This window comes from Pseudomonas sp. (genome assembly GCF_036387035.1).
In the GTDB taxonomy this organism is placed as follows: Bacteria; Pseudomonadota; Gammaproteobacteria; order Pseudomonadales; family Pseudomonadaceae; genus Aquipseudomonas.
Genome location: NZ_DASVUM010000001.1, coordinates 1 through 52,786 on the forward strand (window position 1 = coordinate 1; position 52,786 = coordinate 52,786).

Annotated in this window: 42 protein-coding genes; 30 read left to right on the top strand and 12 right to left on the bottom strand. The window is 60.5% G+C overall.

The window, feature by feature from the left end; all coding sequences use genetic code 11:
* The first annotated feature begins 21 nt into the window (after window positions 1-21).
* Entirely contained in the window at window positions 22-1,263 is a 1,242-nt protein-coding gene (locus VF672_RS00005) for a glutamine synthetase family protein (RefSeq protein WP_331100131.1), read from the top strand.
* A gap of 54 nt (window positions 1,264-1,317) precedes the next feature.
* Entirely contained in the window at window positions 1,318-2,796 is a 1,479-nt protein-coding gene (locus VF672_RS00010; protein ID WP_331100050.1) for an MFS transporter, read from the top strand.
* A gap of 405 nt (window positions 2,797-3,201) precedes the next feature.
* Here the strand turns inward: VF672_RS00010 and VF672_RS00015 are convergent, their stop codons facing one another.
* From VF672_RS00015 to flgA, 12 genes are all read right to left on the bottom strand, one after another.
* On the bottom strand, window positions 3,202-3,981 hold the full coding sequence (locus tag VF672_RS00015) for a hypothetical protein (protein ID WP_331100052.1): 780 nt from the start codon (window positions 3,979-3,981) through the stop codon (window positions 3,202-3,204).
* 20 nt (window positions 3,982-4,001) lie between these two features.
* Window positions 4,002-5,075, bottom strand: a complete 1,074-nt coding sequence (locus VF672_RS00020) for an SEL1-like repeat protein (RefSeq protein ID WP_331100054.1) — start codon at window positions 5,073-5,075, stop codon at window positions 4,002-4,004.
* Window positions 5,076-5,124: 49 nt separating this feature from the next.
* Entirely contained in the window at window positions 5,125-6,165 is a 1,041-nt protein-coding gene (locus VF672_RS00025; protein WP_331100056.1) for an SEL1-like repeat protein, read from the bottom strand.
* A complete protein-coding gene (locus VF672_RS00030; protein ID WP_331100058.1) occupies window positions 6,166-8,130 on the bottom strand; it encodes a phospholipase D-like domain-containing protein in 1,965 nt (654 codons plus the stop codon).
* 2 nt (window positions 8,131-8,132) lie between these two features.
* A complete protein-coding gene (locus tag VF672_RS00035; RefSeq protein WP_331100133.1) occupies window positions 8,133-8,951 on the bottom strand; it encodes a DUF2345 domain-containing protein in 819 nt (272 codons plus the stop codon).
* Between the two features lie 7 nt (window positions 8,952-8,958).
* A complete protein-coding gene (locus VF672_RS00040) occupies window positions 8,959-10,914 on the bottom strand; it encodes a type VI secretion system Vgr family protein (RefSeq protein ID WP_331100060.1) in 1,956 nt (651 codons plus the stop codon).
* Window positions 10,911-11,891, bottom strand: a complete 981-nt coding sequence (locus tag VF672_RS00045) for a hypothetical protein (protein ID WP_331100062.1) — start codon at window positions 11,889-11,891, stop codon at window positions 10,911-10,913. Before VF672_RS00045 ends, VF672_RS00040 begins: the two co-directional genes overlap by 4 nt.
* Window positions 11,892-11,899: 8 nt before the next feature.
* A complete protein-coding gene (locus VF672_RS00050) occupies window positions 11,900-12,154 on the bottom strand; it encodes a PAAR domain-containing protein (RefSeq protein ID WP_331100064.1) in 255 nt (84 codons plus the stop codon).
* Window positions 12,155-12,495: 341 nt separating this feature from the next.
* The gene (locus tag VF672_RS00055) at window positions 12,496-13,236 is read right to left on the bottom strand and encodes a flagellar brake protein (protein WP_331100066.1); all 741 of its coding nucleotides are present in this window, start codon (window positions 13,234-13,236) and stop codon (window positions 12,496-12,498) included.
* Between the two features lie 82 nt (window positions 13,237-13,318).
* Window positions 13,319-13,786 (bottom strand): flagellar protein FlgN, encoded by a 468-nt coding sequence (locus tag VF672_RS00060; RefSeq protein WP_331100069.1) that lies wholly within the window; start codon window positions 13,784-13,786, stop codon window positions 13,319-13,321.
* Window positions 13,787-13,835: 49 nt separating this feature from the next.
* Window positions 13,836-14,153, bottom strand: a complete 318-nt coding sequence (gene flgM, locus VF672_RS00065; RefSeq protein WP_331100070.1) for a flagellar biosynthesis anti-sigma factor FlgM — start codon at window positions 14,151-14,153, stop codon at window positions 13,836-13,838.
* A gap of 169 nt (window positions 14,154-14,322) precedes the next feature.
* Window positions 14,323-15,084 carry a flagellar basal body P-ring formation chaperone FlgA gene (gene flgA, locus VF672_RS00070; RefSeq protein ID WP_331100135.1) on the bottom strand — a complete coding sequence of 254 codons (762 nt, stop codon included), beginning with the start codon at window positions 15,082-15,084 and terminating at the stop codon, window positions 14,323-14,325.
* Between the two features lie 73 nt (window positions 15,085-15,157).
* Between flgA and VF672_RS00075 the strand changes: the two genes are divergently transcribed.
* The 28 genes from VF672_RS00075 to VF672_RS00215 form a co-directional block, all read left to right on the top strand.
* A complete protein-coding gene (locus tag VF672_RS00075) occupies window positions 15,158-16,090 on the top strand; it encodes a chemotaxis protein CheV (protein ID WP_331100072.1) in 933 nt (310 codons plus the stop codon).
* Between the two features lie 45 nt (window positions 16,091-16,135).
* On the top strand, window positions 16,136-16,963 hold the full coding sequence (gene cheR / locus VF672_RS00080; protein ID WP_331100074.1) for a protein-glutamate O-methyltransferase CheR: 828 nt from the start codon (window positions 16,136-16,138) through the stop codon (window positions 16,961-16,963).
* A 1,132-nt stretch (window positions 16,964-18,095) separates the two neighbouring features.
* On the top strand, window positions 18,096-18,503 hold the full coding sequence (flgB, locus tag VF672_RS00085) for a flagellar basal body rod protein FlgB (RefSeq protein ID WP_331100076.1): 408 nt from the start codon (window positions 18,096-18,098) through the stop codon (window positions 18,501-18,503).
* A 3-nt stretch (window positions 18,504-18,506) separates the two neighbouring features.
* Window positions 18,507-18,950 carry a flagellar basal body rod protein FlgC gene (gene flgC, locus VF672_RS00090; RefSeq protein ID WP_133775926.1) on the top strand — a complete coding sequence of 148 codons (444 nt, stop codon included), beginning with the start codon at window positions 18,507-18,509 and terminating at the stop codon, window positions 18,948-18,950.
* 15 nt (window positions 18,951-18,965) lie between these two features.
* Window positions 18,966-19,670: a flagellar hook assembly protein FlgD gene (locus VF672_RS00095; RefSeq protein WP_331100080.1), complete on the top strand. Its 705-nt coding sequence runs from the start codon at window positions 18,966-18,968 to the stop codon at window positions 19,668-19,670.
* 28 nt (window positions 19,671-19,698) lie between these two features.
* Window positions 19,699-21,033 carry a flagellar hook protein FlgE gene (gene flgE, locus VF672_RS00100; protein WP_331100082.1) on the top strand — a complete coding sequence of 445 codons (1,335 nt, stop codon included), beginning with the start codon at window positions 19,699-19,701 and terminating at the stop codon, window positions 21,031-21,033.
* 257 nt (window positions 21,034-21,290) lie between these two features.
* Complete coding sequence (locus VF672_RS00105; protein WP_331100084.1) at window positions 21,291-23,027, top strand: flagellar hook protein FlgE; 1,737 nt, start codon at window positions 21,291-21,293, stop codon at window positions 23,025-23,027.
* A 1,073-nt stretch (window positions 23,028-24,100) separates the two neighbouring features.
* Window positions 24,101-24,841, top strand: coding sequence for a flagellar basal body rod protein FlgF (locus VF672_RS00115; protein ID WP_331100086.1), 741 nt, complete (start codon window positions 24,101-24,103; stop codon window positions 24,839-24,841).
* A gap of 47 nt (window positions 24,842-24,888) precedes the next feature.
* Window positions 24,889-25,677, top strand: coding sequence for a flagellar basal-body rod protein FlgG (flgG, locus tag VF672_RS00120; protein ID WP_331100089.1), 789 nt, complete (start codon window positions 24,889-24,891; stop codon window positions 25,675-25,677).
* A gap of 97 nt (window positions 25,678-25,774) precedes the next feature.
* A complete protein-coding gene (gene flgH / locus VF672_RS00125) occupies window positions 25,775-26,488 on the top strand; it encodes a flagellar basal body L-ring protein FlgH (protein ID WP_331100091.1) in 714 nt (237 codons plus the stop codon).
* Between the two features lie 13 nt (window positions 26,489-26,501).
* The gene (locus tag VF672_RS00130) at window positions 26,502-27,611 is read left to right on the top strand and encodes a flagellar basal body P-ring protein FlgI (RefSeq protein ID WP_074893047.1); all 1,110 of its coding nucleotides are present in this window, start codon (window positions 26,502-26,504) and stop codon (window positions 27,609-27,611) included.
* An 11-nt stretch (window positions 27,612-27,622) separates the two neighbouring features.
* Window positions 27,623-28,909, top strand: coding sequence for a flagellar assembly peptidoglycan hydrolase FlgJ (gene flgJ / locus VF672_RS00135; protein WP_331100096.1), 1,287 nt, complete (start codon window positions 27,623-27,625; stop codon window positions 28,907-28,909).
* A gap of 10 nt (window positions 28,910-28,919) precedes the next feature.
* Window positions 28,920-30,962, top strand: a complete 2,043-nt coding sequence (flgK, locus tag VF672_RS00140) for a flagellar hook-associated protein FlgK (RefSeq protein ID WP_331100098.1) — start codon at window positions 28,920-28,922, stop codon at window positions 30,960-30,962.
* A gap of 13 nt (window positions 30,963-30,975) precedes the next feature.
* Window positions 30,976-32,565, top strand: a complete 1,590-nt coding sequence (locus tag VF672_RS00145; RefSeq protein ID WP_331100100.1) for a flagellar hook-associated protein 3 — start codon at window positions 30,976-30,978, stop codon at window positions 32,563-32,565.
* Between the two features lie 120 nt (window positions 32,566-32,685).
* A complete protein-coding gene (locus tag VF672_RS00150) occupies window positions 32,686-36,282 on the top strand; it encodes a glycosyltransferase (protein ID WP_331100102.1) in 3,597 nt (1,198 codons plus the stop codon).
* Window positions 36,283-36,752: 470 nt separating this feature from the next.
* Window positions 36,753-39,677 carry a TIGR00180 family glycosyltransferase gene (locus tag VF672_RS00155; RefSeq protein WP_414705545.1) on the top strand — a complete coding sequence of 975 codons (2,925 nt, stop codon included), beginning with the start codon at window positions 36,753-36,755 and terminating at the stop codon, window positions 39,675-39,677.
* A 25-nt stretch (window positions 39,678-39,702) separates the two neighbouring features.
* Window positions 39,703-40,704 (top strand): UDP-N-acetylglucosamine 4,6-dehydratase (inverting), encoded by a 1,002-nt coding sequence (gene pseB / locus VF672_RS00160; RefSeq protein ID WP_331100106.1) that lies wholly within the window; start codon window positions 39,703-39,705, stop codon window positions 40,702-40,704.
* Complete coding sequence (gene pseC, locus VF672_RS00165; RefSeq protein ID WP_331100108.1) at window positions 40,701-41,879, top strand: UDP-4-amino-4,6-dideoxy-N-acetyl-beta-L-altrosamine transaminase; 1,179 nt, start codon at window positions 40,701-40,703, stop codon at window positions 41,877-41,879. Before pseB ends, pseC begins: the two co-directional genes overlap by 4 nt.
* Before the next feature lie 30 nt (window positions 41,880-41,909).
* On the top strand, window positions 41,910-42,617 hold the full coding sequence (gene pseF, locus VF672_RS00170) for a pseudaminic acid cytidylyltransferase (protein ID WP_331100110.1): 708 nt from the start codon (window positions 41,910-41,912) through the stop codon (window positions 42,615-42,617).
* Window positions 42,614-43,720, top strand: a complete 1,107-nt coding sequence (pseG, locus tag VF672_RS00175) for a UDP-2,4-diacetamido-2,4,6-trideoxy-beta-L-altropyranose hydrolase (protein WP_331100112.1) — start codon at window positions 42,614-42,616, stop codon at window positions 43,718-43,720. Before pseF ends, pseG begins: the two co-directional genes overlap by 4 nt.
* A 70-nt stretch (window positions 43,721-43,790) precedes the next feature.
* Entirely contained in the window at window positions 43,791-44,843 is a 1,053-nt protein-coding gene (gene pseI / locus VF672_RS00180; protein WP_331100114.1) for a pseudaminic acid synthase, read from the top strand.
* 2,038 nt (window positions 44,844-46,881) lie between these two features.
* Window positions 46,882-47,814, top strand: coding sequence for a ketoacyl-ACP synthase III (locus tag VF672_RS00185; RefSeq protein ID WP_331100116.1), 933 nt, complete (start codon window positions 46,882-46,884; stop codon window positions 47,812-47,814).
* 118 nt (window positions 47,815-47,932) lie between these two features.
* Window positions 47,933-49,228, top strand: coding sequence for a motility associated factor glycosyltransferase family protein (locus VF672_RS00190; RefSeq protein WP_331100118.1), 1,296 nt, complete (start codon window positions 47,933-47,935; stop codon window positions 49,226-49,228).
* Window positions 49,225-49,473, top strand: coding sequence for a hypothetical protein (locus VF672_RS00195; RefSeq protein ID WP_331100121.1), 249 nt, complete (start codon window positions 49,225-49,227; stop codon window positions 49,471-49,473). The genes VF672_RS00190 and VF672_RS00195 overlap by 4 nt, the downstream gene beginning before the upstream one ends.
* A gap of 170 nt (window positions 49,474-49,643) precedes the next feature.
* On the top strand, window positions 49,644-50,891 hold the full coding sequence (locus VF672_RS00200) for a flagellin (protein WP_331100123.1): 1,248 nt from the start codon (window positions 49,644-49,646) through the stop codon (window positions 50,889-50,891).
* A gap of 298 nt (window positions 50,892-51,189) precedes the next feature.
* Window positions 51,190-52,041: a flagellin domain-containing protein gene (locus tag VF672_RS00205; protein WP_331100125.1), complete on the top strand. Its 852-nt coding sequence runs from the start codon at window positions 51,190-51,192 to the stop codon at window positions 52,039-52,041.
* Window positions 52,042-52,115: 74 nt separating this feature from the next.
* Window positions 52,116-52,505 (top strand): flagellar protein FlaG, encoded by a 390-nt coding sequence (locus VF672_RS00210; RefSeq protein ID WP_331100127.1) that lies wholly within the window; start codon window positions 52,116-52,118, stop codon window positions 52,503-52,505.
* Between the two features lie 78 nt (window positions 52,506-52,583).
* Window positions 52,584-52,786, top strand: a 203-nt coding sequence (locus VF672_RS00215; protein ID WP_331100129.1) for a flagellar cap protein FliD N-terminal domain-containing protein, incomplete at its 3' end; no start/stop codon positions are given.

A 52,786-nucleotide genomic window follows, 5' to 3' on the forward strand; every position in this document is an offset into this window, starting at 1 on the left:
GGCGTGCCACGAGGGAAGGTGATGACCGCCGAGGGGTTTCTCGAAGGCCGTCGGTTGCAGTTGGCGCGGGGCGTGCTGCTGCAATGCATCATGGGCGGCTACCCGCCGTCGAAATTCTACGGCAGCGACGACGGCGACCTGGCCCTGATCGCTGACCCGCAGCAAACCCATCGCCTGCCCTGGAGCGAGGAGCCGCGCGCCCTGGCGATCTGTGACGCCGACGAGCTCGACGGCCATCCGTCGCCGCTGTCCACCCGCGGCCAGCTCAAATCGGTAATTGCCCGCTATGCCCGGCATGGCTGGTCACCGGTGGTGGCGACCGAGCTTGAGTTCTTCGTCTTTGCCGCCAACCCCGATGCGAGCCAGCCCTTCCAGCCGCCGGTCGGTCTGGACGGTCGTCGTGAAGACGGCCAGTCGGCGTTCAGCATCAGTTCCAACAATGGCCTGCGCCCGTTTTTCAAAGAGGTGTATGCCTGCATGACCGCGCTGGGCTTGCCTCGCGACACCGTCATGCACGAGATGGGCGTCAGCCAGTTCGAGATCAATCTGCTGCACGGCGATCCGCTGTTGCTGGCCGACCAGACGTTTCTGTTCAAGCACCTGCTCAAGGAGGTCGCGCTCAAACACGGCCTGATCGTGGTGTGCATGGCCAAACCGCTGGCGCACACGCCCGGGAGTTCGATGCACATCCACCAGAGCGTGGTCGACACCGCCACTGGCAATAACATCTTCAGCGACGAGCAGGGCGAGGCCACCGACCTGTTCCATCATTTCATTGGCGGTCAGCAGGCGGCGATGGCCGACTTCACGGCGTTGTTCGCGCCCAACGTCAATTCCTATCATCGCCTGTGCCATCCCTTCGCTTCGCCGAACAACGCCTGCTGGTCCCATGACAACCGTTCGGCGGGCCTGCGCATTCCCGCCAGCGCAGCGGTCGCCCGTCGGGTCGAGAACCGTTTGCCCGGCGCCGACGCCAACCCGTATCTGGCCATCGCCGCCAGCCTGGCGGCGGGCTTGCATGGCATCGAGCACCGGCTCGAACCGTCGCCACCGATTCAAGGTGAGTTCGTCGTGCCCGATAATCTGTCGTTGCCATGTACCCTGCACGCTGCCCTGGAGCGTCTGACTCGCAGCGCGTTGGCCAAGGAACTGTTCGGTGCTGAATTCATCGAAGGTTACGTCGCGTCGAAGACCCTGGAAATGACCAGCTTCTTCAACGAAATCACCCCCTGGGAGCGCCGCGTTCTGGCCGCTCAGGCTTAAGAATCGCTGTTCGGAAACCCTCTCAAGTCGGGGGTTTCCGTTTTTTGGAAAGCTATGCGCCAAATCTGGAAGTCTTTTCGAGCGCTGTATTTTGCCTCGCTGATGATGTTGATCGGCTCGGGCCTGCTCAGCACCTACCTCGCCCTGCGCCTGGCCGCTGACCAGGTCGATGGCTTGTGGGTCGGTGCGTTGATGGCAGCGAACTACGTCGGCCTGGCCCTGGGCGGGAAGATCGGCCACCGCCTGATCGGCCGCATAGGGCACATCCGTGCTTACGCAACGTGCGCCGGGATTGTCGGCGCAGCGGTGCTGGGCCATGGGCTTTTCGACTATTTACCGGCGTGGATCTTCCTGCGGATGATTGTCGGCCTGGGGATGATGTGCCAGTACATGGTCATCGAGAGCTGGCTCAACGAGCAGGCCTCGCCCAAGCAGCGCGGCACGGTGTTCAGCCTCTACATGATCGCGTCTTACCTGGGGCTGGTGCTCGGCCAGCTGATTCTGGTCGTCCACCCGCAGCTGGGCCCGGAACTGCTCATGCTCGTGGCGATGTGTTTCGCGCTCTGCCTGGTGCCCGTGGCGATGACCCGCAGCATTCACCCGGCGCCCATGCACCCGGCGCCTCTCGAGCCGCTATTCTTCATGCGCCGTGTGCCGCAATCGCTGACCACGGTGCTGAGCGCCGGCATGATTATCGGCTCCTTTTACGGCCTGGCGCCGCTGTATGCCGCGCAGCAGGGCCTGTCCACCGAGCATGTCGGTCTGTTCATGGCCAGTTGCATTGGCGCGGGCCTCATCGTGCAGGGTCCGCTGGGCAAACTCTCGGACCGCTATGACCGCGCCTGGCTGATTCGCGGTGTGGCCGGCTTGCTGGTGCTGGCATCACTGCCGCTGGCGATCCTCCCAAGCGTACCGATGGAATTGCTGCTGGCGGTGGGCTTCCTCGCGTCGCTGCTGCAGTTTTCCCTGTACCCGCTGGCGGTGGCGTTTTCCAACGACCACGTCGAAGGCGAACGTCGGGTCTCCCTGACGGCCATGCTCCTGATGACCTACGGCGTCGGCGCCAGTATCGGCCCGCTGGTGTCCGGTGTGCTGATGAAGATGTTCGGCAGCAACATGCTTTACGCCTTCGTCTGCTTCGTGGCGCTGGTGCTGGTGACGCGTATTCGTCCGAAAGCCGTCACCAACCTGCACCAGGTCGAAGACGCCCCGCTGCACCACATCGCCATGCCCGACAGCATGTCCAGCTCCCCGCTGGTGGTCGCCCTTGACCCGCGGGTTGATGAGCAGGTGGTGCAGGATCAGATGCAGGACGTTGAACCTGAGCCGGAGGTTTCGACCGAGGTTGCGCCGGATGTGGCGGCTGAAGCCGAAGTGCAGCCAGAGATGGTGGAGCGGGTCGTGGCGTCGGGTGAAGGCGTTGTGCGGCCGGTGGCGATTATGGATGAGGAGGTGGTTGCTGATACTGGTGCGGCTGGGCCGGAGGAGGCGGTTGAGGTGCGCCGGGATGTTGGGGTGGATAGGCCTTTGTGATGGGGCCTGGCTGTCCGGGCTCCCACAGGTCTGTTGTCTCACGCAGACAGCCCGAGCACCGCGAAATCCTGTAGGAGCGCGCTTGCCCGCGAAGGCGGTGTGTCTGTGAAATGGATGTCGGCTGGGCCACCGCCTTCGCCAGCAAGCTGCCTCCCACAGATTCAGTGCCTGAATCCGAAATCTTGCTGAGGCAAAACCTGAGCGACCGGGGTGGCGCTCCACCTTGCCCGCGAAGGCGATCTGTCTGCGAAATGGATTTCCTCAGGCTGACCCCATTCGCGGGCTAGCGCGCTCTTACAGTTGATCTCCATTCAACCGCCGATCTGTCGCGGCCGCTGAACCTGCGGTGAGCTTGCTGGCGAATGGGGTGTTTCATCCGGCAAAACTCTACCGGGCATCTTCGACCTATAGCAGCCAATGCAAGAATGAATCCCAGTGGCTTTCCGCGGATTCATCAAATGTTTGTCTGTTAAGTTCAGCACAGTCACGCAGCGTTTTGGCAAACTGCGGCTCGCCTTCACGCGTCAGCAGGTCTGCCATCTTCGATAAAGCATCTGGATCGCCATTGAGAGCGGCCCGCCACCTGAAAGAGCCTCCAATGAGCGATGGCTTATGTGCTAGCTCATTGGGGCCGCCCCCTTTAAAATCGGCCATTTTGTTGTAACCGGCAGGAATGTTGTTGTGAATAAGCCAAGCTATTGCGGCGGCTGCGTATGTCCTATTCCCCTCGCGCAACTTCATGGTCACCAGCCGCTCGGCCGCCCGCCAATATCCTCCCCGAGCAGCGGCGGCGTATTTGAGCTCTGCTTCAGACCCCTGACCCAGCAATTCCGCTTCGTTAAACGCGGCTAGTGCAGATGCGCTCGGTTTTTCAAGGCGAAGAGGCGCACAAGAGAAATACCTCTCATCAATGGTTGCTTGCGGCGTGCTGATCCATATCTCCTGGTCTAGCTCAGCGTCACTTAGCGTATCTCCAGCAGTTTGCAGGGTCATGGACTCCAGTACCCATTCTGGGATCTGCTCGTCTGCATCGACAAGTGAGGTCAGTAAACGATGAATCTCTGAAGTAGTGTTGGTGAACCACTTATGGAATGAGTCGTTTTCCATTAGGGAGATGGCGAGAAAACTGATTAGAAAAATCGAGGCGAGCACCCCATCCAAAAATCTTTTCGATGACACAGTCATAGCTATTCATCCCTTTACGGCTAGAAAATTTTATCAGTGAAAGACCTAAGTTTGAGTTTTAGCGCGCTTAGTTGCCGTCCAGTGTTTGGATCAAGGTCTTTTTCTCTACTCATCCGGGCGACGAGTTCATCACTTGGCGGAAGTGGTGTAATGGCTGCATCCCACTCACGCTTCCACTGGTATGTCCCATCCCAAACGGGCAAGTTGGCTGGGGGCAGCGGAACAATTTGATCAATGTCCGGTAATTGAGGGTGGAGATTCCTGTATCTGGCAAGAAATTTTGCAATCAGAGCATAGCGCCGAGACCTTTCTGCGCTGTCTTCCGAAGTGAAGGCAATGGAATCTCCTGTCAATCTAGTTGGGTTGAATGCTTTGGCGAGAAATGACGCACTTTCCTCATTTCCTGATTTAACGGCTGACTGAAGGCCGGGTAAGGCCTCACCGTAATTCTTATTATCAGGGGTCATCTCAAAATAAAGGTATGTGGCGTTTACGTGTCCTTGTAACATCGCGCAGCGCAGCATGGGGCGGGTGATCGCCGGAGGGTCTGGATAATATATACCCTCTCTGGCGATGCTATATTGTGCCTCAGGACTTCCTAGATCGGCCGCGCGTCTAAGGTAATGTTGCGATGCTGGAATATCTTGTTTGACGCCATACCCAAGCCCAAGATAAGCGCTCATATATAAATGAGCCCAGGGGATATCTTCGGTTGTTAAATGTTTCATCAGGTTAATAATCTCGTCCACCCGCTTCGCCGTACTTATTTTTTGCTGTAACAGCAGGTCCTCTAAGCCAGTTGCTGCCGGATAATGACCATGCGCGGCAGCAATTCGAAAGTAACGCGCAATTTTATCGAGGTCCTCAGGCTCTATTGCAGCGGCGAGGTGCATTCCATATTGATACAAGAGTTCTACTTCTGAATTGGATGCTGGTAGGTTTGCCGACTCATACACGCATTTAAATTCCGATGTATCATGCGCGGCGTCGTAATCTGCACTTACAGGAGGTAAGCCTGGGGTTGTTTCATCTTTTGTATCGCAGCCGGTTAGAGACAGCGCTAATAATAACGCTGCTGATGCGTGAAAGTTCATATCAGTCCTTGTGTTTGCTATTTGCTTGAGTACTCATGCATCGAGGGCATTACCTCAACCCACTCAACGGCCAGCCGGTAGCCGGATCAAGGCCCTTCTCCTCACACATTCGCGCGATCAGTTCTTCGCTGGGTGGGGATGGCGGTACGGCGGCGTCGCGTCTGCGCTTCCATTCGAACGTTTCGTCCCAATCGGGAAGTTGTGCTGGGGGGAGGGGGACGATTTGGTCGATGTCCGGGACTTTGGCGCCGAGGTGTTCGTATCTGTCTAAAAAGGCTTCGATCAGTCGATACCGTCTGGACCGCTCGGTGTCTTTATTGAGTGCGAGATAGTGAAGTCTGTTATCAGGCCCGACGCCGGTGAATGCGTTTTTGAGCGTCATTGCGGTTAAGGAATCACCAGATTTAACTGCTAGTTGATAAGCACGCAGTGCCTCCGGAAAATCTCCCTGATTTTGCTTCAGAGCTCCGTATTCCCCTGCGGCTTTAAGGTGGCCTTGTTCCATTGCACACTTGCGCATTTGAGATGCAACCTTTCCCCCTCCTTTAAGCTGGAAAAGTTGATCGGCGACATAGTATTGCGCGTCCGGATTTCCTAAGTCGGCGGAGCGCCTAAAGTAGTAGCGCGCAGCTGAACTATCTTGGCTGACTCCGTATCCTAGCTCTAGATAGTGCCCCATGTCGTAGTAAGCTCCAGGAATATTTAACTCCATGAATTCCTCCGCTAGGTTGATCGTTTCGCGTGCCGGACGCGGAGCATTCGTCATTCCTTGTGATAGCAATGCTTGGAGATTGGTCGCGGCACGATAGTGACCATGCGCGGCAGCAATTCTGTAGAACCGAGCGGCGAGGTTGAAATCTTTCGGTCCCTTTACCTGGGTTAAATGCAGCGCGTAACGATATAGAGTTTCCGCGTCTGGATGCAATCCCGGTAATGCGTCAGATTCATGCGCACAAGTAAATTCTAGACGTTTGAAGGCGACATCGTAGTCAGCCTTTTCAGGAATAAAATATGTCACAGGTTTGTCCCTCATGTCGCAACCGTTTGCGGAAAGCGCCAGTACCAGTAGTCCGTAAAATTTGATGTTCATTTAATCTATATTCTTACGGCTAGGGCTGGTTCGTAAAAATTCGACTAGGGAACATACCGGTTTTTGGTTGGTAGCACCCTGCTCTTGCCCATGCGCTAATTTATTTGCTCTGATCCTCTCACTCCACGCTTTAAACGCTTCACTGACATCCCCTACATCCTTTTCCCCCGTATGCAACCCCCACAACTGCCTCCTCAACGGTTTCGCCACCGCCGGATCTTCCACGCATATATTCAACTCGCTGTCCGAGCTCATACTCCGCTCATTCATATTCGCCGAGCCCAACGTGGTAAACACGTCATCAATAATCATCAACTTGCTATGGATATACACTTCCAACCAGTTATCGGGCGGGGAGTCCGGTGCAACTAGGGTGCAGATGTGGACTTTTAATCCAGGCACATCAATCGGGGTAATGGGTGCGCTTTTCTCGCTCTGGAGCTGTTTTTTAAGTTCTGTGTACTGTCTGGCCAGTTCATCACGTTCGATTTCCAGCCGTTCGATGGGTCCATCGAGCTTGCCCATCGCGTCCACACGGTTGTAGTAGGCGGCCAGTTTGGTTTGCGCAGCAATGTGCTCCTCGCGCAACGCATCGAGCTTCGCTTGCCAGTAATCATCGTGTTCCAGACGCGCCACAGAGGGCATGACTTCACTGCGACCCAACTGTCGGAGCATGCGGAACGTGCCGAGTGCGCCGTCGGCCATGCCTTCGTCGGAGGAGTTGGTGACGACGAACAGGTGCAGGTAACCGTGTTCGCCGGGGTCGCGACCGCCTTCGGCATGGCGCCGGGCGATGTCGACAACGGCGTCGGCGAACGGCTTCCAGCGGAAGTACTGGTTCTCGATGTAGATGAACTGGGTCGCGTTCCTGACCGCTTGCAGGTACATCGTCCGGATGTCGCGCTTGCCGGCCTCGGTCTGGGTGCGCAGCACTTGCGCCATCATCGGTGGCCCGAAACCCTTGCGCGGTTTCAGGTGGGCGGCGAGGGGCTCACGGGCGGTCTGCAGGTCAATGCCGGTCGCCTTCAGCCAGGCCTGGGTGAAGTTGGCATTCAGGTCCTGGAGCACCGGGCCGGTGACGCGGCTGGAGATGTCCTGGCGAGGCGTGGAGCCGTTGCGCCCGGACACGTCATCGGCATGCGCATGGGCGTGGTCGTCGCGGTCCCAATAGGGGTCGAGCATGTTGTGGCCCATGACAAAACCGACCGCTCGGTCGGCGTGCTCGTAATCGACCAGTACCATTTTCTGGTGATGGGTGGGGATCACCGACATCGCTGCTGCCTTGCCGGCGGCCTCAAGTTCTGCCGCGCCTTGCTCCCGGGAGCGCGTCCAGATTTGATAGGCAATCTCTGCTCGGTCGGCCAGCCCCAGGTCGCGGACTGCAAACTCGATGTTTTCGAAAGGCCGCGCGCCCGCCTTGAACAGTTCTTGTGCCTGTAACTTGATCCATCGGTAGCCCTTGAGTGCGGGGAACATCTGTTCCACCAACGAACTGGCGCGGGTGTCAGGGGTTGAGGCGCGGCGGTACCATTCCCAGTCATACGCTTGCTGCCACGTGGAGCGCCAGTCGCCGGCGGGCGATACAAAAGAGGCCAGGTTCCGGCCCGGCGTCATGTTTTCCGCGAACATCGCAGTCAGGTGAGCGCTGTCGGACCAGCACAGCACCCGCACCTTCACGCCAAGGGAGGCTTTAATGACCAGCAGTTCGCCGATGCACTGCTCCTGACCGCCGCCGCGCTTGAACTGCATCGAGGGCTGAAATCCCCAGCAAATAATCTCGACCGAATGTTTTGCCGCCATGATCGCGTCGTGGACCGCACCAAACGCTCGCTCACCATTCACCAGCGGCTCGAATGTCGCAGGCTTGGGCGAATACTCGCTGCACTGGACCATCCAGCGCTGGTTCATGACAGCCGATGAGGTCTGGCTCGTGGCGATGGGGCAGGTGATGCTGGGTGTGTTCATCTTCAGGCTTCCGTGTCTGGATCGTTGAGGCGGTCGTAGTCTTCGCGGTACTGGCTGGGCGCGGCGCCCAAACCGGGCGTCAGGCTGTGTTGGTGGCGATGCAGGCCGCGATTGGCGCGGGCGCCGTTGTCCTGATCGCCGAGGTAATCGCCGCTGACCGGGATGTCATAGCTGGCGCCGTTGGCCAGTTCGACGCGATAGCGCGAGCGGGATACGCGGTGCTCGACGCTGATTTTTCCATCGCTCGACATCACCCCCTTTTCGATCTCGACGCCGTCGGCGAAGACCGTGTAGGGCATGCCGGTCCATGGCTGATGACGGGCAGCGCTGCTTTGCCCGGCCAGCAGCGTCAGCGTCTGGCCCACCGAGCTTTGCGGCCAAGGCGTCTGCTCGCGGTTCATCTGGCTGGCGCTGCCGAGGGTTTTCTTAGCGGCTTTGATGTCAATGGTGCCGGGGGCGTGAATCTGGATATCGCCGTTCTTCAGGCGGATGTAGGCCCCGCCGCAGGTCAGCAGAATCTCCTCCTGGGCGGCGATCTCGATGGTTCGCGCCGTGGAGGTGATGCGCACGCTGTCCTTGGCGGTCAGCTCGATGGCGTCGTCCTGGGCCTGAATCTCGACCTTGCCCTTGGCCGCGAACAACTTGGCCCCGGCGTCGCGGGCAAACAGGCTGATGCTGCGACCCACACTCACCAGCAGCGAGCGCGCACTGGCAAGATTAATGTCTTCCCCGCTGGAAAGAGTGGTGTGGCGGCCGCTGTGCAACTGGATGTTCTCCGGCGTGACGGCGGCGATGTCAGCGGGGGCGGAGGCAACGATCAGCGGCGCGTCATAGCCCTGAGACGTCGCATTGCCCTGGCGGTGGGAATGCGTGGCGGCGGTGCAAGCGGTTCAGGTGCTCAACGCCTCCCTCCAGCGAATGGGCAGTGTGCTGACCGGCGTGGTCGGACAGCGCCGTCATGCGTTGCAACGCGTCGCCGAGATGCTGGCCGGCTTCGCTGCTGTCCAGATGTCCGCTTTGTGCCTTGGTGCGTCGCCAGGTGCTGAGGTACAAGCCCTGCGGCGCGCGAATGGCGCCGGAGGCTTCGGTGCGCAGTTCAAATCCGTCACCGCGCCAGGCGCCCCGATCATTGCCCTGTTGATCAACCAGACAACCTAGATTCAGTTGGGTGTGGCCGTGGCTGCTGTGGATCTGCGTGCGCAATTGCGCGGTGGTGTCGTCCATGACCCACTGGTTGTAACCCAGCCCTTCTATTTCCTGGCTTCGGTAGCCGCTCATTCGCCCGGTGGAATGCCACGCCGGTTTATCGCCGCCGTAGACCTGCCCGAGGATTAGCGGTCGATCAATGTCGTTGTCGAGAAAGGTGACCACCACTTCCTCACCGGCGCGCGGCACATGCACGCTGCCCCAGCCGGCGCCGCTGCTGCTCTGCAGCATGCGCAACCAGCAACTGGGCGCCTTTTGCGCGGTGGTAAGCCGATCCCAATGAAAGCGCACGCACACCCGATTCAGGGCGTCGGTCTGCACAGCCGCGCCGTTGGGCGCCACGACCACGGCGGTCTGTGGCCCAGGGTTTATCGGTTTGTCGTGTTCGAAGGCGCTGCGGTAGGCGACGTCCAGGCGTTGAGCTTCGAACGAGTTGCGATAAAAGCCTTCCCCTTGGGCAGACGGACTGTCGCCACCCAGATCCTTGAGCCGCGATTGCAGGCTGCCGGGCCGTTCGCGACGGGTCAGTGCAACGGGCAGGTTGCTTTGCGCCCAGAATTCAACGGCGATCAGCATGAATGCGCGACGGTCGCGCGGACCCTCGTACAGCGGATGCCCACCCAGCTCGAAATGATGACCCGGCACCATCTGTCGGACACCGCCATGCCCGGTGATGCGCCTCGCCGCCGACTCCACCTGCTCGATCTGCACCCGCGTCAGCCAGTGCCCGTGTTCCTCGCTGTGCCACGCGTATTGGCCCCGATACTCGTAACGTTCCAGCGTCTTCGCCGCCCCGGGTGGATCAAGGCCCAGGGAGCGGGCAGACAGCGGCTGGCGGTGCGCCCGGTAGTTATTGCTGCTCCAGAGCACGTGCCCGTTGAGCAGTCTATCGGCCTGGCTCCACTCGACAATGCTGTCGTGATCCAGCGCGGCCGTCTGGGTGTGAAAAGGCAGTGCTTGCGGTTCCAGCGGAGGCAGGTCAAGGATGCTGTCGACGAACACGATCCGATGCTGGTCAGCCTCATGGCAGACGTACCAATAAATGCCCGCCTGCTCGCACCAGCGCTGCACGAAGTGGGCGTCGCTTTCGTTGAACTGGGTGACGTAGGACAGCGGCGGATGCCCGTGGCGCAGGTTGATTTCATAGCGGCCTTGCGCCTGGGGATGTTCCCGGAATACCTCGGAGAAGATGTCGATCAGCGTCATGTCTTGCCAGATGCGGCAATCCTGACGGTACTCCAGCAGGCTGAACCATGGCGCGAACTCGAGCTGCCAGTCCTGCAAACTGCCGTCGCTGCCCAGGGAGCGTACGCTGCTCACCAGGCCATGTTTGTAAATGTGGCTGCCGTCGGCCAGCTTGATGGCGAGGCGAACCGGCTCGCCGATCAGTGGCCTGGTATCGAGGCGTGTTGATTCGCTGACGACGTCCACGCAGTAGCGCGGTATCCGGCCGAGCCGCTCGACGCCGTGTACGCGCACCGCCAGCAACGGCTCCGTCAGCGGTGTCTTCAGTTCCAGCAGGCGCCCCTCCTGGCTGATGCCAGCGAGGTTGAAGGGGGAGTGTGTTGCGAAGGTCATGTCGGACTTCCTGTCGGGGCAGTGGGCACAGCGCGAGGTTCAGCGATGATCCATCCGCTGCTCGAATCGCTGTTGGCGAGGTCCAGCACCCATTGGGCGTGGCCGGGGGAAGCGCGGGCCGCGAGACAGCCGAGGGCCGTCTGCGTCCATTCGGCGGCGACGGGCCCGACCTGACCGCACAGCGGTGGCCCCTCAACCTGTTGATTGAAGGTCTGCGCAGGGGCGGTACTCGGCGTATCGGTTCGCGTGCCACGCGTGAGCGAAACGAGTGAAACCACCTCGCCGAGCGGCGCCAGACCTGCCGCATGTGCGTTTGCCGGCAGGGTGGCCCAGCTGTCGATGCTCAGGCACAGATGACCGGGCATGCTCAGGTTGCTGGACAGTAAACCGGCAAGCCACGGCCCCGGCGCCTGGTCGGCGATACGGAAACCGCCGCCGGGCAGACGCGCCTGGGGCCACATATTCAGCACGGTTTCGAACCAGACCAGTGGATCGACATGGGACGGCGTGAACAGATGCACCTCAACCTGGGTCCAGTCCGCGACTCGGTCCAGCAGCGGGCACTGGGTCAGGGTTGCCTGCAGCAGTTCGATGGCGCGGCTGAGCGGGTCGATCGAGGGCTGAGTCGTCGGATCGATCTCGATCCGCCGCAACAGTCGGCGCGAGCCGCCAGCAGCCATCAGCCTGGGGTCGTGGCTCAGCGCGTTCGCGTATCCGGGTATGCCCTGGGCAGGTAACTGCTGATCGAGGGAGTGCCCGGGCAATCGAAGCCAGACGTCCTCGACGCTGACTCCCTGCGCACAGAAATCACCCCGTGGCTTGGCCCGGTCCAGCAGACGTTGGGCGGCTTCGAGTGCCAGCCGCTTTTCGGAAATCCGGTCGTACATGCTGCGCGGGGGCACCATGTATTGTCTCGGGACCGGTGGTAGCGGCGGCTGCACAGGTTTGCCAAGCAGGCGTTTCAGAAATGCTTTCATGGCGATCCTTACACAATGCAGACGTCATCGTGGGTTGCAACGAGGGTGTCGCCGCAGGCAAGGCGGTCCCCCTCGCGTGCAATGGGCCGGTCATCGACCAGGACCGTTTCATCCCCTTGGTCGATGGCGCATGGGCCGTGGGTGCAGAGCACGCGGTCGCCCAGGCGGGCAACGTTGAGACCGTGCAGGAAGGTGGAAGGCGAGCCTTGAGTGACTCGGCCGCCTTTTAGGGTGGGGTCGTTGAGAACAATGATCGGGCGCATGGCGAAACTTCCCTGAGACGTGGCCGCGGTGAGCGTCCATGCTCCGGTGCGTTTGAGCGGCGAAACTAACACAGGATTAGCGGCTTGAAATTGGCACAGGTTATTTCAAGACGCGTCCCACGCAGGCGCGGTGAAGAGTCCTACAGGCGGGCGTGATGAGGTTCACATCTTTGTTGGCGAAACCGTCATTTGGAAGGGGCGGAGCGGGGCAGGAGCGTGCTGGCTGATCGGGTTGCTGGGTTGTCTTGGGAAGTGCAGATGTCAGCGATCGGGGAGGTGAAGCAGGATTCAGCAAGCCGCCCGCGCGTCTTCAAACGCGCAGGCAGGGTTACTGTCAGCAATCAGAAATCGTCGTCTTTGTCGAAGCGTCGCGCTTCTCGCTGCAATTGATACACAAAGCGCTCAACCTGACGTTGCACCAATCCACTCATGTTGTGGAAGCGCACACCGGCGAACGTGGTGTTGATCCTTTCTTCGAAATGCAGATAGCGCAGTTCCACCGGCGCAGTCATGTTGCCGAACGGCAGGGAGGCGATGAAGCGCTCATACACCTGACCCAGCTGCATGCGCTCGGAGACATCGCCCTCGAAGCGCAACTTGCAGCCGGTGGCGGAGATGTCCAGCAGTTTGCCGCGCAATGGAGACTTGAGCTTGTCGCCGCCGATCTCGATGTTGATCAGCGAGGCCAGCTTCAGCGCCGCGCGGAACGCATTGCGGCGCTGGTGATAAACGACTTCTTCGGGGAGAGGGCCGCGATAGCTGCGAGGGTCTTCGATCACCGTCAGTTGGGCTTTGCTTTCCCAGGCGATGCGCACACCGTCGTGAAAACCTTCGACACGGAAAGGTTCGCCGCTGGCCAGGAAACGCTCGCCATCGCGCGGGATCATTTCGTCGAGAATGACCTCGTTGGTGTCGCGGTCAACGTCGATCACGTAACTCTGAAAGCGCTGGCTGCGCTCGTGAAAGGTGATGATCAACGGGTCGTGACTGTCCATCAGCAGCCGTAGATTGGCAGCGATTTCCAGCGGGGTGGTCAGTACCTTCGGGGGCTGCGGAACATCTTCCGCGCTTGAGGCATTCACGGTTTATCCATCTCCAGGCAAATAACGGCAGCGTGCAGCGCGCGGCATATTGCCACCACGGTGCGCACCTTGATACAAGAACTTACGCCTGGCTAAGCGGACGAGGTCTGGCCTTGCCCGACGTCGAACCACGGCTGTCATACAGCGTGGGGGTGTCGCCGCCGTTGAGAATCCTCAACTGCTGTGCCGTGGTGAGTTGCTGGAGCTGGATGAGGCTGCCATTTTGTTCATTGGCCGCCTGGCATTCACTCATTAATGCGCTGAGTTCATCGCCTGAAGCCAACAAGGCTTCGCCCACGGACGAATGCCTGGCCACTTCTTCAAGCCCCGCGCGATTGGCGGGCAGGCCCAGGCTGGTCATTAATTGGGTACGTCGGCGTCCATGCTGCTCGAGCACGATCACCAGCGCCTGTTTCTGCGCCAGGATGTGTTCCATCTCGACCATATTGCGCCCGTGAAGCGCCACTGACTCGGCCTTCAGGATGTCCAGCAAATGCCGGGTCGGCGCTATGTCGTCCGTGATCAGTTGAAGCAATGTAGTGTCTTGCATCGCATGCCCTGGTGTTTAAGCGTCCAGAAGCCCCTGCGCAGACCTGGGGCTAGCGCTGGGCTTCGAAGTTAAGCAGTTTGCTTGCAACACGATTGCTGTCGACCTTATAGCTGCCGTCGGCGATGGCCTGCTTCAACTCAGCCACGCGGCTGCTGTTGACGACGGGCTGATCGCGCAACGAATCACTGATCTTCTGCAACTGTTGAGCTTCGCTGCTCAAATGTACTGCCTCACCGCTACCGGGCACGCTCGAGGTGCCGCTGACCGCTGCCGTAGCTTCGGTTTTGCCGGCTTCCTTGGTGCTGGCCGTACGAGTTGTACCGCCGACGGTAGTGGAGCTGTTCAAACGATTGAAGTCGATGACCATGATGAAAAACCTCTGGGTTCTAGGACGCTTGCCATGGTTTCGGCCATACCCGGAATAACTTTAGGGCTCGCACGAAAACAGTCTCGAATGGACTTCGCGCGGAGCATTTGGGTTCCGAGTGTAGGAAAAGCGCAGGCACAGCGCCAGAGGTGTTGCCATCAGATGTCGGTTACATAGCGACCTCAACTTGCCCTGGCGCAACAATGTTGGCCTTGATCACGCGTTGGGAATTCAGGTTTTTTACCCGTATTTGCTCGTTGAAACCGCCGTCGGACAGGGCTTCGCCCGGCATGCGCACGCTCATCGAACCGCTGCGGGCGGTGATCACCACTTGGTCGCCCTTGTGGACCATTTGTGGTTGGTCGAGGTGGACCGGGGTCAGGATCTGGTCGATGACCGTTGGTCGGACAACTTTTTGCCCGATCGCTTGGTCGACCGAATCAAGGAAGCCTTGTCCCAGCAGGCTGACATCACGCTCGCGCAACGCGACATCGTTTTCGGTCACGATCGCTTCACGCTTCATGGGACGGACAACCGTGACGACATTGCGGTAAAGATGCACCTGGGCCGGCACGAACACTGTCCACGGGGACGTGCCTTCACAGCGCACGCGCACCGTGACGCGGCCGATGGGCTGGGCCGGGCTTTCCAGTGACGCTGTCAAATCCTTGTCGCACAGGGGCATGCGCAGGCGCGGGTCCAGCTGTTTGACCTCGATCTCGTAGCGTCCGGCGGTTTGGTTGGTCGCCATGTAGTCTTCAACTGTGAATTCAAGAAAGCCCTGGGTGACGCCGATAAGTGTTTCAGGCAGGGTCATGTTGTCTGCGCGGCTCAGGCTGGCGGCAGTTAACAGACACAGCGCGACCAGCACGCAGAGAAAGCTGCGGGTTGCGGGTGCCGGGCGTCGGGATACTGTCGTTTGTGTGTTCATGATGTGTAAATAGCAAGGCCCGTGCCGCATACCGATCCGGTAGCGCAATTGGTCGTTTTGGGAGGTGTGGTGCATGGCTGGTGTGATGGATTCAGTAAACCAGCGCACTCAACTGGTAGGGCAGAACCGCCTTGAGCTGCTGCTGTTCCGGTTGGACGGCAAGCAGTTGTATGGGATCAACGTGTTCAAGGTAAAAGAGGTGCTTCAGTGCCCAAAACTTACCCACATGCCCAAATCCAGTCCGATTGTGCGCGGTGTGGCAAGTATTCGTGGCGGGACCATCCCGATCCTCGATCTGGCGTTGGCGACCGGCGGCAAACCGTTGACTGACATGGCCAACGCGTTCGTGATCATCACGGAGTACAACACCAAGATTCAGGGCTTCCTGGTGCATTCGGTGGAGCGCATCGTCAACATGAACTGGGAAGACATTCATCCGCCACCCAAGGGTACCGGGCGCGACCACTACCTGACGGCAGTGACGCGACTCGATAACCAGTTGGTGGAAATCATCGACGTCGAGAAGATCCTCGCCGAAGTGGCGCCGGTCTCCGAGAACATCTCGGTCGGCGTGGTCACGGCAGAGGTCCAGCACAAGGCGCTCTCGCTGCGCGTGCTGACAGTCGATGATTCATCGGTGGCGCGCAAACAGGTAACGCGCTGCCTGCAAACCGTCGGCGTGGAAGTCACGGCGTTGAATGACGGTCGTCAGGCACTCGAATTCCTGCGCAAACTGGTGGAAGAAGGCAAGAAACCGGAAGAAGAATTCCTGATGATGATTTCCGACATTGAAATGCCGGAAATGGATGGCTATACCCTCACTGCAGAAATTCGCAGCGACCCGCGCATGCAGAAGTTGCACATCGTGTTGCACACCTCGTTGTCGGGCGTGTTCAACCAGGCGATGGTCAAGAAGGTCGGCGCGGATGATTTCCTGGCCAAGTTCCGGCCGGACGATCTGGCGGCGAGGGTGGTAGATCGTATCAAGGCGGCGGATATCAGCTGAGGAGGGGTTTTCCTCCTTGCTGTTCACATGATTTTGAGAGGCGGCATGTCTACAGGTAATTTGGATTTTGATCAGTTCCGGGTGTTCCTGGAAAAAGCCTGTGGCATTTTGCTGGGTGAAAATAAACAGTATCTGGTGTCCAGCCGTCTCAACAAGTTGATGGAACAGCAGTCCATCAAGTCGTTGGGTGAGCTGGTTCAGCGCATCCAGACCCAGCCTCGCAGTGGTTTGCGCGAGCAGGTGGTCGATGCGATGACGACCAACGAGACGTTATGGTTTCGCGATACTTATCCCTTCGAGGTGCTGAAGAACAAGGCGCTGCCGGAGGCGATCAAGGCCAGCCCCAACCAGCGTTTGCGAATCTGGTCGGCGGCCTGTTCGTCGGGGCAGGAACCGTATTCGCTGTCGATGTCGATCGATGAGTTCGAGCGCAGTAACCCGGGTCAGTTAAAGTCGGGTGTGCAGATTGTGGCGACGGATTTGTCGGGCTTGATGTTGAACAATTGCAAGACGGGTGAGTACGACAGTCTGGCCATTGGCCGTGGGTTGTCGCCGGACCGTCTGCAGCGTTTCTTCGATCAGAAGACGCCGGGACGATGGACGGTGAAGACGCCGATCAAGAGCCGGGTTGAGTTTCGTTCTTTCAACCTGTTGGACAGTTATGCGGCATTGGGCAAGTTCGATATCGTGTTCTGTCGCAACGTGTTGATTTATTTTTCGGCGGATGTGAAGAAGGATATTTTGTTGCGCATTCATTCGACGCTGAAGCCTGGGGGGTATTTGTTCCTTGGGGCGTCGGAGGCGTTGAACGGGTTGCCCGATCATTATCAGATGGTGCAGTGCAGTCCCGGGATTATTTACCAGGCGAAGTGATTGGCTGCGGTTTTGATTTGATGTGAACCCCGCTTAGGCGGGGTTTTTTATGTGTCGGCATTGGTTCTGCCTAACGGCAGAACTGTTTCGCCTTCGGCGAGTTACTTGGAAAAGCACCCCAAGTAACCAAGGGTGCTTGCTCTCGGTTGGGCCCGACTTCGTCGGGTTCCTTCACTCCGGTCCCGCTCCGTGGGCCCGCGCCGAACGGGCATCCATGCCCTGACGGCGCTCTCGCCGCATCCATGCGGCTCGGCCCACTCCACGAGACCTGCGTTCAGCCTGCACCCAAGTCGCGATTGGCGGTGACTGAGCCTTTTGCATATGAAGATCAAGATCAGAAGCAGATCAGAAGCAGATCAGAAGCAGATCAGAAGCAGATCAGAAGCAGATCAGAAGCAGATCAGAGGCAGATCAAAGGCTTCCCGGCTGAAGCCGGTCCTACGTCGTGCGCGCCGTGACAGAGATATCTGATCGTTCCCACGCTCCGCGTGGGAATGCATCCCGTGACGCTCCGCGTCACTTCTACGGCCTGAATGTGCGTCGTCTGCGCGACGCGGAGCGTCCTGGGCGGCGTTACCACGCGGAACGTGGGAACGATCAGTATTGCGTGAACGCGGTTTAGTAGGACCGGCTTTAGCCGGGAAGCTGTTGATCTTGATCTTCATCCACAAAAAGCCCAGACGACACCCAACGCGACTTGGGTGCAGGCCGAACGTAGACGACGCGCAGTGGGTCGAGCCGCATGGATGCGGCGAGAGCGCCGTCAGGACATGGATGTCCGTTCGGCGCGGGCCCACGGAGCGTCGTCGGAGTGAGGGAACCCCGACGCAGGAGGGGCCAAACCGGAAGCACAAGCCCTTGGTTACTTGGGGCTTTATCAAGTAACTCGCCGAAGGCGAAACGGTCTGCCGTTAGGCAGACGCTCTGATCTTGCGCGGAGTATGCAATACGGCAAAAAAACGGCACCGCCCTTGCCGCTTTCCTCTCATCGAGCGGAAATCCCTTGCCGCTTTTCTGTCATGCCCCCTCGCCATCACCGCCACAGCCCCCGTAAAACGGCACTTTCAACATGTGGCACGCACCTTGCTATAACTCCTGCACGTACATCTGGTCAGCCCTCAAAGGTCCCGACATGAGCATCAGTTTTGAAAACGCCCTCGGCATCCACGAAAAAGCGCTCAACTTCCGCGCGCAGCGTGCTGAAGTGCTGGCCAACAACATCACCAACGCCGACACGCCGAACTACAAGGCGCGCGACCTGGACTTCTCCAAGGTCCTCGCAGCGCAGAGCGACAAGACCACCAACGGCCACTTCAACCTCGAGATGACCAACAGCCGTCACATCGAAGCCGAAGGCATGAGCGACGGCGAAGCCAGTCTGCTTTACCGCACGCCGTCCCAGCCGTCGCTGGACCAGAACACCGTCGACTCCCAGGTTGAAAACGCCAACTACGCCGAAAACGCCATCGGTTTTCAGGCCAGCTTCACCTTGCTCAACAGCAAATTCAAAGGGCTGGTTGCAGCCCTGCGCGGAGAGTAATCCATGTCCCTGTCCAGTGTTTTCAATATTGCCGGTAGCGGCATGAGTGCCCAGAACACCCGCCTCAATACCGTGGCCAGTAACATCGCCAACGCCGAAACCGTGTCCTCCAGCATGGACAAGACCTACCGCGCCCGCCATCCGGTGTTCGCCACGGTCTTCCAGGGCCAGGAGTCCGGTGGCAGCGCATCGCTGTTCGAAGACCAGGGACAGGCCGGCACCGGCGTACAGGTTTCCGGCATCGTCGAAGACGCCTCCAACCTGGAAGCACGTTACGAGCCAAACCACCCGTCTGCTGACAAGAACGGCTACGTCTATTACCCGAACGTCAACGTCGTCAACGAGATGGCTGACATGATCTCGGCCAGCCGTTCGTTCCAGACCAACGCGGAAATCATGAACACCGCGAAAACCATGATGCAGAAGGTCCTGACCCTCGGTCAGTGATAAAGGGCGAAATCCATGACGGTCTCAAGCACAGACGCTACCTCGACGTTCCTTAAAGGGCTGCAAAGCACGACCCCGGGTACCACAGGCACCAGCACCAGTTCCACTGGCACCAGCTCGCTGGGCAAGGATTCATTCCTGCAATTGCTGGTCACGCAAATGCAGAATCAGAACCCGCTCGATCCGCAGGACAACAGCGAGTTCGTGGCGCAGTTGGCCCAGTTCAGCAGCCTGGAAACCATGCAGAACCTGAGCACCTCGGTTGACTCGATCAGCACGATGTACCAGTCGTCTCAGGCGTTGCAGGCCTCTTCGCTGGTCGGCCGCTCGGTGACCGTGGACGCAGGTTCGACCTATGTCGACACCAGCAAGGCCATGACCGGTTCGGTGGTCCTGCCATCGTCCAGCACCGCCACCACGGTCAAGGTCTACGACAGCACCGGTACCAACATCGTACGCACCATTGACCTGGGCACTCAGGCTGCCGGTACCACATCCTTTAGCTGGGATGGCAAGGACGACAGCGGCGCCGCGGTGGCAGCGGGCAATTACAGCTTCGTTGCCAACGGCAGCCTTGACGGCACCGCCACCGCGTTGACCACCTATCTGCCGGCAACGGTCAACAGCGTGACCATGGGCACAACGGGCTCTGACATGACGTTGAACCTTGCGGGCGGCACCCAGGTTGCACTGGCAAAAATCAAGCAAATCGGAATTTAGAGCCGACTAGACGGCGCAGGAGTTAATCATGTCTTTCAATGTTGGTCTTAGTGGGCTCTACGCAGCAAATAAAAGTCTCGACGTTACCGGCAACAACATTGCCAACGTCGCGACCACCGGTTTCAAATCTTCCCGTGCGGAGTTTGCAGACCAGTACGCCCAGTCCATTCGCGGTACGTCCGGCGGCACCAACACCGGCAGCGGCGTCTACACCGCCACGGTGTCTCAGCAATTCACCCAAGGCACCTTGACCACCGGTACCGGCCGCAGCCTGGACCTGGCAATCAACGGCAACGGCTTCTTCATGCTGAGCAACAACGGCGAAAAGCTTTACACCCGGGCCGGCGCATTTCACACCGATTCAGATGGCTATATCGTCAACGAAGCGGGCAACAATCTTCAGGGCTACAGTGTCGACGGTCAGGGCAATGTCTCCACCGGCGTGCTGAGCAACCTGCGGGTCGATTCGTCGAACCTGGCGCCGAAAAGCACCAGTTTGATCACCGTCGCCTCCAACCTGAACTCCTCGTCGACCGTGCCGACTGTGTCAACGTTCTCGCCGTCGGACACCAGCAGCTACACCACGACCTACAGCACGCCGTTGTACGACAGTCAGGGTAACCAGCACACCCTCGACCAGTATTTTTCGAAGACGGGCACCAATACCTGGACAATGTACAGCCTGGTCGATGGACGCAGCATCAGCGATCCGACGTCCACCACCGCTGACGCGACGGCAATGACCTTCGATTCGTCGGGTGGCTTGGTCACCAGCGGCACCGGCGCGCCGGACACCACTAATTCGCCAAACGTAGGCATTGGCACCGATGGTGTGTTTACCATCAACAACTGGGTACCGGCCGCCAAGACTACGGTCGGCAGCACCACCACCTGGTCGAGCAATGGCGCAGCCGCCAACGCGGGCGGGATCAAGCTCAATATGCTGGCGACCACGCAGACCAACTCGGTGTCGGGTGCAATCACCAAGACGCAGGATGGCTACGCCACCGGCCAGATCACGGCCATGAACATCGACGCCACCGGCAACATGTTCGCGACCTACACCAACGGTCAGTCGAAGGTCATCGGTCAAGTGTCGCTGACCAACTTCGCCAACGTTCAGGGCCTGGCCCCGGCAGGCGGCACCAACTGGCGCGAAACCTCCACCTCGGGCATCCCGGTCACGGGCGCTCCGGAGTCGGGTACGCTGGGTGCACTGACCGGGCAGGCGCTGGAAGAATCCAACGTCGACCTCACCGGTGAACTGGTCAACCTGATCAAGGCGCAAAGCAATTACCAGGCGAACGCCAAGACCATTTCGACCCAAAGCACCATCATGCAGACCACCATTCAGATGACCTGATAACGGTCGCTGGATGCCGTCACTGAAGCCCCTTTCGAGGGGCTTTTTTTATGCGTTTTTTTTGATTGAAATATCGAGAGCGATCCCACTCTACAACTGGAAACTTCCTACTTTCGTCTTTGCGAGAATCAAGTTCGCTGACAAACAAATGCTATTGAGCGGCGCCGTTCGTGCGTTCCGTTCGATCGCATTCCTTTGCCCGCGAAATCTCGATGCATTGACGAGCGTGTCGTTGAACGACGACTCAGGGAGTGTTCATGTCATTCAATACAGCGGTTTCAGGTTTACACGCGGCGCACAAGCGCATGGAAGTGGCCGGCAACAACATAGCGAACGTCCACACCTCCGGTTTCAAATCCTCTCGCGCCGAATTCTCGGCGGTCTATTCCTCCTCCATGCTCGGCGGCAGCCGGACGGCCTCGGGCGACGGTGTGGAAGTGGCCAACGTTTCGCAGAACTTCGCGCCAGGTGGGGTCATTACCAGTGAGGGGCGGGCACTGGACATGCGTATTCAGGGCAGCGGTTTTTTTGTCATGAGCGACGGCGGTTCCATCAGCTACGGCAGGGCCGGGGCCTTTATCAAGGATGCGCAGAATTTCGTCGTCGACTCCCATGGCAGCCGCTTGCAGGGTTATGGGGTGACGGAGGACGGAAAGGTGATCAGCGGCGTTCGTACGGATCTGAAGATTGACGCCGCCGGCATGTCCCCCAAGGCCACCGGCAAGATGGAGCAGACCCTCAACCTGAATGCGGCATCGGCTCCACTCGGTGCGATTCCACGGTTCGATCCCGGCGACCCGACGACGTACACCCGGGTGACCGGTCGGCTGATTCAGGACGCCGGCACTCCGCCACAGGATCATGAGCTCAAGCAGTACTTCGTGAAGACGGATGACAACAACTGGACGTCCTACCTGCTCATCGACGGTGTCAATCCGCTGGACCCGACCAGTACCGCGCCTCTGGAGGTCGGCCTGCAAGTGTCCGCAGCCGGCAGGCTGTCCGTCACGGGCTCGACGGCGGCGGTGAAGATGATCTCCGACACAGAGTTGGCCCTGCAGCAATGGCGCCCTGCGATCAACATCAACGGCAGTTGGACCGCCAGCCCGGCACCCGGCCCGGTGCCCATCACGCTGCCGCTGCTCGACGGCGGCGCGCCGTTGCTTGATCCGGCCGACGCAGTCATGCCGCGACCGGTGCCGGCGTTCAATCCTGCGGACACCACCACCTACACCAAGGCGTCCACCTATGGCGTGTTCGACAGCCTCGGCATGCGCCACGAGATGACTCAGTATTTTGTCAAGGACGGCAGCAACAGTTGGAAGATGCATACGCTGATTGACGGGCGTAACCCGCAGGATCCGAGCAGTACGGCGCCGTCGACGGCGAGCATGCTGTTTGACTCCGGCGGCTCGCTGCAGTCGCTGACTGGCAGCCAGTGGCTGACCGCCGCCAACAACGCCCTGACCCTCAGTGGCTGGGTGCCGGCAAAACCGCTGGACGGCAACAAGCCGGGCGGGCGTTGGGTGGCGAACGGCGCGGTGGGAAATCCCGACGGGATTGTCATGGACTTCAACAAGATCAGCCAGCACAACGCCGCCACGGGCAGCAGCAACATCGTCATTGACGGGCACGCGGCAGGGCAGGCCACCCAGCTGAAGATCGATAAAAGCGGCATGCTGATGATCGGCTTCAGCAATGGCGAACATCGCAACGTCGGCCAGGTCATGCTCGCCAGCTTCGCCAACAATCAAGGGCTGCAGCCGGTGAGCGACACGCGCTGGGTCGAGACCCTGGCCTCCGGCGCCGCCAATTATGAAGCGCCGGGTGTCGGCACCCTGGGCAGCGTCGTCGGGCATTCGCTTGAGGGCTCGAATGTGACGTTGACCAATGAACTGGTGGAGCTGATCCAGGCGCAGACGGCCTATCAGGCGAACTCCAAAACCCTGTCGACGGAGGCGGAGTTGATGCAGACTTTGATCCGCGCGACCTGATGCGGGATTAGCCTGAACGCCAATGTGGGAGCGGCTTTGGCGGGGAGGCGGCGAGTCAGACGATTGATTCGCCACAGGCAAAATGCAGTTCGCAGACGCGTGGCTTGTCCCGCAATCGGCTGCGAGTCGTTAAACCTCGCAACGTCATGCTTGCTGGCACACCGCATTCATCGGGTTTACTGCCGCTGCGCGCCAGATCGCGGGACAAGCCACGCTCCTACAGTGGATCGGCGTTACCCGGGATTTTAGGGTCATGCACAGATCCGGTGGGTCTGTGTCCGCTCAGGACGTCGCGGGGTGCCGATCAGTTTGTGCCGAACGCAAAAGCGCGGGCATAGGCAAAACCCGTAGGAGCGTGGCTTGTCCCGCGATCGGCTGCGGAGCAGTCGTTAAACCTCGCAACGCCACGCTTGCTGACACATCGCATTCATCGGGTTTACTGCCGCTGCGCGCCAGATCGCGGGACAAGCCACGTTCCTGCAGCGGGTCTGCGTTGGACGGGATTTCAGGGTCATGCACAGAACGTGGGGGAGTCAGCTTGCTGGCGAATGCGCAGGGCCCTGCGAAATGGGCGAACCTCGGCAACCCGACAGGCTTCTTTCCGTCTGAAGCACTGGCCCTTCTATATCGAACAATCCGACTTCACATAGGCCGCGCTGATCCGCCTCCAGCCTTCGCCGGGGCTGGTCTGCGCGCAGACTGTGCGGTGGGCGCCTTGCCAGAGGAAATAGGGCGCCGGTGCCGCCCATACGGGAAGCGAGCAAAGGGACAGTGTGAGGAGCAGGGCGGAGCGCAGACGCATGACAGATTTCCGTAACCGATAGAGCCGATCCATAAAACGTTGCAAGTTCCGCACCCCATGGAGAGTTTTTTGGCGTTCGTTCCAACCGATCTTCCGGAAACCGGCAGTCCGTTGTCGCCCGACGATCAACGCCACTCCAACGCTCGCCAGTTCCTCCCGGAATCATTGAAGAATCAACGCTTTGTAACGCCGCTGAAAAACTGGTTCGATTATTGCTATGACCTCTTCAGTACAGCTACAGGCGGCAAGCGTCTGTCGGAGGAGGAAGACTGTGGACAAGTTGCTATACGTGGCCATGAGCGGAGCGTCGGAAAACGCCATCGCACAGAAAGCCCATGCCAACAACCTGGCGAACGTTTCGACCAACGGGTTTCAACGCGACCTCGAGCAGGCGCGCTCGATGCCGGTGTTTGGTGAGGTCAACCCGTCCCGCGCGTACGCCATGAGCGAACGTCCCGGGACCGACTTCAGCCAGGGTTCGATGGTCGACACGGGCCGTGATCTGGACGTTGCCGTCAAAGGCGATGGCTGGATGGCCGTGCAGACAGCCGACGGCGGCGAAGCCTACACCCGCACTTCCAGCATGAACATCGATGCCCTCGGCGTGTTGCGCGATGGCAACGGTTTGCCGGTCATGGGCAACAGCGGGCCGATTGCCGTGCCGCCGCAGCAGCAGATCGAGATCGGCGCCGACGGCACCATCAGCGTTCGCTCGCTGGGGGAGAGCCCTCAGGTCATGGCGCAGATCGACCGCATCAAGCTGGTCAAAGGCGACCAGTCGACGATGGAAAAAGGCCCTGACGGTCTGATGCACACCAAAAGCGGCAAGCCGGCCCAGGCCGATGCCACCGTGCAGGTGGAATCCGGATTCCTGCAGTCGAGCAACGTCAACGCCGTCGACGAGATGACCTCGGTGCTGGCGCTGTCCCGCCAATTCGAACTGCACATCAAGATGATGAAGACCGCCGAGCAGGATGACGAGTCGATGGCTCGCGTCTTGCAAATGGGCTAATGACTGACAGCTTGCGCCGATAAACAGGCGCTCGAGGAGATTCAACGATGCTTCCGGCACTCTATGTTGCTAAAACCGGTCTGGCCGCCCAGGACACCAACCTGACGACCATTTCCAACAACCTGGCCAACGTTTCGACCACCGGTTTCAAAAGCGACCGGGCCGAATTCCAGGACCTGCTTTACCAGATCAAGCGCCAGCCAGGGGCTCAATCCACCCAGGACAGCGAGCTGCCATCCGGCCTGCAACTGGGTACCGGTGTGCGCATCGTCGGCACCCAGAAGAACTTCACCGCCGGTAGCCTGCAGACCACCAACCAGCCGCTGGACATGGCGGTCAACGGTCGCGGTTTCTTCCAGATCCGTCAGCCCGACGGCACCCTGGCGTACACCCGTGACGGCACGTTCCACCTGGACAGCAATGGCCAGATCGTGACCTCCAATGGCTACGCGCTGGAGCCTGCGATCGTTGTTCCACAGGATTCGCAAACCTTCACCGTCGGCGAAGACGGCACCGTGTCGGTGACCACTTCGGGCAACGCCGCGACGCCGCAAGTCATCGGCAACGTGCAGACCGCCGACTTCATCAACCCGGCCGGCCTGCAATCCCAGGGCGGCAACCTGTACCTGGAAACCGCTTCCAGTGGCGCACCGCAGGTGGGTACGCCGGGCCTCAACGGTCTGGGCGTGGTCAAGCAGAACACCCTGGAAAACTCCAACGTCAGCACCGTTGAAGAGCTGGTGAACATGATCACCACCCAGCGCGCTTACGAGATGAACTCCAAAGTCATCTCGACCGCTGACTCGATGCTGCAGTACGTGACGCAGAACCTGTAAGCCTGTCTTGAAGTACCTGATGTCCTGTTGCGAAACACCTGATCAATTCGAAGGGGCGCCTGAAAAACGCCTGCTACACCGCGAGGTTTTAAGTGTCATGAAACGGCTCTCTGTATTGCGGCTTTCCCTGTTGGCAGCACCGTTGTGCGGTATCGCGCTGCTGACCGGCTGCGTTGCGCCTGCGGCCAAACCCAATGACCCTTACTACGCGCCGGTGTTGCCACGCACGCCGCTGCCTTCAGCGGCCAGCAACGGTTCGATCTACCAGGCCGGTTTCGAGCAGAACATGTACGGCGACCGCAAGGCCTACCGTGTTGGCGACATCATCACCATCACGCTCTCCGAAAAAATGGCCGCCAGCAAGGCTGCCAGTTCGGGGATCAGCAAGACCAGTAAAACCAGCCTTGGCCTGACCTCGTTGTTCGGCGCAGGCGTCAGCACCAACAACCCGGTGGGCGGCGGCAACCTCAGCCTGGACGCCGGCTACACCGGTGACCGCGCCACCAAGGGCGACGGCAAGGCAGCCCAGAGCAACAGCCTGACCGGTTCGATCACCGTGACCGTCGCCGACGTGATGCCCAACGGGATTCTGCTGGTGCGCGGCGAGAAGTGGATGACGTTGAACACCGGTGACGAACTGGTGCGCATCGCCGGCCTGATTCGTGCCGATGACATCGCCACCGACAACACCGTGTCGTCGACTCGCATCGCCGACGCGCGCATCACTTATTCCGGTACAGGCGCGTTTGCCGATTCCAGTCAGCCAGGCTGGTTCGACCGATTCTTCCTCAGCCCGTTGTTCCCTTTCTGATAGCGGGATAGCCATGATCACGTTCAAGCAACTGATAGCGGCAGCGCTGCTGTTCACCACCGCACTGGGCGCCCACGCCGAGCGCCTGAAGGACATCGCCAGCATTTCCGGCGTACGGACCAACCAGCTGATCGGTTACGGTCTGGTGGTGGGGCTCAACGGCACGGGTGACCAGACCACCCAGACACCGTTCACCCTGCAGACCTTCAACAACATGCTGTCGCAGTTCGGCATCAAGGTGCCGGCGGGTTCCGGCACCGTGCAGCTGAAAAACGTCGCGGCCGTGGCCGTGTACGCCGACCTGCCGCCGTTCGCCAAGCCGGGTCAGCAGATCGACATCACCGTGTCGTCCATCGGTAACTCTAAAAGCCTGCGCGGCGGCGCGCTGCTGATGACCCCGATGAAGGGTATCGACGGCAACGTCTACGCCGTGGCCCAGGGCAACCTGGTGGTCGGCGGTTTTGACGCCGAAGGCCGCGACGGCTCGAAGATCACCGTCAACGTTCCGTCTTCCGGGCGCATCCCGGGTGGCGCATCGGTCGAACGCGCCGTGCCGAGCGGTTTCAACCAGGGCAACTCGCTGACCCTGAACCTCAACCGCAATGACTTCACCACGGCCAAGCGCATCGTCGACAAGATCAACGACATGCTCGGCCCTGGCGTCGCTCAAGCGCTGGACGGCGGTTCGGTTCGTGTCACTGCGCCGCTGGACCCCAACCAGCGTGTTGATTACCTGTCGGTGCTGGAAAACCTGGAAATCGATCCGGGCCAGACCTCGGCCAAAGTCATCATCAACTCGCGGACCGGCACCATCGTCATCGGCCAGAACGTCAAGGTTTCGCCGGCAGCCGTCACCCACGGCAGCCTGACCGTGACCATCACCGAAGACCCGATCGTCAGCCAGCCGGGCGCGTTCTCCAACGGCCAGACCGCTGTGGTCCCGCGTTCGAAGATCAATGCCCAGCAGGAAATGCACCCAATGTTCAAGTTCGGCCCGGGCACGACGCTGGACGAAATCGTCCGTGCGGTTAACCAGGTGGGTGCAGCGCCAGGCGACTTGATGGCGATTCTCGAAGCACTGAAACAGGCTGGCGCGTTGCAAGCCGACCTGATTGTGATTTAAGAGGCAGACTCATGAGCATTCCAAGCGGCGGCGTTTCATCTGGCGATTCGGGGGCGTATACCGACCTCAACCGTCTAACGGCCATGAAAACCGGTGATCGCGACAGCGAGGGCAACCTCAAGAAAGTCGCGCAGGAATTCGAATCGCTGTTCGTCAGCCAGATGCTCAAGGCCATGCGTTCGGCCAACGAAGTGCTGGCCAAGGACAACCCGATGAACACCGCGGCGACGCGGCAGTATCAGGACATGTACGACCAGCAACTGTCGGTGAGCATGTCCCGCGAAGGCGGCGGTATTGGGCTGCAAGACGTGCTCATGCGTCAGCTGTCCAAGAACAAGAGCACGGAAGTCGCGCCAGCCAGCACCGGGCTTGTTGCCGGTGGCAAAGCCGATGCGAAGACCGACGCTAAAACTGACGCACCGGTCCAGGCCGGCCTGGCCACGCGCATCGCCCAGCGTCCGCTGTGGGCCAGCCGTGCAGTCGCCGCGCCCGCCGCCACCGACGGCACGCCGCACAACGACGTCGCCGCGCTCAATTCCCGTCGCCTGTCGCTGCCGAGCAAGCTCAGCGACCGCATCATGGCCGGGATCGTGCCAAATGCAGCGGGCGCGGAAAACGCAGCCGCAAGCGCCACCACGCTGAAAAACCGCATCGCTGTTTCCAACGCCGTGGCGGCCGCAAAAAGCGCCGGTCAGCAGGGCAATGGCGATTGGACCGTCGGCCCGCAATACGCCGCCGATGCCAATGCCTACGTGCGCAGCCGCGTGCAGACGCCGCTGGCACCGGGCAAGAGCGCGTTTGCCAATAAGGACGACTTCGTCGCCACGATGATGCCGTTGGCCAAGGACGCCGCTGCCCGCATCGGCGTTGATCCAAGCGTGCTGGTCGCCCAGGCTGCGCTGGAAACCGGCTGGGGCAAATCGATCATGCGTCAGTCTGATGGCGGCAGCAGTTACAACCTGTTCGGCATCAAGGCCCAGGGCGGCTGGAAAGGTCCCGAAGCACGTGCCATCACCAGCGAGTTCCGTGACGGCCAGATGGTCAAGGAAACGGCTGACTTCCGTGCCTACGACTCTTATGCGAGCAGCTTCCACGACTTGGTGAGCTTCCTGCAGAACAACAGCCGCTATAAAGAAACCCTGAAATCTGCCGATAGCCCGGAACAGTTTGTGAAAGAGCTGCAGAAGGCCGGGTACGCCACTGACCCGTCCTATGCCAGCAAGATTTCTCAGATAGCGAAACAGATGAAGAGTTACCAGACCTACGCATCCGCCTCGGGCTCTTCCACGACTTTATAAGGTTTGAACCATGTCACTGATCTCAATCGGGCTTTCGGGACTGACCGCCAGCAGCGCAGCAATGACGACGATCGGCAACAACACGGCCAACGTCGACACGCAAGGCTACTCGCGTCAGCAAGTGCTGACCGCCGCCGGTGCGCAGCAGAATATCGGTGTCGGCTTCGTCGGTACCGGTACGACGCTGTCCGACGTGCGCCGCATCTACAACGGCTACCTCGATAACCAATTGCAGACCAGCACATCGCTCAACGCCGACGCCACCGCATACCTCAGCCAGGCGAGCAAGCTGGATTCGATTCTGTCGGACAGCTCCACCGGTGTGAGCACCGTGCTGGCTAAGTTCTTCACTGACCTGAGCGCTCTGGCCAAACAGCCTACCGACACGGCTGCCCGCACGACGTTTCTGACCAGTGCAGGGGCGTTGGCCGGTCAGTTCAACACCATCTCGTCGCAGATGAAGGACCAGAACGCCAGCATCAATACCCAGCTGACCACGGCAGCAGGTCAGGTGAACGCACTGGCGGCGTCCATTGCTACTCTCAACAAGCAGATCACCGAGGCTCAGTCATCCGGCGGTCAGCCCAACACGCTGCTCGATTCGCGTACCGAAGCGGTACGCCAGTTGAATGAACTGGTGGGCGCCAAGGTCGTTGAAACCAATGGCAGCTATGACGTTTATATCGGCACCGGCCAGCCGCTGGTCACCGGCACCACCTCCAACACCTTGAGCGCAGCGCCCAGTGACAGCGACCCCAGCGTGTATGCGCTGAAGCTGAAGTATCAAAACAACGTTGTCGACGTCTCCAGTGTGGTCACCGGCGGAACGCTGGGCGGGCTGCTGCGTTATCGCAGCGACGTGCTGCAGCCGGCCGCCAGCGAGTTGGGTCGTCTGGCCGTGGTCGCTTCCGATCAGATCAACAGCCAGCTCAACCAGGGCGTGGACGCCAACGGTGACTTCGGCAGCAACCTGTTCGCCAGCGTCAACGATCCGAGCCTCACCAGCCAGCGCAGCCTTGCCAACACGACCAACGATCAGTCTTCGGGCAACTTCGCCGTGTCCATTGCCAACAGCGGCGCGCTGCAGACCAACGACTACCAAGTGACCTTCACCAACGGCACCGGCCAGTACAGCGTCAAGCGGCTGCCGGACGGCAAGGACATGGGCTCCTACAACACCAGCGACGCTACCGCGCCGGTCATCGACGGTTTCTCGCTGAAGTTCAATGGCACCTCAACCGACGGTGACAGCTTCAAGATCAGCCCGACCAAGACCGGTGCCGACGGCATCAAGGTCGTGATGACCGACCCGAAGGACATCGCCTCGGCCAGTCCGCTGACCGGCAGCTCCCTGGTGAGTAAAGGCTCGGGGACGTTCACTCAACCCGTGTTGTCGACCCAGGCCGACATCTACAACCCGACTGCGACGGCCGATCTGCGAAACGCGCTTACCTCCTCGACGCCGATGCGTCTGCTCATGGGCGATGTGACCAATGGGGCTCAGGCCTATACGCTGGTCGATGCACAGGGCGCGGAGGTCAAAGACAAATCCGGTAATGCGATTAAGGGTTCAATTGTTCAAGGCCAGTCCAACGACATCAGTCTGGAAGTGGGTTACACCGACTCGTCGGGTACTGCTCAGTCGTTCAAGTTCGGCATGACCCTCGCCGGCTCGGCCACAAGTGGCGACACCTACAGCATTGCCATGACCGGCGCCGGGTCCCTGGACAACCGCAACGCGGCCTCGGTGGGTACCCTGCAGACCAAACAGACCCTCGACACCGCCGCCGGCAACGGCACCGGCATGAGCCTGAGCGGCGCCAATGCCAACATGATCACCACGGTCGGCAGCAAGGCGGCACAGGGCAAGAATGATTCGACGGCCACCACCGCCGTCCTCACCCAGGCGAAGAGCGCGCGCGACAGCGTTTCCGGTGTATCGCTGGACGAGGAAGCCGCCAACCTCGTCAAGTATCAGCAGTACTACACTGCTTCGTCGCAGATCATCAAAGCGGCTCAAGCCATCTTCAGCACGCTGATCAACAGCCTTTAAGGAATCGTAATCCATGCGTATCTCAACGACCCAGTTTTACGAAACCAGCGCCTCGAACTACTCGCGCAGTTACGCCAACGTCACCAAGACCGGCGACGAAGTGGCCAGCCAGGTCAAGCTCAACACCGCCGGCGATGACCCGGTCGGCGCTGGCCGTGTGCTGCAGTTGCAGCAGCAGGGCGCGATGCTCAATCAATACAAGTCCAACATCGACACGATCAACACTGGCGTGGTGCAGACAGAGACGGCCTTGACGTCCATCACTTCGGCCATTCAACGGGCGCAGGAGCTGGTACTCGGCGCGGCGAACACCTCGTTCACTGACAAAGACCGTCAGGCCAACGCTGCCGAGCTCAAGGAGCTGCAAGGCCAGATCCTCGGCCTGATGAACAGTCAGGACGCCGACGGCACCTATCTGTTCTCCGGGTCCAAAGGCACCACCGCGCCATATGCCGTCAGCTCCGACGGCACCTACAGCTATCAAGGCGATCAGACACGTAACCTGCTGACAGTTGGCAGCGGCATTTCCATGGCCAGCAATACCACCGGCTGGGATGCGTTCGAACAGGCGATCAACACCACTCGCACCTCGACGACCCTGGTCGCGGGTGCTGATGACGGCGTGATCTCGTTATCGGGCGGCAGCGTGAGCAATAGCGCCACCTACGACACCAGTTTCACCGCCGGCCAGCCGTACAAGATCTCCTTCACCAGCAGCACGGCGTACACGATCCTCGACAAGAACAATCAGGATGTCACCGGTGAGGCGACAGCCGGGGGCACGTTCGCGTCCACCAGTTCGGCGAACCAGGCCATCACCTTCCGTGGCCTGGAACTGAACCTGAACATCAACTTGACCAAGGATCAGTACACCAACAGCACTGCAGCGGACGCGGCGGTGAAAGACCACACGTTCCAGCTGGGCGTCTCACCCAGCAGCGTGAGCACCTCGCGGCTGCCGGCCAACACCTCCACCGACGTGATCACCAGCTCGGTGGTAACCGACCAGGCCGCGTTCGACAAAACCTTCCCGTCGGGCGGTGCTGTCGTGCGTTTCACCGACGCCACCACCTTCAATCTGTACGCTGCGCCCTATGACGCGGCGACCAGCAAACCGGTGTCCACCGGCACGCTGAGCGGCAACACGGCGACTGCCTCTGGCGTCACGTTTACCTTCAGCGGCTCGCCACCGGCGGTGGCAGCGGGTGACCAGTTCACTGCGCAGTCGTCGACCCAGCAAAGCCAGAACGTGCTGAATACCCTGTCAAAGGTCATCACGGCGCTCAGCGGCAAGGTCGACGGCGATCCGGTTGCCCAGCAGAAACTGCAGGCGACCATGACGTCCACCATCGGTAACCTGAAAAGTGCGGCCGAGCAGATCATCAATGTCACCAGTGAAGGCGGTGCGCGGGCCAAGACCGCGACCGATCAGGGCGTGACCAACCAGAACATGATCGATAACGGTACCACCGAAGCCGGCACCATCACGGCGTCCGACCCGGTGGACGCCATCGCTCGTCTGACGCTGCAGAAAACCATGCTGCAAGCCTCGCAGCTGGTGTTCACCCAGTTGTCCGCGCTGAACCTGTTCAGCAAGTTGTAATCGGCCCATCGGCGGGCGGCGTCTGATCGACAGGCGTCGCCACCGTTGAGCGTCAACCGTATTGTCAGCGGTTATGCCGATCCTCTCCTTGAGGCGCCGCACCGCTCGTGAGTCCCGCCCGTGAATTCAGCTCCCCTCGTCAGTCTCGTCATTCCTGCCTACCACCCCCGCTTCTTTCAGCGAGCCCTTCAGGACGCCTTGGCGCAAACCTATCGGCCCCTTGAAGTGGTGGTCTGCGACGACAGCCAGACCGACGAGATCCAGCGCATCGTCGACAATTATCTCGACTCAAGCCCGGTTACCCTGCGTTACGTGCGCAACCCCAAACGCCAGGGTTTCGTCGGCAACCTGCTGGTGTGCCTGCACGAGGCGCAAGGCGAGTTCATCAAGTTTCTCTGCGATGACGACCGGCTGTTTCCGGCGGCCGTCGCGCGTCAGGCGAGCATTCTGGTCGAGCATGACGACGTCAGCCTGGTGCTGGCCCAGCGGTATTTCTGTGACCCGCAAGACGTCCAGCTGCCGGTGCGCATCGAAAATGCCCCGCTTGCCGAATCCAGCTCAGTGTTCTACGGCGCCGACCTGCTCTCGGTTTTTGACATTTCGCCGACCAATTTTCTTGGCGGGTTCAGCAGCTCGTTGATGCGCCGCAGCGACGTGCAGGTGATTCTGCCGGCGCTCAGGGAAGTCGGGGAGGGCTTCACGGCGCTTGTGGATTTTGTGCTTTACGTCTGCCTGCTCAAGCGCGGCAACATGGTCATGCTCAACGACGTGCTCAGCGCCGAACGCCTGCACCCGGAGCGCTTGAGTCGCCAGCAGTGGGTCAAGGACCTGGTCCCGGACGAGCGCCAATGGCTGGGCAAGATGCTCAAGGCGCGGACCGGTGAAAATGCCCCCGAATATGGCTGGGTGCGCTTTGTGCCGTTGACCGAGGCTCAGGCGCGACCGCGCGCGTGGCAAGAGCTGCCGCTCAGCCGCATGCTGGGCGACCGCCAGGCTTCGTTGCCCTGGCGGGTCGGCACCGACTGCGAAAGCTTCGCCGAGCTGTACCAGCAATGGTTGAGCTATCGCACCCTGTTTGGTGCCGAGCGGGTGCGCGTTGCCGATAATGCCGCGACCTGGCCATCGCAGCCGAAAATGGTTGCCGTGGTGCTCGACGAACATGCCAGCGCTGCCGGTGTGGCCCTGACCCTGGCCAGCCTCGACGCGCAGTTGTATGCCGCCGAACTGACCCTGGTGCTGTCCAGCGCCTGCGACGCGCCCGTGCTGGACGGCCGCGTGTTTACCCTGCCGCTGCAGCCCGACTGGCTGGCGCAACTCAATGATCTTTTGCCTCAGCTTGATCGTGGCGATTGGTGTTACCTGCTGCGAGCGGGCGACCGGCTGGTCGATTGCGCGCTGCTTATCCTTGCCGAGCGCGCGGCCCATTCGCCGGATGTGCTGTGCCTTTATGGCGACGAAGGCGGGCTGCATGAAGGCGAATCGGCAGAACCGGTGTTCCGGCCTGACTTCAACCTCGACCTGCTGCGCAGTTATCCCTACGTCGGCCGGGTTCTGGCGTTTCAGATCAACGCGCTGGTCACGCTTGGCGGTTTCGATTCGGGGTACGGCGAACTTGCGCCCCATGACGCGATCTGGCGCTTGATTGAAAACCACGGTGTGGTGGTTCAGCACGTCTCGGAAATCCTCGTCGAGTCACAGTTCGCGTTTCAGTCGTGGCTCGCGCTGCCAGAGGTCATGGCGCAAAACGGGCCGGTGCTCGGCGCGCATTTGCAGCGGATGGGCATCGCGCATCGGCTGCGTGAGGAGGAAGGTGATCAGCTTCTCCAGGCGGCGCAGTGGATCAATCAGGTCGAATACCTGAATGACAAGCGTCCGCTGGTGTCGATCATCATCGTCCATCAGGACCAGTTGGCGGCGTTGCAGCGCTGCATTGAGTCGCTGCTGTCGAACACCGCCTACGAGCCTTTTGAAGTGCTGATCGTCGACTGTGCCAGCCAGAGCCCCGCGGCGCGGTCGTGGCTGGCGGACATGCAGCAGATCGGCGGCGACACGCTGCGGGTGCTTCAATACGAAGGGCAGGGCAAGGGCGCCGACGTGCGCAACTTCGCGGCGGCCCATGCCCGGGGCGAGCACCTGCTGATGCTCAGCGTTTATGCGGTGGTCACCGATCCGGCCTGGCTGGGTGAACTGGTCAACCACGGCCGACGGCAGGAAGTGGGCGTGGTCGGTGCCAAGCTGTTCACGCCGGAGGGCTACATTCTCCAGGCGGGACTGATTCTCGGCTACCACGGCCCGGCGGGCCCCGCGTTTTTCGGCGAGCCGCTGCACGCGCCCGGTCACCTGCTGCGGTTGCAAGCGGCCCAGGATCTGAGCGCAGTGGGCGGCCACTGCCTGCTGGTGCGCCGCGCCTTGTTCGAGCAGCTCGGCGGCCTGAACGGCAACGAGTTCAGCGGTGGCCTGAGCGAAGTGGATTTTTGCCTGCGCGTGCGTGAGTCCGGGCAGCTGGTGGTGTGGGCAGCGCGCGCCGTGCTGGCGATCGGCGCCTCGACGGCGGCGGAGCAGGCGCGTGAAAAGCAATCTCAGGTCGATGATCAGCACGCCTTCTACACGCGCTGGCTGCCGGTCCTTGCCCGCGACCCGGCGTACAACCCCAACCTGCGCCTGACCGGTTCGTTCTATAGCCTGGAGCCCGGTCTGAAGAAAGGCTGGAATCCTTATTCTTCGAGGCGTCTGCCCAATGTGCTGGCGATCCCGGTCAACAGCACGGCGGTGGGCCACTACCGCGTGTCGCAGCCGTTCCTGGAGCTGGAGGCCGACGGCCGAATCGCCGGGCGCATGAGCTACGACTTGCCGTCGATCATCGAGCTGGAGCGTCAGTCGCCCGACGTGATCATCGTGCAGTGCCGCTACAGTCAGAATTCCATCGACCAGGTCGCCAGCCTTAAGGCTTATTCCAACGCCCGACGCATCTACGAGCTGGACGATTACGTGATCAGCGTGCCGAAAAAGAACGGCCACTTGCGCAGCATGCCGTCCAACATGGAAGCGATGGTGCGTCTGGGTACCAGCCTGTGTGACCGCGTGGTGGTGTCGACCGTGACGCTGGCCGATGCGCTGTCCGGTATGCATCAGGACATCCGTGTGGTCCCCAACATGCTGGCTTCGCACCTCTGGACCGGCCTGCGCAGTCAGCGCCGGACTTCGAAAAAACCGCGGGTTGGATGGGGGGGCGGGACCAGCCATGCCGGCGATCTGGAAATCATCGCCGAGGTCGTGCGCGAGCTGGCCGATCAGGTCGACTGGGTGTTCTTCGGCATGTGCCCCGAGTCGCTGCGTCCGTACGTGCATGAGTTTCATCCCTCGATAGGCCTGATGGCCTATCCGGCGAAACTGGCGTCGCTCAATCTTGACCTCGCGCTGGCGCCGCTTGAGCACCACATCTTCAACGACTGCAAGAGCAACCTGCGCCTGCTGGAATACGGCGCGTGTGGGTACCCGGTGATCTGCAGCGACACCCGGGCGTACGACGGGTACCTGCCGTGCACCCGCGTGATGACCAACAGCACCGCCGAATGGCTGGAAGCAATCCGCATGCACCTGGCCGACCCGGAGGCCAGCTACCGCATGGGCGATGAGCTCAATGAAGTGGTCATGCGCGACTACGTACTGCGTGGCGACAACCTTCAGCACTGGGTCAACGGCTGGCTGGCGGATTGAAGCGGTATAAGGCCTGACGCCACCCTGGATCTGGCGGCGTGACGCATGACGCCTTCCCGGCTAAAGCCGGTCCCACACCCGCGTTCCCGCAATGTCGCTGACTGCACGCTGCTTTTAGTGGGACCGGCTTCAGCCGGGAACAGGCCCGCCTGTGCACCCTCGATCTGGCGGCGTGACGCATGACGCCTTCCCGGCTAAAGCCGGTCCCACAGTCGAGGTCAGATCCAGGCCCGCTGAGTACAGGCGATCCCTTGTGGGACCGGCTTCAGCCGGGAAGAGGCCCGCCTGTGCACCCTCGATCTGGCGGCGTGACGCATGACGCCTTCCCGGCTAAAGCCGGTCCCTAGATATTCGCGGTGTGTCAGCCGGGAAGGGTCGGGCATTCAGAGTTGGCGTGCTTCCTGCTTCGTCTCCCCGATAACGCCATTGATCATCTTTTTGACGCTCGGCCGCATCACAGGGAAAACGTAATGCACCCTCTTCAATCTTCGGGAAACACCATGCCGCTTGATGCTCAGCTGACTCTCGTGGTCCTCACCCATGACCGGCCCGCAGCCTTGCGCCGGGCATTGCAGTACTACAGTTCGTCGTCTGCCCGTGTGCTGGTGCTGGATGCTTCGTTGCAATCGGCCGCCACCATTGCCGCGCTTTTCCCGCAGGTTGATTACCGCCACGTGCCGCAGTTCGCCGAGACCGGCATCCAGAGCAGAATCGCCTATGGTGTGACACAAGTGACCACGCCGTTCATGGCGTTCGTCGGCGACGATGATTTCCTCGTGCATGACGCGTTGGGCCAGTCGGTGGCGTTTCTCGCCGCCAACCCGGACTACGGCCTGTGCCACGGTTATTGCCTGATGTATCAGGCCCACGGTGACAAGGTCGAATACTTCCGGCGCGACAAAAAGGGCCCGGAGGACTTCGCCGCCGGTAACGCTGGCGAGCGCGTGCTGAGCTTCATGAACCATTACATCCCGCCGTTCTACGCGGTGACCCGCACGGCCCTGCTGCAACAGTGGTTTGCCGCACTGGCGCATGGCATCAGCGGCGAACTGCAAGAGTTCGGCCACGCTTACTTCATGCTCTCGGCAGCGAAGGCGCGGATCCTGCCGATTCCCTACGTGGTCCGTGAACTCAACCATCGGCTCTCTGACCGCCCGACTCACATGCTGAAAAAGCTGAGCGACAGCGATCCGTCAGCAGTCCTGGAGCGCCAGGAATTCGCCGGTTTTCTGGCAGGTTTGGTCGCCGACTATGGCGATCAACATGTGCTTGATGGCGTTGAGCAGGTCAAAAAGGCCTACGCTGCGCTTCAAGGCTGCCTGGAAGATCAGCGCTCGCTGGGTCTGACCAGCATCGTGGTGTCGCGCTGGAACGACGTGTTCAAACCCGCGGACCGGCAGTTCGGCCCCCGCCAGTTCGTTGAAATGCCGTTCTATAACCAGGCATTTTTTGACGAGCTGACCGAGATCGAGTTTCTGATCCACGCGCTGCCAGCGGGCAAGCTGCAAATGGAACAGCTCGAAGGCACCTGGGTTCAGCACGAGGTGCTGCTGCGCGCCCATGGCAATGACAACCCCGAAACCATCGCCAACCGGATGTGGGAAGCGATGGCGCTGAACATCTTCAACCCGCACATCGTCGAGCCCCTCGCCGGGCTGATGGCGCGCCAGGGCGATCCCAAAGAGGCCGTGCAAATGTCGCGCTGGTTGCAGCGCCTGAATTCGGTTCATCGCGAAGACCATCGCCTGACCCTGGCCGACATGCCGTCGGGTCAGTTGCTGCGGTGGCTCGATGCACGTCAGCCAAGTCCCGCCGACGCGCAGGCCATCCTCAGCCGCATTGACAGCCTCGGCGGCGGCCCGCAGTTCGGCATTCTGTTGCTGGACCTGAACGATGACATGAACAAACTGCAGGTCACCCTAGACAGCCTGCTCGAAGGCCACTGCAGGACGTTCAAGATCGTGGTCTTCACCAGCGGCGAGCCACTGGCGGCGACCAGCGCACAAAACACGCTGCACTTCGTCAAGGTCACCAAGAGCAACTGGATCGACAAGGTCAACCTGATCGCCCGCCAGTCCACCTGCAACTGGCTGATGCTGGCCGAAGCCGGCGATGCGTTCACATCGGGCGGCCTTCTGCGCGCCTCGCTGGAATTGCAGGCTGCACCTGAATGCCGGGCAGTGTTCGCCGATGAAATCCAGCGCGAGGCCAGTGGTGCGTTGACCCACGTCATGCGCCCGGGCTTCAACCTCGACTTGTTGCTGAGCAATCCGACGCTGATGTCCCGTCACTGGCTGGTTCGTCGCGACGTGCTGGTCGAGGCCGGGGGTTATTCCGCCGACTTCGCCCAGGCCGCCGAATTCGACTTGCTGCTGCGCATCATCGAGCAGGGCGGCATGGGCTGGCTGGCGCATCTGGATGAGCCGCTGCTGATCACCGACGCCCAACCGCTGGAAGAGAACGCCCAGCAACGTCTGGCCCTGACCCGGCACATGAACAATCGTGGCTTCAAGGCCCAGATCAGCCCGGCAGTCCCCGGCACCTGGCGCATTGACTATCGCCACATCCAGCGCCCGCTGGTGTCGATCATCGTTCATGGTGCTGATGATCTGCCGGTGCTGCAGCGTTGCCTCGCCAGCGTTTTGCTGCGCACGCGTTATGCAAATTATGAAGTGCTGATGGCTGACGATCGGAGCGTCTCGGCAGAGCTGAGCGAATGGCTGAGCCGCCAGCAGAAGGGCCGTGTGCGGGTGATTCCCGTCGAGGGGCCGCAGAGCAAGGCCGCACTGATCAACACCCTGCGCGAGCAGGCCACCGGCGAATACCTGGCGCTGCTTAGCGCCCACGGCGAAGTCATCAGCCCGAACTGGATCGACGCCTTGCTCAATCAGGCGATGCGTCCGGAAGTAGGCGTGGTCGGCGCCAAGTTGATTGAACGCAATGGCACGGTCAGTCAGGCCGGGTTGATCCTTGGCATGAATGGCGGCGTGGGATCGGCGTTCGTCGGTGAAGCCAAAGACGCCGCGGGCTACATGAGCCGCCTGTTGCTGGACCAGAATTACTCGGCGGTGTCCGGCGCGTGCCTGATGGTCCGCGCAGCGCTGTTCGATGACGTTGGTGGCATGGACGCGGAAGATTTCGCCGACGCGTTTGCCGACGTCGACCTGTGCCTGAAAGTGGCCCAGGCCGGCTACCTGACAGTGTGGACGCCTCATGTCCAGCTCGTGCATTCAGGCTCGCTGCCAGACGCGCCACAGACGCTGCAGGCACTGCAAGATAAGTGGTCGGCAGCATTTGCTCACGACCTGGCCTACAACAAAAATCTGCAACTGACCGGCAAGGGCTTCACCCTCGCGCAGGCCGACAGTTCCAGTTGGGCCCAGCTGCTCGCTTAAGGCCTTAAGGTCAAAGGACTCCGTCATGTTCAACGGCAAATCAGTATTCATCTCAGGCGCGACCGGTTCGTTCGGTCGCATGTTCATCCGCACCCTGCTGGCGCGTTATCAGCCCCGACGCGTGGTGGTCTTCTCCCGTGATGAACTCAAGCAATACGAAATGCAGCAGGAGTTCAATGCCCCCTGCATGCGCTATTTCCTCGGTGACGTGCGCGACGCCGACCGCTTGCAGCAGGGCATGCGCGGTATCGACTACGTGGTGCATGCGGCCGCGCTCAAGCATGTGCCGGCGGCGGAATACAATCCGACCGAATTCATCCGCACCAACGTCAATGGTGCGGAAAACATCATCTCGGCGGCCATCGCCAACGGCGTCAAAAAAGTCGTTGCCTTGTCGACCGACAAGGCCGCCAGCCCGATCAACCTGTACGGCGCCACCAAACTGCTGTCGGACAAACTGTTCGTCGCCGCCAACAACATCGGTGGCGAAGAGCAGACGCGGTTTGCCGTGGTGCGCTACGGCAACGTCGCCGGCTCCCGGGGCTCCATCGTGCCGTTCTTCAACAAGCTGCTGGCGGGCGGCGCGGCTGAGTTGCCGATCACCGATCCACGCATGACGCGCTTCTGGATCACCCTGGACCACGGCGTGGATTTCGTCATGCAGAGCTTCGAGCGCATGCACGGCGGGGAAGTGTTCGTGCCGAAGATCCCATCGGTGCGCATCGTCGATCTGGCCGAAGCCATGGCACCCGAGCTGCCGCACAAGATCGTCGGCATTCGTCCCGGAGAAAAACTCCATGAGCTGATGGTGCCGCAGGACGATGCGCGCATGACCCTGGAATTCGACGATCACTACACCATCGTGCCGTCGATTCGCTTCAACAACGTCGACACCGACTTCGCCGTCGATGCGACCGGCGCACAGGGCAAGGCGGTCGACGACGAGTTCGAATACCGCTCCGACACCAACCCGGACTTTTTATCGATCCGCCAGATCGGCGAGCTGCACGCTGACGTCCAGCCATGATCCCCTACGGCAGGCAGAGCGTTGACCAAGCCGATATCGATGCGGTCGTCGAGGTGCTCAGGTCCGACTGGCTGACCCAGGGCCCAACCCTGGAGCGCTTCGAAGCCGCCATGACCGAGCGCTGTGAAGCGGGTTTCGGTGTGGCCGTGTGCAACGCCACGGCGGCGCTGCACATTGCCTGTCTGGCAGCGGGGCTCGGGCCGGGCGACTGGCTGTGGACCAGCCCGAATACGTTTCTGGCGTCGGCCAACTGCGGGCGCTATTGCGGCGCCGATGTGGATTTCGTCGACATTGACCCGCTCACCTGGAACCTGGACACCAAGGCCCTGGCGCGCAAGCTTGACGCCGCCGAGTCAGCGGGCACGCTGCCCAAAGTGCTGGTCGCCGTGGCGTTTTCGGGCCAGAGCTGCGACCTGCGCGCCATTGGCCAACTGGCCCGGCGTTACCGTTTCACCGTGATCGAAGACGCGTCTCATGCCGTAGGGGCGCACTACGCCGGGCGCCCGGTGGGCTGCGGCGCATTCGCCGACATGACCGTGTTCAGCTTTCATCCGGTGAAAATCGTGACAACAGGCGAAGGCGGGATGGTGCTGACCAATCGGCCCGAACTGGCCGAACACTTGCGCCGCCTTCGCAGCCACGGCATGACCCGTGATCCGGCGCAGATGGATGAGTCGAGTCACGGGCCCTGGTATTACCAGCAAGTCGAACTGGGTTTCAATTACCGCATGACCGACATGCAGGCGGCGCTCGGGCTTTCGCAGCTCGGCAAGCTGGACGGTTTTCTTGCCCGTCGGCGAGCATTGGTGGCGCGTTATCAAACGCTGCTGGCCGACCTGCCGTTGAGCCTGCCGACGATTCAGGCCGAGGCGGAGTCGGCGTGGCACTTGTATGTGGTTCGCCTGCACACCGAGGCCCTGCGCGTCTCGCATCGTCAGGTCTTCGAAGGGCTGCGCGCGGCTGGGATTGGCGTCAATGTGCATTACATTCCGGTTCATCTGCAGCCCTATTACCGCGACCTGGGCTTCACAGCGGGCGACTTTCCCGAGGCCGAAGCCTATTACGCTCAAGCCATCAGTCTGCCGCTGTACCCGGCCATGACCGACGCGCAGCAGGATTACGTGGTCGAGCAGCTGCGTCGCCTGCTGGGCGAAACCGGGCGGGCCATCGACTGATGCCAACCCACCCATGAGAGGCCCACGCCCATGAGCGCCGTCGCCATCATCCCGGCACGGGGTGGCAGCCAGCGCATCCCGCGCAAGAACATCAAGCTGTTCAACGGCGAGCCGATGATCGTCCATTCCATCCGTGCCGCGCTGGCAAGTGGGGTGTTCGATCAGGTCGTGGTCAGTACCGACGATGAGGAGATTGCCGACGTCGCCCGCGTCCATGGCGCCAAGGTGCCATTCATGCGCCCGGCGGATCTGGCCGACGCCTGGACCGGCACCACGGCCGTGATTCAACACGCGCTTTGTACGCTTGACGCCCTTGATCAGCACTTTGATTACGCGTGCTGCATTTACGCCACCGCGCCGCTGTTGCAGGCGCGTTTTCTGCGTCAGGGCCTCGAAGCGCTCGCGGCCGCGCCGGGCAAGTCGTATGCCTTCTCCGTGTGCAGCTTTGGCTTCCCGGTGCAGCGCGCGCTGTTGATCGACGACGAGGGTTGCTTGAACGCCATGCACCCAGAATTTCGCAGCGTGCGCTCCCAGGACCTGCCCGTCGCTTATCAGGACGCCGCGCAGTTCTACTGGGGCCGCAGCGACGCCTGGCTGCGCGGCGACACGGTGTTCTCCGAACTGAGCCTGCCGGTGATCCTGCCCCGGCATCTGGTGCAGGACATCGACAGCCCGGAAGACTGGCTGCGCGCGGAATACCTGTACGCCGCGCTCAAGGCCGGCGGGGAGCTGCAATGATGCGCGTGCTGATCCGCGCCGACGCGTCGGTGACCATCGGCAGCGGACACATTGCCCGTTGCCTGACGCTGGCCGACACGCTTCGTCACGATGGCGCCGATGTGCGCTTCGCCTGCCGCCAGTTGCCGGGCCATCCGCTGCAACGGCTGGCAGATCAAGGCTATGTCGCCTACGCGCTGCCGGCACGCTATGGCGCCGTGGAGGACGACGACATCGAAGCGGCATTGCCGTGGCAGGCGGACCTGTCTGCCCTGGCCGAACAGCTCGCGGATGAGCCGCCATTTGACTGGCTGATCGTCGATCATTACGGCCTGGATGCGCGCTGGGAGCGGGCTGCGCGGGTGTTTGCCGAGCGGATAATGTCGATCGACGACCTGGCCAACCGGCCCCACGCGGTGGAGGTGTTGCTGGACCAGAATTACAGCGCGCAGGCGCTGGATCAGCCTTATGCCACTTGGGTCGGGTCTCAGTGCCAGACCTTTCTCGGTCCCCGATTTGCCTTGCTGCGCGACGAGTTTCAGTGCGAGCCCGTCGTGATCAAGCCTCGGGTTGAGCGGGTGCTGGTCAACTTTGGCGGCTTCGATGCGGCAGGGCAGGTTTACGCGACGATGCTTGCGCTTCAGGCATTCGACGGCTTGCACGTGGATTTCGTCGCCGGCCTGCATAACCCCCATTGGCTGGCGATGAGCGAACTGGTGGCTTCTCGACCCGAATGGCGGTTACACACACTGACCGATGATTTTTTCGCACTGATGCAGTCGGTGGATCTGTTCATCGGCGCCGGCGGCGGGACCACGTGGGAGCGCGCGGCGCTGGGCTTGCCAACGATCTGTATTTCGGTGGCGAACAATCAGCAGCTGAATGCGCAATTGCTGGCAGACGCCGGTGTGCATCTCTATCTCGGGCCCCATGTGGCGCTTGATCCGGGGCGTTTGCGTGACGCTATCGAGGGGCTTTGCGGTGACGCGGCGTTACGCCGGTCTTACGCCGATCAATCGAGGTTATTGGTGGATGGCCGCGGTGCACGGCGCATCGCTGACGCCTTGGCGGCCCCGGCCAACACAGACAGGCCCGATACAGTCGCAACGGGGCAGGGCGCATGAGCCGCTGCCCGTTCTTATTCATACCGTCCGGTCAGTTGCCGGCCGATGTCAGTGCAGCGAGTGAGCAACGATGAATTCTTTCAAGATCGGTTCGCGAACCATCGGCCCCGACGCGCCGCCGTTCATCATTGCCGAGATGAGCGGCAACCATAATCAGTCGCTGGATCAGGCGTTGCGGATCGTCGAGGCGGCGGCCAAGGCGGGCGCCCATGCCTTGAAGCTGCAAACCTACACCGCCGATACCATGACCCTGGACATCGCCGAGGGGGAATTTTTCATCAAAGACCCCAACAGCCTGTGGGCGGGCACCTCGCTGTACGCGCTTTATCAACAGGCGCATACGCCGTGGGAATGGCACGCGCCGATTTTCGCCCGCGCCAAAGAACTGGGGCTGCTGGCGTTTTCGACGCCCTTCGATGAAACCGCCGTGGACTTTCTCGAAAGCCTCGACGTGCCGGCCTACAAGATTGCCAGCTTCGAAAACACCGACATCCCGCTCATCCGCAGGGTAGCGGCCACCGGTAAGCCGTTGATTATCTCCACCGGCATGGCCAGCATCGCCGAGCTGGACGAAAGCGTGCGCGCGGCGAGGGAGGCGGGCTGCAACGATCTCGTGCTGCTGAAATGCACCAGCACCTACCCGGCAACACCGGCCAACAGCCATGTGCGCACGATTCCGCATCTGGCCGGGCTGTTTGGCTGCCAGGTGGGCTTGTCCGACCACACCATGGGCGTCGGCGTGTCGGTGGCGGCGGTGGCGATGGGCGCGACGGTCATTGAAAAGCACTTCACCCTGGACCGCGCCGATGGCGGGGTCGACGCCAGTTTTTCCCTGGAACCGGCGGAGATGGCCAGCCTCGTCGTGGAAACGGAACGCGCGTGGCAGGGCATGGGCCACGTGCAGTACGGCGCCACCCAAGCCGAACAAAAATCCCTGCAATACCGCCGCTCGTTGTACGTGGTGCGGGACATCGCCGAAGGCGAGGCTTTCAGCCCGGACAACATACGCGCCATCCGCCCCGGCCTCGGCCTGGCGCCCAAACACATCGATACGGTGCTGGGGCGCACGGCACGGCACGCGCTGAAACGCGGATCAGCGCTGAGCTGGGATGTGGTGGGTTAGGCAAATAGGGGAGTTCCACTAAACAGCTCGAGCAGTCAGTGAGATTGGGTGCGAACGCGAATGTGGGACCGGCTTTAGCCGGGAAGACAGCATTCGTCACACCGCAAAATTATCGCCGGACATAAGGGCCTCTTCCCGGCTGAAGCCGGTCCCACTAAAACAGCTCGTGCAGGCAGTGAGATCGGGTGCGAACGCGAATGTAGGACCGGCTTTAGCCGGGAAGGCGCCAGGCGTCACACCGCAAAATTATCGTCGCACCTAAGGGCCTCTTCCCGGCTGAAGCCGGTCCCACTAAACCAGCTCGTGCAGGCAGTGAGATTGGGTGCGAACGCGAATGTAGGACCGGCTTTAGCCGGGAAGACGGCAGGCGCCACAGCGCAAAATTATCGCCGGACATAAGGGCCTCTTCCCGGCTGAAGCCGGTCCCACTGAAACAGCTCGTGCAGGCAGTGAGATTGGGTGCGAACGCGAATGTGGGACCGGCTTTAGCCGGGAAGGCGTCATGCGTCACGCCGCCAGATCAAGGGCGCACAGGCGGGCCTCTTCCCGGCTGAAGCCGGTCCCACTAAAGCAGCCCGCGCAATCAGTTACGACGGGTGCGAACGCGAATGTAGGACCGGCTTTAGCCGGGAAGGCGGCATTCGCCATACCGCAAAATTATCGTCGCACCTAAGGGCCTTTTCCCGGCTGAAGCCGGTCCCACTAAATCAGCTCGTGCATTCAGTGAGATCAGGTGCGAACGCGAATGTAGGACCGGCTTTAGCCGGGAAGGCGTCATGCCTCACACCGCAAAATTATCGCCGGACATAGGGGCCTCTTCCCGGCTGAAGCCGGTCCCACTAAAACAGCTCGCGCAATCAGTGAGATTGGGTGCGAACGCGAATGCAGGACCGGCTTTAGCCGGTAAAGCGTCATGCGTCACGCCGCCACATCAAGGGCGCACAGGCGGGCCTCTTCCCGGCTGAAGCCGGTCCCACTGAAACAGCTCGTGCAGGCAGTGAGATTGGGTGCGAACGCGAATGTAGGACCGGCTTTAGCCGGGAAGGCGGCAGGCGTCACAATGCAAAACCATCGTCGCACGTAGGGGCCTCTTCCCTGCTGAAGACGGTCCCACTGAAACAGCTCGTGCAGTCGGTGAGATTGGGTGCGAACGCGAATGTGGGACCGGCTTTAGCCGGGAAGGCGGCATTCGCCACTCCGCAAAATTATCGCCGGACATAAGGGCCTCTTCCCGGCTGAAGCCGGTCCCACTAAAACAGCTCGTGCAGTCGCTGAGATTGGGTGCGAACGCGAATGTAGGACCGGCTTTAGCCGGGAAGGCGGCAGGCGTCACACCGCAAAATTATCGTCGCACATGAGAGCCTCTTCCCGGCTGAACCCGGTCCCACTGAAACAGCTCGTGCAGGCTGTGAGATTGGGTGCGAACTCGAATGTGGGACCGGCTTTAGCCGGGAAGGCGCCAGGCGTCACACCGCAAAACTATCGTCGCACCTAAAGGCCTCTTCCCGGCTGAAGCCGGTCCCACTAAAAACAGCTCGCGCAATCAGTGAGAACGGGGGCGAACGCGAAGCCGGTCCCACTAAAACAGCTCGTGCAGGCAGTGAGATTGGGTGCGAACTCAAATGTAGGACCGGCTTTAGCCGGGAAGGCGGCATTCGCCACACCGATAATCTTCATCGCACGTAGGGGGCTCTTCTTGGCTGAAGCCGGTCCTATCAAACCCGCGAAGATGCCCAACCCCCGCCACACGCTCGTGACATCTTCATGTCAATTGCCTGTCTGAGCAGCGATCCGAGGTTGCGCAGCACCCGTCGGTCAGCTAAAAGCTTGTAAAACTTTTGGTGACCTGCGGGTCATAACGGGCATCTTCACTGTATCGTGTTGGCAGGCTGTGACGTCGTCGGGCTGATTTCCAGAGCGATTCTGGTGTCGCCTGTGTGCGTACGTCGCCTTTTTTTCAGGCCACGAGCCCCGAATCTTCAACGCCCCGCCTAACCGCACCGGGTGATGTTCAGCAGTTTTTTATTGGGAAGCCATGATGATTGGCATCAAGAGCATAGCGAGTTATGTGCCCACGGCCGGCGTCGACAATTACGCCCAGGGTGCCAAATTCGGAAAGGATGAAGACTTCATCCTTGGCAAGATCGGTTCTGCTTTTCTGCCGCGCAAAGACGACGCTCAGGAAACCTCGGACCTGTGCGTCGAAGCGGTCAACCAGCTGTTCGCCAACAACCCCGGTCTGTCGCGGGACGCCATCGATGCGCTGATCGTCGTCACCCAGAACGGCGACGAAGAAGGCCTGCCGCACACGGCTGCCATCGTGCAACACAAGCTTGGCCTGCCCACCCACATCGCGGCGTTTGATATTTCGCTGGGCTGTTCGGGCTATGTCTACGGTATCTATGCGCTAAAAGGCTTCATGGAAGCCACCGGGTTGAAAAACGGCCTGCTGGTGACCGCCGATCCGTATTCCAAGATCGTCAATCCGGAAGACCGCAACACCACCATGCTCTTCGGCGACGCCGCCACGGCGACCTGGATGAGTGACGACGCGCCCTGGCAGTTGGGCAAGTCCAAGTTCGGCACCGACGGTTCGGGCGCCGAATTTCTCAAGACCACCGACGGCGCGTTCTACATGAACGGGCGTCAGGTGTTCAACTTCGCGCTGGTCAAAGTACCTGCGCACCTCAACGAGCTGCTCGAAGACTCCGGCCTGCAATCCTCTGACGTTGATGCGTTTTGCATCCACCAGGGCAGTGCGGCCATTGTCGATGCCGTCGCCCGTCGTTTCGAGGACGGCAAATCGCCGGAGAAATTCGTCAAGGACATGCTCGAGACCGGCAACACCGTGTCTTCCAGCATTCCGCTGCTGCTGGAAAAGCACGTGATGAACGCCACGTGGAAACGTATCGCGGTCAGCGGCTTCGGCGTGGGCTTGTCGTGGGGCTCGGCGATCCTTTATCGTCCCTGACATTGAGTCACCTGGTTGCTTCCCGGCCTGCACAACGGCGACGCTGATATTTCAGGTCGCCGTTTTGCTTTCTGCACCTTTCACGGAACCGCCGTGCCAAACCGACAGGACTGCCCTCATGAGCGAGATTCTCCAGCGCAACCTTGCCGTGATCGACCAGCGCTGGCCCGATGTGGCGCAGCGATTGCGCGCCGAAAACGCCGAGGCAGTTCCCGCGCAATTGGTCGAGGGCCGTGAATCGACGCTCAGCATTGGCGGCATTCAGCTCACCAGCCGTCATGATCGTCTCGCCGAAGCGCAAATCCAGACGCAAAGCCTCCCGCACGACAGCCCCGTGGTACATCTCTACGGCACTGCCCTCGGCGACCTGCAGCGCGTGATGCTGGCCGGGCATCTCCTGCAAACGCTGTATGTCCACATCCTCAACGGCGCGCTGTTCGCACTGGTGCTGCAACTGCTAGAGCAGGATGACTGGCTGTCCGACCCGCGGGTCCACCTTGCGTACGCCGACGCCCGCAGCGAGATTCAGCTGCCGTTCTTCGCGCTGCCGGCCGAGCTGGTACTGGCCGACGACAGCAGCGCGCGGATCCGCGATCGGCTGGTCAGCGAGGTGCACGTCGGCTTCAATAATCAGGCGTTCGCGGCGGATACCGCTGACAACACGCGCCTCCTGGAACAGGGCAGGGCGCTGCTGGACCGGGACACCGACGTCGCCGCGCTGTTTGGCACTCAGCCCGGGCGCGACGTCTTCGTCATTGCGACGGGGCCGAGTCTGCAACAGCATTTGCCACGCCTCTTGAACGTGGCAAACAGCGCCACTCGGCCGCTGATCATCTGTGTCGACACCGCCTACGTGCCCCTGCGCAACCAAGGCATCATCCCGGACGTGGTGGTGAGCATTGACCATCGCATCACCGCGCGGCATCTTCCGGTGGAGGGTTCGGCGCACATTGCCCTGGTTTACTTGCCGGGCCAGGACGCTGTGATGCTCGAAGGCTGGCAAGGGCCGCGCTACGTCGGCTATTCCAGCAGCCCGCTGTATGCCCGGCTGCGCGAGCAGATCCCCAAGGCCACGCTGCATGTGGGCGGCAGCGTGATTCATCCGGCCGTTGATCTCGCGGTCAAAATGGGCGCCGCGCGGATCACCCTGTTCGGCGCCGACTTCGCCTTCCCCGGCGGCAAGACCCACACCGGCTGGCAGGACGGCGACCTGGGGCCAGCGCTGGGCATCGCCAAACACTGGGTCCGCGACGGTCGAGGCCATAAGGTCAAGACGCAGCTCAACTTCCGCAGCTACCTCATCGAACTCGAACGCTTCATTGCCCGCCACCCAGAGGTCACGTTCCTCAACACCAGCCGCGACGGCGCGCTGATCGCCGGCGCCGACTTCGACCCTGACTGGACCGCGCCATGAGCCTGCCTGAAAACGTCGTAGAAGAAGCCCGCGAATGCGCGAAGCTGTTCCGCCTGGGCCGGGACATTGAAGGGGCATTGAAAATGGTCGAGGTGATTGATCGGTCGCTGCCGCTGATGGACGGGGCTTCTGCCGAAAGACAGGCTGAATGGGGGCGGGTGCTGAGTGAGATTCTGGCGTGCCAGGAGCGTCAGGACTGGTTGGGGGTGGCGGATTGGCTGGAGTTCGAGTTTGTTGAACTTTGATACTTTCCAGTTGCGCAAAAGTTAAAGAAAGTTCCTACCTTAGATTGAGTTTTCTCTGAAGTAAGCGGCCCGCGTGGGCCGTTTTTTTTGATTTTTTTTAAAGCCTTTTCATTGAGTGGCTTAGCCGATTTATTACCCTGCACTTGTCGTGATGGCGCAGGCTACATGGGATGTTTGCTGTTAAAGCCCATCTGCAGTTCGTCGATATCGGGACTGTAGGTTCTCCGGGAGAAATGGACTTCCCCGACATCAGAGAACTCTCCGTTTCTATCAACGAGGGAATTAAAATGGCATTAACTGTAAATACCAATATTGCGTCGCTGTCTGTTCAGCGGAATTTGAACAGGTCTTCCGATTCGGTTAGCACCGCCATGACCCGCCTGTCTTCGGGGCTGCGGATTAATACCGCAAAAGACGATGCTGCAGGCATGCAGCTGGCAACTCGGCTGACTACGCAGATACGCGGCCTGACCGTTGCGACCCGAAACGCTGGTGCGGCGATCTCTATTATTCAGACCGCGGAAGGGGCGCTGGACAAGTCACTGAATAATTTGCAGCGAATGCGCGACCTTTCTGTACAGGCGGCCAACGGTGATAAAGGGCCGAAAGAGCGCGACGCCTTGAACGCCGAGTTCGTGAAGTTGACTGCTGAAGTGTCGCGGCTCGCCAAAGGTACAACGTTTGGTGCCGAGCTGAACTTGCTGGATGGCACAGCAGGTGAACTCAGCTTTCAGATCGGTGCGAACGTTGGCGCCACTGAAAAGATCAGCCTTACTTTAAGCAACGACTTTTCATCTGAGTCTATCTTCGCTGCGAGCGAAGACCGGCCGGCTGTTGGCGCAGACGCAACCACGTCGGGGTCTCAGGCGATCACAAAAGGAAGCTACACGCCACTTTCAATCGATGGTCTCGGTGCACGCAACATTCAGAACACCGTCACACAGACGATGACTGATGCAGTAGAGAAAGCGAAAACGGATTTGGTGCTTGCCGAGACGACCTTTGCAGGGATTGCCACGCCGGTGCAGGCCGATATCGACGTCTTGAATGCAGCCAAACAAACTTTATCAACCGCAGAGAAGGCGGTGACCGATGCCGAGTCGATCGACATCAGCCTCAACAAAGCCGCGCGTATCGAAAATATCGAATACACCATAAAGGCCATCGACGCCGCGATCGGACAGATCAACTCTGCACGAGCCGACTTGGGCGCTAACCAGAACCGTATGATGAGCGCCATGGAAAATCTTGAAAACATGACCAAGAACGCTACTGCGTCCAGAGGCCAGATCGAGGACGTCGACTTCGCCGCCGAAACCGCCGAACTCACCAAGCAGCAAACCCTTCAACAAGCGTCTACCGCCATCCTGGCCCAGGCCAACCAGCTACCGGCCGCCGTCCTGAAGCTCCTGCAATAACCAACCGCCTCTATAGATAAGGCCAACCAAAACCCCGGCGCGCCTCAGGGCGCGCCCCTCTTTTTGAGCACTGGTTAACAAATTGCCGAGTCGGGTTAAAGCTTCCAGGGGTTGGGCCGAAACGTTGTGTATCCCCGGCCAACATACCGTGGAGGTGGCGCTCTAGTGGCAAATAAATTTGAAAAAGCCCTAAAGCTCCTGACAACCGCGACGATAAACATTACGTAGGTTCTCTAGGCCACACCCGGCGCTTGCCAGGGCCGGATAGCCGCAGCACCCAACCAACGAGGAATTCATCATGGCTTTAGGCGTAAACACCAACGTAGCTTCCCTGGCAGTTCAGAAGAACCTGGCCAAAGCTTCCGATGCACTGTCGACTTCGATGACTCGTTTGTCTTCCGGTCTGAAAATCAACAGCGCTAAAGACGACGCAGCCGGCCTGCAGATCGCAACTCGCGAAACTTCGCAAATCCGCGGCCAGACTGTTGCAATCAAGAACGCCAACGACGGTATCTCGATCGCTCAGACCGCTGAAGGCGCTCTGCAAGAATCGACCAACATCCTGCAGCGTATGCGTGAACTGGCTGTTCAGTCCCGAAACGACACCAACGGCACTGCTGACCGTGGCGCTCTGGACTCTGAATACGCTCAAATGTCGGACGAACTGACCCGTATCGCCGGTTCGACCAACCTGAACGGCAAGAACCTGCTGGACGGCTCGGCTAGCACCGTAACCCTGCAAGTCGGCTCCAACACTGGTACTTCGAACCACATCGACCTGGTTCTGACCGGCAGCTTCACTGCATCGGCTCTGGGCGTTGGCAGCGGCACTAGCTCGATCAGCGGCACCGATAACGCCACTGCCCACACCAACGTTGACGCCGCTATCTCGGCAATCGACGCGGCTCTGGCAACGATCAACAGCACCCGTTCGAGCCTCGGTGCTGCACAAAACCGTCTGACCAGCACCATCTCCAACCTGCAAAACGTTAACGAAAACGCCACCGCAGCACTGGGCCGCGTTCAAGACACCGACTTCGCTGCTGAAACCGCTAACCTGACCAAACAACAGACTCTGCAACAAGCTTCCACCTCTGTTCTGGCCCAGGCTAACCAGCTGCCATCCGCTGTTCTGAAACTGCTTCAGTAATAACGGCTAGAGTTTTGGCGGGGGAGTCATGCTTGCGTGCTCTCCCGCTTTTTACTTTCACGAGGTGATCGGGCATGGACATTAGTAACAGGCTGAGTATGTCTTATCCGATGGTCCAGTCGTTGCCCGCGGTGCCTGTGGTTGCTGATAAGCCAACCGTGGCGCCTCAAGTCGTTTCTGCTCCCGCTGCGTCAGCGCAGCCAGACACATCGACACGTAAAGACTCCGATCCGGAAAAGCAGTCGCAAGAGTTAAAGGCCGCCGTGAAGGAAATGGAAAAGTTCTTCCAGTCGGTTCGTCGCAACCTGGAATTTTCCATTGACGACCAGTCAGGGAAAGTCGTGGTGAAAGTGATCGCCACGGAAACAGGCGAGGTGGTTCGGCAGTTACCGTCCGCTGAGGCTTTGAAAATAGCCGACAGCCTGAAAAACGCAAACAGCCTGCTGTTCGACGCGAAAGTTTAAATGGCATGAAAGGTGAACGCTTTGCCTGTGGCATTGCGTGCTCGTCAAAATGCCGACTACAACTGAAAGGAGACTCACATGGCTAGTCCTATTACCCCCTCCACCGGCCTCGGTTCGGGCCTGGCAATCGGTGACATCGTCACTGCGCTGGTCAATTCCGACAAGCTGGCCAAGCAGACCCAGATCACCACCCAGACCAAACTGGTCACCACCAAGATCTCCGGCATCGGCACGCTGCAGAGTGCAATGACTGCATTCCAGACCGCGCTGACCAACCTTGG

Coding starts and splice junctions, on each gene's coding strand:
- VF672_RS00145 (WP_331100100.1), top strand. CDS start 30,976: ATGCGTATCTCAACGACCCAGTTTTACGAAACCAGCGCCTCGAACTAC.
- pseC (WP_331100108.1), top strand. CDS start 40,701: ATGATCCCCTACGGCAGGCAGAGCGTTGACCAAGCCGATATCGATGCG.
- flgB (WP_331100076.1), top strand. CDS start 18,096: ATGAGCATCAGTTTTGAAAACGCCCTCGGCATCCACGAAAAAGCGCTC.
- VF672_RS00020 (WP_331100054.1), bottom strand. CDS start 5,075: ATGAACTTTCACGCATCAGCAGCGTTATTATTAGCGCTGTCTCTAACC.
- VF672_RS00205 (WP_331100125.1), top strand. CDS start 51,190: ATGGCTTTAGGCGTAAACACCAACGTAGCTTCCCTGGCAGTTCAGAAG.
- flgE (WP_331100082.1), top strand. CDS start 19,699: ATGTCTTTCAATGTTGGTCTTAGTGGGCTCTACGCAGCAAATAAAAGT.
- flgG (WP_331100089.1), top strand. CDS start 24,889: ATGCTTCCGGCACTCTATGTTGCTAAAACCGGTCTGGCCGCCCAGGAC.
- VF672_RS00040 (WP_331100060.1), bottom strand. CDS start 10,914: ATGACCTTCGCAACACACTCCCCCTTCAACCTCGCTGGCATCAGCCAG.
- VF672_RS00200 (WP_331100123.1), top strand. CDS start 49,644: ATGTTTGCTGTTAAAGCCCATCTGCAGTTCGTCGATATCGGGACTGTA.
- pseI (WP_331100114.1), top strand. CDS start 43,791: ATGAATTCTTTCAAGATCGGTTCGCGAACCATCGGCCCCGACGCGCCG.
- VF672_RS00155 (WP_414705545.1), top strand. CDS start 36,753: ATGCACCCTCTTCAATCTTCGGGAAACACCATGCCGCTTGATGCTCAG.
- pseF (WP_331100110.1), top strand. CDS start 41,910: ATGAGCGCCGTCGCCATCATCCCGGCACGGGGTGGCAGCCAGCGCATC.
- VF672_RS00185 (WP_331100116.1), top strand. CDS start 46,882: ATGATTGGCATCAAGAGCATAGCGAGTTATGTGCCCACGGCCGGCGTC.
- VF672_RS00095 (WP_331100080.1), top strand. CDS start 18,966: ATGACGGTCTCAAGCACAGACGCTACCTCGACGTTCCTTAAAGGGCTG.
- VF672_RS00195 (WP_331100121.1), top strand. CDS start 49,225: ATGAGCCTGCCTGAAAACGTCGTAGAAGAAGCCCGCGAATGCGCGAAG.
- VF672_RS00105 (WP_331100084.1), top strand. CDS start 21,291: ATGTCATTCAATACAGCGGTTTCAGGTTTACACGCGGCGCACAAGCGC.
- pseB (WP_331100106.1), top strand. CDS start 39,703: ATGTTCAACGGCAAATCAGTATTCATCTCAGGCGCGACCGGTTCGTTC.
- flgJ (WP_331100096.1), top strand. CDS start 27,623: ATGAGCATTCCAAGCGGCGGCGTTTCATCTGGCGATTCGGGGGCGTAT.
- VF672_RS00005 (WP_331100131.1), top strand. CDS start 22: ATGACCGCCGAGGGGTTTCTCGAAGGCCGTCGGTTGCAGTTGGCGCGG.
- VF672_RS00030 (WP_331100058.1), bottom strand. CDS start 8,130: ATGAACACACCCAGCATCACCTGCCCCATCGCCACGAGCCAGACCTCA.
- flgC (WP_133775926.1), top strand. CDS start 18,507: ATGTCCCTGTCCAGTGTTTTCAATATTGCCGGTAGCGGCATGAGTGCC.
- pseG (WP_331100112.1), top strand. CDS start 42,614: ATGATGCGCGTGCTGATCCGCGCCGACGCGTCGGTGACCATCGGCAGC.
- flgK (WP_331100098.1), top strand. CDS start 28,920: ATGTCACTGATCTCAATCGGGCTTTCGGGACTGACCGCCAGCAGCGCA.
- VF672_RS00075 (WP_331100072.1), top strand. CDS start 15,158: ATGGCTGGTGTGATGGATTCAGTAAACCAGCGCACTCAACTGGTAGGG.
- flgH (WP_331100091.1), top strand. CDS start 25,775: ATGAAACGGCTCTCTGTATTGCGGCTTTCCCTGTTGGCAGCACCGTTG.
- VF672_RS00060 (WP_331100069.1), bottom strand. CDS start 13,786: ATGCAAGACACTACATTGCTTCAACTGATCACGGACGACATAGCGCCG.
- VF672_RS00210 (WP_331100127.1), top strand. CDS start 52,116: ATGGACATTAGTAACAGGCTGAGTATGTCTTATCCGATGGTCCAGTCG.
- flgM (WP_331100070.1), bottom strand. CDS start 14,153: ATGGTCATCGACTTCAATCGTTTGAACAGCTCCACTACCGTCGGCGGT.
- VF672_RS00130 (WP_074893047.1), top strand. CDS start 26,502: ATGATCACGTTCAAGCAACTGATAGCGGCAGCGCTGCTGTTCACCACC.
- VF672_RS00025 (WP_331100056.1), bottom strand. CDS start 6,165: ATGAACATCAAATTTTACGGACTACTGGTACTGGCGCTTTCCGCAAAC.
- VF672_RS00045 (WP_331100062.1), bottom strand. CDS start 11,891: ATGAAAGCATTTCTGAAACGCCTGCTTGGCAAACCTGTGCAGCCGCCG.
- VF672_RS00010 (WP_331100050.1), top strand. CDS start 1,318: ATGCGCCAAATCTGGAAGTCTTTTCGAGCGCTGTATTTTGCCTCGCTG.
- VF672_RS00190 (WP_331100118.1), top strand. CDS start 47,933: ATGAGCGAGATTCTCCAGCGCAACCTTGCCGTGATCGACCAGCGCTGG.
- VF672_RS00015 (WP_331100052.1), bottom strand. CDS start 3,981: ATGACTGTGTCATCGAAAAGATTTTTGGATGGGGTGCTCGCCTCGATT.
- flgA (WP_331100135.1), bottom strand. CDS start 15,084: ATGAACACACAAACGACAGTATCCCGACGCCCGGCACCCGCAACCCGC.
- cheR (WP_331100074.1), top strand. CDS start 16,136: ATGTCTACAGGTAATTTGGATTTTGATCAGTTCCGGGTGTTCCTGGAA.
- VF672_RS00050 (WP_331100064.1), bottom strand. CDS start 12,154: ATGCGCCCGATCATTGTTCTCAACGACCCCACCCTAAAAGGCGGCCGA.